This window comes from Cytobacillus oceanisediminis 2691, assembly GCF_007678455.1.
GTDB lineage: Bacteria > Bacillota > Bacilli > Bacillales > Cytobacillaceae > Mesobacillus > Mesobacillus oceanisediminis_A.
On record NZ_VEEP01000001.1, the window covers coordinates 56,873 to 114,128 of the forward strand.

57 protein-coding genes and 2 riboswitches (2 of these 59 cut by a window edge) are annotated in these 57,256 nt (G+C 43.3%); of the genes, 39 read left to right on the plus strand and 18 right to left on the minus strand.

The features are described from left to right. Positions 1-202 carry the start of a DUF421 domain-containing protein gene (locus FS736_RS00365; protein ID WP_186326619.1) on the minus strand. It extends 479 nt beyond the left edge of the window, so 202 of the gene's 681 nt are visible here — the first part of the coding sequence; it begins with the start codon at positions 200-202; its stop codon lies off the left edge, out of view. 150 nt (positions 203-352) lie between these two features. Between FS736_RS00365 and FS736_RS00370 the strand changes: the two genes are divergently transcribed. Next, a complete protein-coding gene (locus tag FS736_RS00370; RefSeq protein ID WP_144474377.1) occupies positions 353-721 on the plus strand; it encodes a YidH family protein in 369 nt (122 codons plus the stop codon). Positions 722-736: 15 nt separating this feature from the next. On the opposite strand, the gene FS736_RS00375 is transcribed toward FS736_RS00370, so the two are convergent. Further along, positions 737-1,387 (minus strand): DUF3939 domain-containing protein, encoded by a 651-nt coding sequence (locus FS736_RS00375; protein WP_144474379.1) that lies wholly within the window; start codon positions 1,385-1,387, stop codon positions 737-739. A 559-nt stretch (positions 1,388-1,946) separates the two neighbouring features. Between FS736_RS00375 and FS736_RS00380 the strand changes: the two genes are divergently transcribed. The 5 genes from FS736_RS00380 (at position 1,947) to FS736_RS00400 (ending at position 8,714) form a co-directional block, all read left to right on the plus strand. Beyond that, positions 1,947-4,289 (plus strand): sensor domain-containing protein, encoded by a 2,343-nt coding sequence (locus tag FS736_RS00380; RefSeq protein WP_186326620.1) that lies wholly within the window; start codon positions 1,947-1,949, stop codon positions 4,287-4,289. A gap of 46 nt (positions 4,290-4,335) precedes the next feature. Further along, positions 4,336-4,435, plus strand: a riboswitch (guanidine-I (ykkC/yxkD leader). Positions 4,436-4,672: 237 nt separating this feature from the next. After that, positions 4,673-4,996 (plus strand): quaternary ammonium compound efflux SMR transporter SugE, encoded by a 324-nt coding sequence (gene sugE, locus FS736_RS00385; protein WP_144474383.1) that lies wholly within the window; start codon positions 4,673-4,675, stop codon positions 4,994-4,996. 202 nt (positions 4,997-5,198) lie between these two features. Then, complete coding sequence (locus tag FS736_RS00390) at positions 5,199-5,552, plus strand: hypothetical protein (RefSeq protein WP_144474385.1); 354 nt, start codon at positions 5,199-5,201, stop codon at positions 5,550-5,552. A gap of 252 nt (positions 5,553-5,804) precedes the next feature. After that, positions 5,805-7,601 (plus strand): TIGR04190 family B12-binding domain/radical SAM domain protein, encoded by a 1,797-nt coding sequence (locus FS736_RS00395; protein ID WP_144474387.1) that lies wholly within the window; start codon positions 5,805-5,807, stop codon positions 7,599-7,601. A 156-nt stretch (positions 7,602-7,757) separates the two neighbouring features. After that, the gene (locus FS736_RS00400; protein WP_144474389.1) at positions 7,758-8,714 is read left to right on the plus strand and encodes a cation diffusion facilitator family transporter; all 957 of its coding nucleotides are present in this window, start codon (positions 7,758-7,760) and stop codon (positions 8,712-8,714) included. 45 nt (positions 8,715-8,759) lie between these two features. Here FS736_RS00400 and FS736_RS00405 read toward each other — a convergent pair whose 3' ends face one another. Continuing rightward, entirely contained in the window at positions 8,760-10,109 is a 1,350-nt protein-coding gene (locus FS736_RS00405; RefSeq protein ID WP_144474391.1) for a hemolysin family protein, read from the minus strand. Between the two features lie 491 nt (positions 10,110-10,600). Between FS736_RS00405 and FS736_RS00410 the strand changes: the two genes are divergently transcribed. After that, positions 10,601-11,668 (plus strand): ATP-binding protein, encoded by a 1,068-nt coding sequence (locus FS736_RS00410; protein ID WP_144474393.1) that lies wholly within the window; start codon positions 10,601-10,603, stop codon positions 11,666-11,668. 110 nt (positions 11,669-11,778) lie between these two features. On the opposite strand, the gene FS736_RS00415 is transcribed toward FS736_RS00410, so the two are convergent. After that, complete coding sequence (locus FS736_RS00415; RefSeq protein WP_144474395.1) at positions 11,779-12,339, minus strand: GNAT family N-acetyltransferase; 561 nt, start codon at positions 12,337-12,339, stop codon at positions 11,779-11,781. Positions 12,340-12,465: 126 nt separating this feature from the next. On the opposite strand from FS736_RS00415, the gene FS736_RS00420 reads away from it, so the two are divergent. Then, entirely contained in the window at positions 12,466-13,734 is a 1,269-nt protein-coding gene (locus tag FS736_RS00420; protein WP_144474397.1) for a dicarboxylate/amino acid:cation symporter, read from the plus strand. Between the two features lie 239 nt (positions 13,735-13,973). Here FS736_RS00420 and FS736_RS00425 read toward each other — a convergent pair whose 3' ends face one another. Further along, a complete protein-coding gene (locus FS736_RS00425) occupies positions 13,974-15,104 on the minus strand; it encodes a histidine kinase N-terminal domain-containing protein (RefSeq protein WP_144474399.1) in 1,131 nt (376 codons plus the stop codon). Between the two features lie 244 nt (positions 15,105-15,348). Beyond that, a riboswitch (TPP riboswitch) is annotated at positions 15,349-15,456 on the plus strand. Positions 15,457-15,563: 107 nt separating this feature from the next. Between FS736_RS00425 and thiT the strand changes: the two genes are divergently transcribed. From thiT to FS736_RS00450, 5 genes are all read left to right on the plus strand, one after another. Then, positions 15,564-16,160, plus strand: coding sequence for an energy-coupled thiamine transporter ThiT (gene thiT / locus FS736_RS00430; protein WP_144474401.1), 597 nt, complete (start codon positions 15,564-15,566; stop codon positions 16,158-16,160). Between the two features lie 252 nt (positions 16,161-16,412). After that, on the plus strand, positions 16,413-16,637 hold the full coding sequence (locus tag FS736_RS00435; protein WP_144474403.1) for a FeoA family protein: 225 nt from the start codon (positions 16,413-16,415) through the stop codon (positions 16,635-16,637). After that, positions 16,637-18,646, plus strand: coding sequence for a ferrous iron transport protein B (gene feoB / locus FS736_RS00440; RefSeq protein WP_144474967.1), 2,010 nt, complete (start codon positions 16,637-16,639; stop codon positions 18,644-18,646). The genes FS736_RS00435 and feoB overlap by 1 nt, the downstream gene beginning before the upstream one ends. 25 nt (positions 18,647-18,671) lie before the next feature. Beyond that, the gene (locus FS736_RS00445) at positions 18,672-18,833 is read left to right on the plus strand and encodes a FeoB-associated Cys-rich membrane protein (RefSeq protein WP_144474405.1); all 162 of its coding nucleotides are present in this window, start codon (positions 18,672-18,674) and stop codon (positions 18,831-18,833) included. A 162-nt stretch (positions 18,834-18,995) separates the two neighbouring features. After that, complete coding sequence (locus tag FS736_RS00450; protein ID WP_144474407.1) at positions 18,996-19,460, plus strand: helix-turn-helix transcriptional regulator; 465 nt, start codon at positions 18,996-18,998, stop codon at positions 19,458-19,460. A 46-nt stretch (positions 19,461-19,506) separates the two neighbouring features. Here the strand turns inward: FS736_RS00450 and FS736_RS00455 are convergent, their stop codons facing one another. Next, positions 19,507-20,025: a universal stress protein gene (locus FS736_RS00455; RefSeq protein WP_186326621.1), complete on the minus strand. Its 519-nt coding sequence runs from the start codon at positions 20,023-20,025 to the stop codon at positions 19,507-19,509. Between the two features lie 158 nt (positions 20,026-20,183). Here FS736_RS00455 and FS736_RS00460 point away from each other — a divergent pair, with 158 nt between their 5' ends. Beyond that, positions 20,184-20,372, plus strand: a complete 189-nt coding sequence (locus FS736_RS00460) for a hypothetical protein (RefSeq protein WP_144474409.1) — start codon at positions 20,184-20,186, stop codon at positions 20,370-20,372. Between the two features lie 260 nt (positions 20,373-20,632). Beyond that, complete coding sequence (locus FS736_RS00465) at positions 20,633-22,906, plus strand: transglycosylase domain-containing protein (protein WP_186326645.1); 2,274 nt, start codon at positions 20,633-20,635, stop codon at positions 22,904-22,906. A gap of 419 nt (positions 22,907-23,325) precedes the next feature. Here FS736_RS00465 and FS736_RS00470 read toward each other — a convergent pair whose 3' ends face one another. Next, the gene (locus FS736_RS00470) at positions 23,326-23,649 is read right to left on the minus strand and encodes an HPr family phosphocarrier protein (RefSeq protein ID WP_144474410.1); all 324 of its coding nucleotides are present in this window, start codon (positions 23,647-23,649) and stop codon (positions 23,326-23,328) included. 95 nt (positions 23,650-23,744) lie between these two features. On the opposite strand from FS736_RS00470, the gene FS736_RS24090 reads away from it, so the two are divergent. The 8 genes from FS736_RS24090 to fumC all read left to right on the plus strand — a co-directional run bounded on the left by FS736_RS24090 (position 23,745) and on the right by fumC (position 33,057). Then, positions 23,745-23,906, plus strand: coding sequence for a hypothetical protein (locus FS736_RS24090; RefSeq protein WP_186326622.1), 162 nt, complete (start codon positions 23,745-23,747; stop codon positions 23,904-23,906). A 654-nt stretch (positions 23,907-24,560) separates the two neighbouring features. Then, complete coding sequence (locus tag FS736_RS00475; RefSeq protein ID WP_144474411.1) at positions 24,561-25,841, plus strand: MFS transporter; 1,281 nt, start codon at positions 24,561-24,563, stop codon at positions 25,839-25,841. 141 nt (positions 25,842-25,982) lie between these two features. Further along, positions 25,983-26,534, plus strand: a complete 552-nt coding sequence (gene sigY, locus FS736_RS00480; RefSeq protein ID WP_144474412.1) for an RNA polymerase sigma factor SigY — start codon at positions 25,983-25,985, stop codon at positions 26,532-26,534. After that, positions 26,500-26,844 carry a YxlC family protein gene (locus tag FS736_RS00485; protein ID WP_144474413.1) on the plus strand — a complete coding sequence of 115 codons (345 nt, stop codon included), beginning with the start codon at positions 26,500-26,502 and terminating at the stop codon, positions 26,842-26,844. The genes sigY and FS736_RS00485 overlap by 35 nt, the downstream gene beginning before the upstream one ends. After that, positions 26,844-27,050: a sigma-Y antisigma factor component gene (locus tag FS736_RS00490; RefSeq protein WP_186326623.1), complete on the plus strand. Its 207-nt coding sequence runs from the start codon at positions 26,844-26,846 to the stop codon at positions 27,048-27,050. The genes FS736_RS00485 and FS736_RS00490 overlap by 1 nt, the downstream gene beginning before the upstream one ends. 428 nt (positions 27,051-27,478) lie before the next feature. After that, positions 27,479-29,236, plus strand: coding sequence for an ABC transporter ATP-binding protein (locus FS736_RS00495; protein WP_144474414.1), 1,758 nt, complete (start codon positions 27,479-27,481; stop codon positions 29,234-29,236). After that, positions 29,233-31,236, plus strand: a complete 2,004-nt coding sequence (locus FS736_RS00500) for an ABC transporter ATP-binding protein (RefSeq protein ID WP_144474415.1) — start codon at positions 29,233-29,235, stop codon at positions 31,234-31,236. The genes FS736_RS00495 and FS736_RS00500 overlap by 4 nt, the downstream gene beginning before the upstream one ends. A 441-nt stretch (positions 31,237-31,677) precedes the next feature. Further along, positions 31,678-33,057, plus strand: a complete 1,380-nt coding sequence (fumC, locus tag FS736_RS00505; RefSeq protein WP_144474416.1) for a class II fumarate hydratase — start codon at positions 31,678-31,680, stop codon at positions 33,055-33,057. Between the two features lie 127 nt (positions 33,058-33,184). Here fumC and FS736_RS00510 read toward each other — a convergent pair whose 3' ends face one another. Then, a complete protein-coding gene (locus FS736_RS00510) occupies positions 33,185-33,388 on the minus strand; it encodes an alpha/beta-type small acid-soluble spore protein (protein WP_023615428.1) in 204 nt (67 codons plus the stop codon). A 354-nt stretch (positions 33,389-33,742) separates the two neighbouring features. On the opposite strand from FS736_RS00510, the gene FS736_RS00515 reads away from it, so the two are divergent. Beyond that, positions 33,743-33,985, plus strand: a complete 243-nt coding sequence (locus tag FS736_RS00515; RefSeq protein WP_144474969.1) for a hypothetical protein — start codon at positions 33,743-33,745, stop codon at positions 33,983-33,985. 52 nt (positions 33,986-34,037) lie between these two features. On the opposite strand, the gene FS736_RS00520 is transcribed toward FS736_RS00515, so the two are convergent. After that, positions 34,038-35,138 (minus strand): ABC transporter ATP-binding protein, encoded by a 1,101-nt coding sequence (locus FS736_RS00520; protein ID WP_144474417.1) that lies wholly within the window; start codon positions 35,136-35,138, stop codon positions 34,038-34,040. 122 nt (positions 35,139-35,260) lie between these two features. After that, entirely contained in the window at positions 35,261-36,160 is a 900-nt protein-coding gene (locus FS736_RS00525) for a PucR family transcriptional regulator (protein WP_144474418.1), read from the minus strand. Between the two features lie 166 nt (positions 36,161-36,326). On the opposite strand from FS736_RS00525, the gene FS736_RS00530 reads away from it, so the two are divergent. Beyond that, positions 36,327-36,587 carry a metal-sensitive transcriptional regulator gene (locus tag FS736_RS00530; protein ID WP_079507876.1) on the plus strand — a complete coding sequence of 87 codons (261 nt, stop codon included), beginning with the start codon at positions 36,327-36,329 and terminating at the stop codon, positions 36,585-36,587. Between the two features lie 71 nt (positions 36,588-36,658). Here FS736_RS00530 and FS736_RS00535 read toward each other — a convergent pair whose 3' ends face one another. The 6 genes from FS736_RS00535 to FS736_RS00560 form a co-directional block, all read right to left on the minus strand. Next, complete coding sequence (locus tag FS736_RS00535) at positions 36,659-36,844, minus strand: hypothetical protein (RefSeq protein ID WP_144474419.1); 186 nt, start codon at positions 36,842-36,844, stop codon at positions 36,659-36,661. Positions 36,845-36,904: 60 nt separating this feature from the next. Next, a complete protein-coding gene (locus tag FS736_RS00540; RefSeq protein ID WP_144474420.1) occupies positions 36,905-37,117 on the minus strand; it encodes a YheE family protein in 213 nt (70 codons plus the stop codon). Between the two features lie 70 nt (positions 37,118-37,187). Beyond that, complete coding sequence (locus FS736_RS00545) at positions 37,188-38,372, minus strand: YheC/YheD family endospore coat-associated protein (protein ID WP_144474421.1); 1,185 nt, start codon at positions 38,370-38,372, stop codon at positions 37,188-37,190. Beyond that, positions 38,369-39,736 carry a YheC/YheD family endospore coat-associated protein gene (locus FS736_RS00550; protein WP_144474422.1) on the minus strand — a complete coding sequence of 456 codons (1,368 nt, stop codon included), beginning with the start codon at positions 39,734-39,736 and terminating at the stop codon, positions 38,369-38,371. Before FS736_RS00550 ends, FS736_RS00545 begins: the two co-directional genes overlap by 4 nt. Continuing rightward, complete coding sequence (locus tag FS736_RS00555; RefSeq protein ID WP_186326624.1) at positions 39,733-40,818, minus strand: YheC/YheD family endospore coat-associated protein; 1,086 nt, start codon at positions 40,816-40,818, stop codon at positions 39,733-39,735. Before FS736_RS00555 ends, FS736_RS00550 begins: the two co-directional genes overlap by 4 nt. Before the next feature lie 19 nt (positions 40,819-40,837). Continuing rightward, positions 40,838-41,941 carry a YheC/YheD family endospore coat-associated protein gene (locus tag FS736_RS00560; protein ID WP_144474424.1) on the minus strand — a complete coding sequence of 368 codons (1,104 nt, stop codon included), beginning with the start codon at positions 41,939-41,941 and terminating at the stop codon, positions 40,838-40,840. 201 nt (positions 41,942-42,142) lie between these two features. Between FS736_RS00560 and FS736_RS00565 the strand changes: the two genes are divergently transcribed. From FS736_RS00565 to FS736_RS00580, 4 genes are all read left to right on the plus strand, one after another. Further along, positions 42,143-42,502, plus strand: coding sequence for a YlbF/YmcA family competence regulator (locus FS736_RS00565; protein WP_144474425.1), 360 nt, complete (start codon positions 42,143-42,145; stop codon positions 42,500-42,502). 129 nt (positions 42,503-42,631) lie between these two features. Further along, complete coding sequence (locus FS736_RS00570; RefSeq protein ID WP_144474426.1) at positions 42,632-43,504, plus strand: Cof-type HAD-IIB family hydrolase; 873 nt, start codon at positions 42,632-42,634, stop codon at positions 43,502-43,504. A gap of 289 nt (positions 43,505-43,793) precedes the next feature. Next, entirely contained in the window at positions 43,794-45,302 is a 1,509-nt protein-coding gene (locus FS736_RS00575; RefSeq protein WP_144474427.1) for a coproporphyrinogen III oxidase, read from the plus strand. 333 nt (positions 45,303-45,635) lie between these two features. Further along, positions 45,636-46,433, plus strand: coding sequence for an enoyl-CoA hydratase (locus tag FS736_RS00580; RefSeq protein ID WP_395883475.1), 798 nt, complete (start codon positions 45,636-45,638; stop codon positions 46,431-46,433). Positions 46,434-46,657: 224 nt separating this feature from the next. Here FS736_RS00580 and FS736_RS00585 read toward each other — a convergent pair whose 3' ends face one another. Beyond that, positions 46,658-46,843: a YhzD family protein gene (locus FS736_RS00585; protein WP_144474429.1), complete on the minus strand. Its 186-nt coding sequence runs from the start codon at positions 46,841-46,843 to the stop codon at positions 46,658-46,660. A 147-nt stretch (positions 46,844-46,990) separates the two neighbouring features. Here FS736_RS00585 and FS736_RS00590 point away from each other — a divergent pair, with 147 nt between their 5' ends. From FS736_RS00590 to FS736_RS00620, 7 genes are all read left to right on the plus strand, one after another. Then, entirely contained in the window at positions 46,991-47,890 is a 900-nt protein-coding gene (locus tag FS736_RS00590) for an ABC transporter ATP-binding protein (RefSeq protein ID WP_144474430.1), read from the plus strand. Then, positions 47,883-49,136 carry an ABC transporter permease gene (locus FS736_RS00595; protein ID WP_144474431.1) on the plus strand — a complete coding sequence of 418 codons (1,254 nt, stop codon included), beginning with the start codon at positions 47,883-47,885 and terminating at the stop codon, positions 49,134-49,136. Before FS736_RS00590 ends, FS736_RS00595 begins: the two co-directional genes overlap by 8 nt. A gap of 127 nt (positions 49,137-49,263) precedes the next feature. Beyond that, positions 49,264-49,959 (plus strand): Type 1 glutamine amidotransferase-like domain-containing protein, encoded by a 696-nt coding sequence (locus tag FS736_RS00600; RefSeq protein ID WP_144474432.1) that lies wholly within the window; start codon positions 49,264-49,266, stop codon positions 49,957-49,959. Positions 49,960-50,078: 119 nt separating this feature from the next. Then, entirely contained in the window at positions 50,079-51,302 is a 1,224-nt protein-coding gene (locus FS736_RS00605; protein WP_144474433.1) for a metallophosphoesterase family protein, read from the plus strand. A gap of 17 nt (positions 51,303-51,319) precedes the next feature. Next, entirely contained in the window at positions 51,320-54,328 is a 3,009-nt protein-coding gene (locus FS736_RS00610; protein ID WP_144474434.1) for an ATP-binding protein, read from the plus strand. A 74-nt stretch (positions 54,329-54,402) separates the two neighbouring features. Beyond that, the gene (gene yhaM / locus FS736_RS00615) at positions 54,403-55,347 is read left to right on the plus strand and encodes a 3'-5' exoribonuclease YhaM (RefSeq protein WP_144474435.1); all 945 of its coding nucleotides are present in this window, start codon (positions 54,403-54,405) and stop codon (positions 55,345-55,347) included. 178 nt (positions 55,348-55,525) lie between these two features. Next, on the plus strand, positions 55,526-55,708 hold the full coding sequence (locus FS736_RS00620) for a sporulation YhaL family protein (protein WP_144474436.1): 183 nt from the start codon (positions 55,526-55,528) through the stop codon (positions 55,706-55,708). 60 nt (positions 55,709-55,768) lie between these two features. Here FS736_RS00620 and FS736_RS00625 read toward each other — a convergent pair whose 3' ends face one another. Then, on the minus strand, positions 55,769-56,650 hold the full coding sequence (locus FS736_RS00625; RefSeq protein ID WP_144474437.1) for a peptidylprolyl isomerase: 882 nt from the start codon (positions 56,648-56,650) through the stop codon (positions 55,769-55,771). A 190-nt stretch (positions 56,651-56,840) separates the two neighbouring features. Between FS736_RS00625 and FS736_RS00630 the strand changes: the two genes are divergently transcribed. The 3 genes from FS736_RS00630 to FS736_RS00640 form a co-directional block, all read left to right on the plus strand. Further along, a complete protein-coding gene (locus tag FS736_RS00630; protein ID WP_023615406.1) occupies positions 56,841-56,921 on the plus strand; it encodes a YjcZ family sporulation protein in 81 nt (26 codons plus the stop codon). Positions 56,922-57,014: 93 nt separating this feature from the next. Next, positions 57,015-57,098: a YjcZ family sporulation protein gene (locus FS736_RS00635; RefSeq protein WP_064503397.1), complete on the plus strand. Its 84-nt coding sequence runs from the start codon at positions 57,015-57,017 to the stop codon at positions 57,096-57,098. A 91-nt stretch (positions 57,099-57,189) separates the two neighbouring features. Beyond that, positions 57,190-57,256 carry the 5' portion of a YjcZ family sporulation protein gene (locus FS736_RS00640; RefSeq protein WP_144474438.1) on the plus strand. 26 nt of this gene lie beyond the right edge of the window, so only the first 67 of its 93 coding nucleotides appear in the window; it begins with the start codon at positions 57,190-57,192; its stop codon lies off the right edge, out of view.

A 57,256-nucleotide genomic window follows, 5' to 3' on the forward strand; every position in this document is an offset into this window, starting at 1 on the left:
CACCAATTCCGAAAAGCATTTCCCAGATCGTAGAAAATGACTTTTTAAACAGGTTCTCCTCGACCAACCCGCCTAAAACGACTGCATAGACAAAATCGAAAGGGGTGACCTGAGACATCTCCTTTTTGCCAAGCAGTCTGGTTACAATAATCAGGGCAGCAAGCCCGATGACCAATTTTACCGCAATCATAAAATACATCATATAATTCCACCCTCCTATATAAGGATGCATAACTATTCCCATTCGGGAGGAATGATAAAACAGGCAGAAAGTGGGTAGGGTTGAGCATATGATGGGGAAGCATGGTGTTCACGTGGTAAACTTTATGTGATATCGAAGAGGGGGATCGGAATGGAAGAGAATAAAACGCTTGAATCTAAATATATCCAGCAGCATCTTGCGAACGAACGAACTTATCTTGCATGGGTCAGGACATCCATCGCCATTATTGGGATTGGATTTTTGGCATCAAGTCTGCATTTCAACAATATCAAATCAGTGAGCCAGCTTGCCGACACGATCGCTGTTTTTGTCAGTATTTTTTCCCTGCTGATCGGACTGACCATCCTGTTCCTTGCGACCATTCATTACTTTTCTGTACAGAAAAATATTAACAGTCAAACCTTCGAGTCGGCAAATAGTCTGATAAAGGTTTCAACAGGGATTATCTTTTTTATTTTCCTATTGCTCGGATTATATTTAATTTCCATTTTATTTTGATCATTGGCTTGATCTTCACATTTTCATCATTGTGCTGTTTTTCTCTGGTTGTTTATGAGTGACAAGACCATCGTAATTCGTGATATACAACTCGATTTCCGGCTCTGCATCAAGACAATGAGCTTTCAACAGCTGATAATAGTTCACCCTGTTCGATGGGTCAAATGGCAAAACGGGATACTCTTTAAATTCTTTCACATAGTGGTCTACTGCTCTTTGGACTTTATCGAGTGTGATCGCAAGGTCCTTCTCATTCTCGGCAAAAATATCGTAGGTTTCCTTTGACATGTAAAATTTCTGTGCGGGGATACCTTTCAAGATAGGTGCGAGTTGTTCTAAGTCAATGCTATGATCGTCCTTTACAAGGATCGTTCGGTAAACACCTTTCGGGAGTTGATCGGAATATATTCTGACTGCCTGCCTAATCTCTCCCACACTGGACTCTATGATTGGCCAGGACTTTTTTTCTTCTTTTTCACCTTGCTTTTTCCTGATTGCAAACGTACCGTGTGCTGCTCCTGCTATTGTGCCTATGATCGTGAACAAAGGATATAAATTGGCCAATAGGTCAAAAAGAAAGCCAGTGATGGGCCAGACGATTGCGGATAAAGCTTTCATGACCGTTGTAAAAATGAACAGAATCCCTCTTTTTCTCCCAGTTTTCATTACAATTCCTCCTTTCAAAAAATGCTGACATGTTAAATGGGTCAAAACAAAAAACGCTTACAGGTGTTTCTCTCTTAAGAATTCCATGTTTATGGCCGATAAATGAACTGAGAAGAATTAAATCGATGTAAAGGGTAAGGGGCTGAACAAAAGATAAAGAGGCTTTTTTCTACTTTCATTATATAATAGTTGCCAATTTTGTGGGTTATTTCATTTTGAAAATTTAGAAAATGATTTTTTTGTCGCTTTTTTCATTGATGATTAATGTATAATATTGAAAAAGGTTTGTTCTTTTACAGGGAAATTGTCGTCTGGACTAAACTGAAGTCCATTTAAAAAACTTGCTCTTTTTATAGCCTGACAGGCATTGCATTGAAAGAAGGCTCTTTGTGCTTTTAAAGCAAAAAACAACGAATACTTCTGCAATCTGATTCGGAAGCAAATTCGAAATGAGCCCCGCAGCCAGCAAGAATTCGGATAAGTGTGATCAAAAAGCCGCATTCAATCCGAAAACAGCCTTAAAAAGACAGAAACGAGGGGCAGGATGGAGATTCCCCAAATGTACATATTTGACATAAAAACAATAGCTTTGACCGTTGTCTTTTTAATCATTTCATCAATCATGGCGGTCGAATTCAGCAGACAGGTCAAAAAAAATACGGATAGAAAAAAACGAAGAATCGCTCTGTATTCACTGCTTCTGGCATTTACCTTTTTATTGACACATATTTTCGTGATCATTTCAGCAGGTGTTCCGTTTTCAACGGGCAACTTCTATTTATTTTTTCTTCTGTTCTATGGCATTTGCTCGATAGGAGCATACTCATCTTTGAGCCTTGCGCAAAGAGATATTGCTAATACGCCACAGTACATATACACAAGTCTGTTGATCGCTGCCAGCATTATGATTGCAGAGTATACCGCATTCTATATCATTTTCAGAGATACAATTGAGATCCAGTGGGCTTTAGCGATTTTAAGCACTTTCATGGTGTCAGTCACATCCTTTTTGCTGCTCAGGTTCCTGATGCAGATTACGAATGAGGATATCTATGAGTTTATAAAAAAATATAAGTATTGGGGGAGTGTCTTTGGCGGCATGGCCTTAGGCGGAATCCCTTATATTGTCCTGACTTCGATGATGCCGATCACCGAAGGGGCAGGAATCCAATCCTTTATGGCACCATTTATCTATATGGCCCTGGCTAATTTATTCTTTATGCTGATTCCAGACCTTTTCGGCGAAAAATTGATCATGAAGAATGTCCAGTCTCATTTATCCTTGTTCAGCCATAATCCCGATGCAGTCTTCAGGGTTGATTTACAGGGGTCTATCCTGAATGTGAATAAAGAGGCTGTTGAGCTGACAGGCTATACAGCGAATGAACTCACTGGTCTCCATTTTATCGAGTTGATTGGCAGCAGCGAAGAAGGGGAGAAAATCAGGAAATATTACCGGAGAGTGTTGAGCGGCGAGACCAAAGTGATTGAAACCTCTTTGAAAAAGGCGGATTCAACCTTCGCCGAAGTGAGAATCACGGCCGTAAGGATCATCGTTAAAAATACAACTGTTGGTGTCTTTGGAATTGTCAGGGACATTACTGAACAAAACAAGGCAGACAAAATGATTGAGTACCTTGCGTATCACGATGAACTGACCAATTTGCCGAACAGACGCAATTTAGAAAAAGTGATGGCAGGATTGTACATTAAGGATGAAATCTTTTCTTTGATTTACCTTGATTTTGACCGTTTTAAAAGGATCAATGACACGTTTGGCCACTCGTTTGGTGATAAGATTCTCGTGCAAATCGGCAGGGAACTTGCAAAGGTGACACCCGAGAACTGCCTGGTTGCCAGAATCGGCGGTGATGAGTTCGCGATTCTCGTGACGGAAGGGAATAAGCCGGAAATCGTCGCAGCAGAAGTGATCAAGGCGTTCCAGACACCGCTATTTGCCGGGGGAATGGAGTTCCTGATTACGGCAAGTATCGGGATTGCCCATTTTCCAGATGATACAAGAGATCTTGAGCTGTTGCTGAAGTACGCCGACATGGCTATGTATAAAGCGAAGGAGAACGGAACGAATCACTTCCAGTTTTTTGACGAAAGCATGGTCGATCAGGATGTCAATAAATTTGAACTGGAGAATGAATTGCGTAACGCAATCAATAATGATTTGCTTACTGTTTTCTATCAGCCAAAGTACAATGCCATCACAAATGAAATAACCGGGGCAGAAGCATTAGCAAGATGGAAGCATCCCCGCCACGGAATGATTCCTCCAGGAGTGTTCATCCCGATTGCCGAGGAGGCAAATTTGATTGTTCCGCTTGAGAGGATGATCATCAGGCAGGTGTTCAGTCAGCTTGTCGCCTGGAAGGAGCAGAGGTACGAGGTTCCGCGGACATCCATCAATATCTCGATCATCCATTTTTATCAGGAGGATTTCGTAAAGTTCATGCAGCAATCTCTTAAAGAGTATGGTCTAGTGGGTGAATTGATTGAAATCGAAGTGACCGAAAGTATCATGATCAAGAAGGAAGACAGCATTAATGAACAGCTTCAGGCCCTGAGAGAAATTGGGATTGAAGTGAGCATCGATGATTTTGGAACAGGGTACAGCTCATTGAGCTATTTGAGCAAGCTTTCAGTCGATCGCCTGAAGATCGACCAAAGCTTCGTTTCACACTACCAGGAAAATCGCGAAATTATTTCTACGATCGTTTCCATGGCAACGAACCTTAAGTTGAAGGTCATTGCCGAGGGAGTGGAGACAGAATCACAGATTAACTTGCTGAAGTCACTGGGCTGCCAGGAAGTCCAGGGCTATTACTATTCGCCGCCTTTGCCATCGAATGAATACGAAGCCATGATGAACAGGGAGCTCCTTGCGAATTAACGCATTCTTTTGACTGTGCAGTTCAATTATGATATTATTCCTCTTATGAAAAGTCCTCTAGGGTTCCGCGGCAGCACTGCTGGTCTGGTCCGAGAGAGGACGCACAGGAACACCTGTGTACACGGAGGGATAAAAACCCGGGAGATATCGAAATGATATCTCCCGGTTTTTTTTATGAAGGCTCTTTTCTCAAACTTTGTTGCTATTGACTACTAAATGGGATTGAATGACCTAGTTTTCTTTATAAAATTAAAGCTTATTAAGAGAAAAGAGCTTGCACACTTAAAAGCGAACTGCAAAATTGCATATAGCACGTTAAAATCGGCTTTAAGATTTTAACAACAATCTTTACGAAAACAACCTTAATGAAAGGAGCAATGAGCATGGCTTGGATTTTTTTAGTAATAGCTGGCATATTTGAAGTGGTTTGGGCAATTGGCCTGAAATATACAGAGGGATTCACGAAGCTAATACCTTCATTAATTACGCTGGCAGGGATGGCAATAAGCTTCTATTTTTTATCGATGGCTGTCAAAACACTGCCGATTGGCACCGCATATGCTATCTGGACAGGAATTGGTGCGGCAGGTGCCGTCATTCTTGGAATGATCCTGTTCGGGGAGCCGCGTAATCTTTTGAGGCTGATGTTTGTCGCCTTCATCTTAATCGGGATTATTGGTCTGAAGGCAACATCCGGAAGCAATTGACCATACAGAAAGCAGACATGCAATTTCATGCGGTCTGCTTTTTTGCTGTTGCTTTGATCTTTTGAGGAGGCACCCTGGGAATACAACTGAAAATATGTCAGATTTGAAAACATCGGCCGCATTTGTTACCAGTTTTGTAACATATCGATATGTTTAATGGTGTTAAAATTGATGTAAGCCAAATGAAGGGGAGCATGCTGAAATGGAAGGTTTATCTGAAATCGTTAATCTGTTAAAAGGAATCGAAAGTTCAATCGATTCCCTGAATAAACGGACCGAAAGCATAGAAAAGAGACTCGACCGACTTGAGAAAGTGGATAGCATCGAGCATCGCGTAACTTCTAACCAAATCGATATAACAGATATAAAAGACGCACTGGAAAGAATGGAAGAGCTTCAAAGTGCAAAAATCGAAAATATGCTGAAAGAGTTAATGACCCAGACAGAAACGAAGAACAATGCTGAATTCAGCACGATTCATAAACGCCTTGATTCCCATTTGTTGAAATTGGGAAGAGTCGAGGAAGAAATCCTGATCGTTCAGCAAGAAAAATAGATTTTGGAGAGATTGCCGAAATGCAGTCTCTTTTTGTTTATTAAATGGTTTTAGACTTCCACAAAACGTTCATAAATCTGCAAACGCTTGTCGCACGTGGTTTACAATAAGCTTTTAGAACATTGAATGTTCAGTTGTTCACAAAATATTTACCATTACTGGTCTTGGACGGAGGGGGCCGGAGTTATGATTAAAGTGTAATCAAACATTGTCAGGTATTTAAATAGAGTCTATTTTTTCGAGGTGAGTACTTTGAAATACGATTTAGTTCTTCTCCATGCACCAAGTGTATATGATTTCCGGAAAAATGCATTGCTGGCTGGCCCAATCAGTGATGTTGTTCCGTCATCTCCCGTTTTTGAAATGTATCCTATTGGGCTGACAAGTATTGCGGAATATTTGGAACGTCAGGGACTTCGGGTGAAAATCATCAATATAGCAAACCGGATGCTGATGGATGAGAGCTTCGATGTGGAAAAGAAACTGAAAAAAATCAAGACACGTGCTTTTGGGATTGATCTGCACTGGCTTCCCCATGCTCATGGCAGCATAGAACTTGCCAAAATTGTAAAAAATCTTCACCCGCAAACCCCCATCGTTTTTGGCGGACTATCTGCAACCTATTACCATAAAGAATTAATCGAGTATCCCTTCATAGATTTTGTCATGAGAGGCGATTCTACCGAAAAATTGATGCTGCTTTTGATTAAGTATTTGAAGTATGGCACACATCAGCCTGGGGGAATTCCAAACTTGACATGGAAGGATGGCAATACTCCTGTTTACAATCCTTTAAGCCATGTCCCCGACAGTCTGGATGAATTTGATATACCAGGCTATCGATATACAATCAAGTCTGTGTTCAAGTATAAAAATTTCCTGGACCCGCTGCCATACAATGGCTGGCTCCAATATCCGAATACAGCAATACTCACAGCAAAAGGTTGTACACAGGGATGCCTGATTTGCGGAGGCTCCAAGCAATCATATAAGGATAACTGCAACCGTAAAGTGCTTGCCAAACGGTCTCCACAGAAATTAATAGAGGACATTTTGTTCATTCAGCGCTTCAGCAGAGCGCCGATTTTCATTCTTCATGATATCCGCCAGGCAGGCAAAGAGTATGTTGATGAGTTTTTTGACCGCCTAAGCCAAATCAACCTTAAGAATGAACTGGTTTTTGAACTGTTCCAGTATGCCAATGAAGAGTTTTTTAGAAAAATCGAGCAGGCAGTGCCCAAGTACAGCATTGAATTAACCCTGGAAACACATGATGAAAAGATTCGCCGTTTTAATGGGAAATTCAACTGCACGAATGCGAAAGTAATTGAAACGCTTCAGGCTGCATTGAAGCACAGCTGCAAAAAGATTGATATTTTCTTCATGGTTGGCATTCCGCATCAGGATTACCAAAGTGCCCTGGATAATGTTAATTTTTGCGAGGAAATCCACAATGCCTGCGGAGGGGATAAACGGTTATCATACTTTGTCGCACCGCTTGCGCCGTTCCTCGATCCGGCAAGCCCGGCTTTTGAACAACCGGTGAAATACGGCTATAAAAAGTTCTGCCACACAATCGAAGACCATAGAAAAGCAATCACCCAGCCATCCTGGAAATACATGCTCAGCTTTGAAACCGATTATATGACCAGGGATGAAATTGTTCAGTCAACTTATGAATCTGCCAGAAACCTGAATGCATTCAAGTTGAAGCATGGCCTTGTCGACAAGAAGACGCATGATGAAGTCAATGAGAAAATTGACAGATCACTTGAGTATATTGAAAAAATCGATCAAATCGTCGCACTGCCTGAAGAAGAAAAAAATCGCCAGCTGGCCCTGCTCAGCAAGGAAATGGAGGAGGTCAACAAATACAGTATATGCGGAAAGCATGAACTGAAATGGGAAGTTAAAAAGCATTATGCGGATATATTCTCACTTACTGCGATCGGGATTGAACTATTGGCAGAGGACATTTTAATCAATGTCAAGCAGCGGTTCAATGCTTATAATAAACGAGTCGCAGAAGCCTCAAAGACCCGAACATGAACCATGACAAAAGGCTGCCAGGATATCCTGACAGCCTTTTTTGTCTGCTGCAAAAAGGGAACGTGTGTACAGGACAATTATAATAAATGTTTAAAGTAGCCAAAAATGTGAAAAATGTAAAAGAAATATCAACACAAGTGATAATCGGATGGAGGAATGTCATCAATGATAGAATTTTTGAAAAGAGGTAACAAGTCTTCCGGGATTGCTGCTCTCGGGAATACATTCCTTGCAATAATCAAGGGTGTTGCGGCTGCTATTAGCGGAAGTGGCACAATGCTGGCGACAACTCTTCATTCGGTTGCGGATGCATTGAACCAATTTTTCGTTTTCATTGGCAGTTCCATTTCTGAAAAAGAAGCAACCAAACGGTTCCCAACCGGTTTTGGCAGGGTTGTGAATCTATTTGTACTCATTGCAGTTATCATCATTTCGATTATGGCATACGAAACAGTCATCAAAGGATGGGAACTCATCCAGCATCCAAAAGCTTCATCAAATATGTGGCTGAATATCGTGATTATGCTAGTGGCGGTCCTTGTTGATGGAAGTATACTGGTAAAAGCGATGAAGGAAATTGCCCATGAAACTAGAAGTCAAGCAAGTGGGTTTGGCATCGTGCCGAATGCTTTTAAGAATGTCAGTTTCGCTGCACCGCCGACAAGGCTTGTTTTCTATGAAGATTTAATTGCAACATTCGGAGCACTTTTAGCATTGGCTTCTATTGTACTGGCACAAGTAACTGGTTTTTATTTGCTCGATGGTATCGGAACCTTGCTGATTGGAATCCTGCTGATCGGGATTGCTTTGAAGATTGGTTATGAGAATACAGTAGGCCTGATTGGTGTCGCAGCACCAAAGGTTGTTGAGGACCGGATTGCCCAGCTGATCCTGTCCGATCCAGATGTGGTCGACATCAATACACTAAGGATCGTCCAGGAGGGCAGACAGTATCACGTCGAAAGCTATCTTGAACTTCGTAAGGGACTGACACTGGCAGATGCGGATGATATCAAGTTCAGGGTCAGGGATAAGGTACTGACTGACCCTGACGTAGACGATGTAGTCATGGGAATCATCGAAGCTGATGATGTGCAGACGTGGAAAGTGTAAATAACAATGCAAAAACCCGGACAGGAAAATATGTCCGGGTTTTGCTTATGAAACGACTTCAGTTTTATTCATAAAAAAACTTTCTGATGGCTTTTCTTGCTCAGGTTGTTTTGTTACCTCGATATATTTGATATGGTGTTCTTCCATCTCGATGATTTTGAAATGGTAAGTACCGAAGCTGACAACGTCACCCTGTTTTACTTCGTAATTTTCGGTAAGCATCCAGCCCCCAATGGTATCGACGTCTTCATCGTTGATATCAAGTGAAAGAAGGTCATTTACCTCACTTACAAGTAATTTAGCATCAATGATATAGTGGCTTTCTTTGATTTTACGAATCATTGGCACTTCATCCATGTCGAACTCGTCACGAATTTCACCAACAATTTCTTCAAGGATATCTTCTACTGTCACCAGACCTGACGTGCCTCCGTATTCATCCATCAAAATCGCCATGTGTATGCGTTCTTTTTGCATCTTGACCAGCAAGTCATGAATCGGAATGCTGTCGATAACCCGGATAATGGGGCGAATATAGGAATCTATCGCTTTTTTGCCGCGGTCCTGATCGTGAATCAAATCAGTCATGACCTCCTTGATGTTGACGAGGCCGACAATATGGTCCTTGTCACCATCAATGACAGGATATCGGGTAAATTTTTCTTCTTTTACAATCTGGAGGAAAGTCTCCAGCGTATCTTCCAATGACAGGGATATGATTTCCGTACGGGGCACCATGATTTCCTTGGCGATCCTGTTGTCGAATTCGAAGATTTTATTTACATACTTAAACTCTGACTGGTTGATTTCACCACTTTTAAAGCTTTCAGAAAGAATAATGCGCAGTTCTTCTTCAGAATGAGCCAAATCATTTTCGGAGGCAGGCTTAAGTCCGACAAGCCCAACAGCAAGTCGGGCAGATCCGTTTAACAGCCAGATAAACGGATACATAATCTTGTAAAACAGGATCAACGGACCTGCGGTATTCAACGACACCCACTCTGCTTTTTGAATCGCTAATGTCTTTGGAGCCAATTCTCCGACTACGACGTGAAGGAATGTGATGGTCGCAAAGGCTATCCCGACAGACAAGATATGGCCCAAAGATTCAGAGACCTCGAGTCTGATGAATAACGGTTTCAGCAATTCGGCAATTGCCGGTTCTCCAAGCCAGCCGATAGCAAGGGCGGTAATCGTGATTCCCAACTGGCAGGCTGAAAGATACTCATCCAGATTGGTAATGACTCTTTTTGCCAGTATAGCCTTTTTGCTGCCTTCTTCTATTAATTGATCGATTCTGGAACTTCGCACTTTAACAATTGCAAATTCTGAAACAACAAAAAATGCCGTTAAAGCAATTAAAATGGCTATCCAAACCAAGTTAAATATGTCCAAATAAGTTCCCTTAGCCTGCAGAATTGCAGGTAAGGAGTCACCTCCCAGTAAACTGAAAATTAAGCTTAAATCAAGCTTCCATTTATTAATTTAATTTTCCAAGAAACTGCAACGGCCCATTTCCGTGCGGCTGGATCAGCCAGGGCCTACCTCCTGTTAAGCTGTTCCGCCCGCTCAGCAGCTGTTACATTCTTGATACGATAGTTTGCCCCATCATACCACCTCTGCTTTACCATTTAAATTTAATTATACCATATCCAGAATAATTCCGGGGAACATTAATGTTGTTGATAACAATGTATGAAAGTGATACATAAAGTATGAAGTTTATGTTTAATTATATGAGAAAATTCTGATTATAACAATTTAATCGATTTTCAGATTGAAGAAAAATTTCCCAATGTAAAAATTTTACTTTTAATAATATATTATGCAATTTGGGTTTGAAACTATTTTAAATATTCAGTAAGATTAATGAAAGGAGGGTGGACATGAGTAATCTTTTATCCAATCTGGAAAGCAAGCTGCAAAAGCAAGACAAAACAAATGATCAAATCTGGGTGGAACCTTCCACAGATTTTATTTGTAAAAGAACGCCAGACGGCCTCATTAAGTATGTGACACCATCCGTTCAATCCATGCTAGGTTATGCCCCGGGTGAAATAATCGGAAGATTGTACACCTTATTCGTCCATGGTGAAGATTATAAAAGAATTGCCAAAATCGCTATGCCTGAAGGGGAAGAGGTGTGCAGCCTGACATACCGGTTAAAGAGAAAAGATGGGGTATACATCTGGGTCAGTTCACAGATTTCTGTCACACGTGACCCAAAAACGAATGAGCCTTTTGAGTTGATTTCTGTAACCAGTGATGTTTCCGCGAAAATAAAAGCGGAGCATTTCATCCTGGAATACGAGAAATTGAATGTTGTAGGCCAACTTGCAGCAGGGATTGCCCATGAAATTAAAAACCCTTTGACAAGCCTTAAGGGTTTCATCCAGCTTATGAAAGCGGGAAGGGAACTGAATCAAGGCTATTTAGCTATCATGGAAGAGGAAATCAAACGCATTGAAGCGGTCTCTAAAGAACTGATGCTGATGGCGAAACCGCACAAGTCCGATTTTAAAACTTTCAACATGAATGATGTGGTTGATCATGCGATCACCCTTTTGATGGCTGAAGCAGCGAAGAAGTGCGTCGAAATTACCAGGAAATCAACACTTGAGAATGGAATGTTTCTTTGTGACGGAAACAAAATCAAGCAAGTGCTGATCAATTTGCTTATGAACGCGATTGATGCGATGGAGCAGCCGGGCAAGGTGACCGTGGGGATTTCGAAATCAGAGGAAGTTTTGACTATTATTGTCGCAGACAATGGTAAAGGGATTGCTCAGGAACATATGGATAAGATTGGCAAACCTTTTTTTACGACGAAGGAAAACGGTAATGGTCTTGGCCTGATGATATGCCATAAAATTATTGAAGAGCATAATGGCAAGATGAATGTGGAATCGAGTTCACAGGGGACAACTTTCACAATAAGTCTGCCGATTCAGTGAATTGTTCGGCAGCATTAATGAAGATTCTTCCCCCTGCCATTTTTTGCTGTTTCAAGCCATTCTTACTGGAAACAACCGGTACATCTTAAGAGCAAATAACCATAAGATGACTAATAGAATGCAGCTGACCGGCCATTCCACTCCCTAGCCAGAAGTCCATATACAATCAAGTCGTGAAAGTTGCCATTCAAGTATTCCCCGTCGCGTATGATTCCTTCCTTGCGAAAACCAAGTTTAACTGGTATAGCCTTGCTTTTTTGATTGTCCTTACCGCATCTTATTTCAATTCTGTTTAATCCATGTCCGTAAAAGGCATGGTTAATCACTGCATTTACTGCCCTGATTGTGATGCCCCTGCCTTGCCATTTTTCACCTAAATAGTAGCCGATGCTTGCCTGTGAGTTGTTCCAGTCAATCGCATGAAGGCTGATACTTCCCGCAAGGACTCCTCTGTATCTAATCCCAAAGTGAAAGCTGCTCCCTTCTTGGGAACTTTTCTCCCACATTTGAATAACAGAATGAATTTGTCCCGGTGATTGAATTCCATCTACCCAGGGCAGCCATTTCCTCAGATAACTTCGGTTTGTATCCAAAAGCCAGAACAATTCCCTGGCGTCCTGTGAACCAAACAGATTAACGCTGATCTCAGAATCGGTCTTTAAATAAAACATCCTATACCTCCAGTAAGAACCCAAATGGGAATTAATTCTAAATGCCGAAAGGTGGTTTATAGGGAATGAAAGAGGGAAAAAATCTTTACATTCTTTTTTATACTTTTTTAAACTGGGAGGAAGATTATGAAACTGACGACTAAAATATTGATAGGCCTTGGACTTGGTGCCATGACCGGGCTTATCCTTAACATCTTTTCACCTGAATTGTTCACTATTTTAGATAAATTCTTATTTACGCCACTAGGGAAGATATTTATCAATTTAATTAGTATGCTTGTCGTGCCCATTGTCCTGTTTTCAATCATTCTTGGTACCGCAGGACTGGGTGATCCGAAGAAACTCGGCAGGATTGGTTTTAAGACTGTAAGCTTCTTTTTAGCTACAACAGCAATTGCAATTATAATAGGCCTTGCTCTTTCCTACCTTATCAAGCCAGGTTTGATGGGCCAGTTTGATACTGCTGGAGCTGAATTCAAAGCTGAAAAAGCACCGCCAGTAAGTGAAACCTTTTTAAATCTTATTCCGGCGAACCCATTTGAAGCACTGACAACAGGAAATATGCTTCAGGTAATTGTTTTTGCGATTTTCATCGGTATAGCATTGACTGCCCTGGGTAATAAGACCAAAGGAATTTTGAACCTAATCGAACAGGGCAATGACATTATGATGTATTTAGTAGGACTTGTAATGAAGTTTGCTCCATACGGAACATTTGGTTTGATTGCAACTGCTATCGGCAGCCAGGGACTTGACGCTATCAAGGCTATGGGTGTATACATGCTCGTTGTAGTTCTTGCTTTAGTAATCCATGCTGTGATGACTTATGGATCAAGTGTATACTTCCTGGGGAAAATGAATCCTTTCAAGTTCTTCAAAGGATTCTCTCCGGCTATGGGGGTTGCGTTCAGTACATCAAGCAGCAACGCAACGCTTCCTGTATCAATGGAAACTGCCCAGAAGAATCTTCGCGTTCCTGAATCTGTTTCAAGCTTTGTCCAGCCGCTTGGCGCTACGATCAATATGGACGGAACTGCAATCATGCAGGGTGTAGCGACTGTCTTTATTGCCCAGGTTTATGGAGTAGACCTTTCAATGACTGAGCTGTTGACAGTCGTTTTAACGGCTGTACTTGCAAGTATTGGAACAGCAGGTGTGCCGGGCGTAGGCTTGATCATGCTGGCAATGGTTCTCCAGTCTGTCGGCCTGCCTGTTGAAGGCATCGGGTTGATCCTGGGAATTGACCGTCTTCTTGATATGGCGCGAACAGCTGTGAATATCACAGGAGATGCAGCATGTGCAGTCATTGTTGCTGAAACGGAGAAAAAACATGTTGTTCAAAAAGAGAAAAGAAGAATCACAAGTACAGAGGACAATCGTACACTTGAATATTAAGAATAAATAAAGGCTGTTTTCGTAAAGATTGTTGTTAAAATCTTAAAGCCGATTTTAACGTGCTATAAGCAATTTTGCAGTTCGTTTTTAAGTGTGCAAGCTCTTTTCTCATAATAAGCTTGAATTTTATAAAGAAAACTAGGTCATTCAATCCAATTTAGTAGTCAATAGCAACAAAGTTTGAGAAAAGAGCCTAAATAAAAGACCCTGCCGGCACCGGCAAGGGTCTTTTTGTGATGTTAGTTCTCCATCCTTATTAATGGCAAAAGCATGATGAATGAAGTTTTATCTGGCTCTGATGAGCATGCAAGTATGCCTTTGTGCTTCTCGATTATTTCCCGGCAGACAAATAACCCTAGGCCGGTTCCGAGCGTTTTTGTTGTGACGAATGGCTCGAAAATCGTCTTCAGCAACTGGTCGGGAATGACCGGTCCATTATTGGAAATCTCGATTTTTATATGTGTATCATTCACGAAGTATCCCTTGATTTCAATTTTAGGGTCAGCACGATACTGGCTCAACACATCAATTGCATTAAAGATGATATTGATCAAGACCTGTCTGATTTCATCGGAATATCCATACAATTCCATGTCATCTGCTACTTCCTTGGCAATCCGTACATTGGTGTCGAGGATGCTGGGATAAAGGAAATTTAAAACCTCATCAATCATTCTGTTTAATGAGAAAAGTTTTTTTTCCTTTCCAATTAGTTCTTTTTTAGAAAGAAGCAGAAATTGAGAGATCCGGAAATTGAGTTGTTCAAGCTCCCCGGAAATGATATCAAGATACTTCATATCCTCGTGTTCGGATCTCAACAGCTGGATAAATCCCTGGATAGAAGTCAGCGGATTGCGGAATTCATGGATAAAACTTGACGTCATCTGGCCGAGCAATGTCAGCCGGTCCTTATGGGTGGAGTCGATGAATTGGTTTTTTTCCTCAATGATTTTGTTTTTCTGTTCATTGTAGTAAGATACTGCGTAATACAGGAAGGTATCAAAACAGTAATTGATTCGGTTGATGGACTCCTGCATATCTTCCCATTCCATTTTCATTTTGTGCAGGTGCTTGTAAAGTACAGATCGTCCTGAATTGACATTGTAGACAAAATCCCCAATATTGATGTCTGCGCGAACTCGTTCTTCTCCTACCATAAAGGCAAGTTTTTGGAGGTGGTCCTCCAGTTCTTCATTTGTCTTGGAAAAAACAGAGAGAATGATTTCATACATTTTCTCAGCGTTCTTGGTTATTTTTTCTTTATATGGATCATCTTCCGAGACGATGATTTTTACAGCCCAGTCGGCAATGAGTTGTTCCCTTTCACTAGTCAGGAAGCTAAGCAAACGGTTATCCGTGATTGGCAGCATTTTATTAAGTCCCCCAGTTTTTCTTTTCGATATTAAAGATTCGAGGTGCAGCTCGAAATCCCTTTGTCGAAAATTGAGAACATCCGCTGAATAGCGTCGAATCGATAAAAACGTGACAAAAGACCGATATTTTTAGCAACTTGAGGTGAGATTTGTCTTTTTTGATTCGACAAGGATTGGAAAAATAATATTTAACTTGTGATAAGAAAGAAGAAGTAGTATATTCATAGTGTAGAAACTAAATAATAACCACAAGGGGAGCTGCCAGAGAGCAGCTGAGAGTGAGCGGCCGAGTTCTTACCCTTTGAACCTGTTAGTTAATGCTAGCGAAGGAATGTGGATGCGATAGGAAAGCAATCATGGGAATCCTATATCGATCCCCTGATTGCTTTTTTTGTTTCTGAAGCAGAAAAGGCGTGTTGAAAACGGACCTCATTCTGGAAAGAAGGAGGAACAGTTATGAAGCAAAAACAAACATTATTTTTAGTGGAAGTGGCAGTGTTTTCCGCACTGGCTTATTTGTTGGATTTATTCTCGGGATTTTTATTTTCTCGAATCTGGCCGCAGGGCGGTTCAGTATCAATCGCGATGGTACCGGTTTTCCTGATGGCATTTCGCTGGGGAATCAAGGGAGGAGCCATCACAGGGCTTCTGCTGGGACTACTGCAATTCATCCTGGGATTCTCGCAAATATTCCATCCTGTCCAGGGAATCATCGATTATTTGGTGGCCTTCACTGTATTAGGGTTTGCCGGTATTTTTGCAAGACAGATCCAAGAGAATATCAGGAATGGATATAAAAAGAGGTGGATAGGATTGATCATCGCGGGGACCTTCCTTGGAAGCCTGCTTCGCTTTATCGCCCATTTCTTTTCCGGCTGGGTCTTTTTCGGAGTTTGGGCGCCAGAAGGACAGCCGGCTTGGCTGTATTCACTCATCTATAACGGAACCTATATGATTCCAAGTATGATTTTAAGCGCAATTATCATTATTCTTGTCATTGGCTATGCTCCATCAAGGATGGTCAAATCGACACTTGTAAGCAATAAAATGTGATATATCAAGGAGAGCTGACAATTCATTCAGCTCTCCTTTTTCACCTTTATAATATACCCGTTAAGGTATGTGATGAGCGTGAAACTGAAACTCGGAAAAATTGTCAATTCTATGGAGTTTTCCATATTCTCATATGTTATAAGTGTGTTTTGTGATTTATGTCACAGTGAAAGTGACCTGAAACTGATTAAATAAAGATAATCATTCTCAATTAGATATAAAAAACTAACAAACTGAAAAAAGGTGATGGCTATGCTGGGAAAATTAAAGACTGGTGAAAAAGGCCGGATCATGAATATTGCTGGAACTGACAAATATGTCAGAAGAAGATTGCTTGATTTCGGGATTTCTGAAGGATCGGAAGTATGCATAAAATGCATTCTGCCTTTTGGCGGCCCGGTCATGGTTGAATCATGCGGCCAATGCATAGGTATCCGCCGCAAGGAAGCATTACGGATCGAAGTGGAGCGAGTATGATGAACATAGCGCTTATCGGCAATCCGAATACCGGAAAAACTTCGTTATTTAATAACTTAACAGGATCATATGAATATGTTGGCAACTGGAGCGGAGTAACGGTCGAAAAGAAAGTTGGCCTTTTCAAGAATGGAAAGGATCAGCTGATTGATTTACCAGGAGTCTATACGCTCAATCCATTGTCGAAGGATGAGGGTGTGGTTACGAACTTTTTCCTGGAGGATTCGTTCGAGAAACTTTTGAATATCCTCGATGCGTCGCAATTAAGGCGTAATTTGCACCTTACCCTGCAGCTTCTGGAATATGGCGCCCCGATCACTATTGGTTTGAATATGCTTGACGTTGCAAAAAACAGGGGCATACAAGTCGATATTGAACAGTTGTCAAAATCATTAGGGGTCCATGTTGCTCCTGTCGTGGCAAGATCAGGAAAGGGCTGTAACGAACTTGCTGAACTTGCGACAAGAGAACCGTCAGGAACTGGCAAAACAAATCTTGTGTATTATGGAAAAGCAATAGAGGAGGGAATCCTCCAGCTGGGGCTGAAATTGGATGGGAGGACACGATTTCCTGTTCGCTGGCTGGCCATTCAATTGTTTGAAGGGAATCCCTATGTTAAAAACTATTTGACTGCCTTTTTGCCATCGGAAGAAATCGAATCACTTGTCGACTCTATCATTGTTACAGAGCAACAACAATCAGGGAGCAAACAAGCGCTGGACCAGGTAATACATCGCAAAAGAAGTGAAGCGATCGATAAAATTGTATCTGCTGCTACAACGAGACCGGAAAATGGAAAAATACCATTGACTGAGAAAGTTGATATGATTGTGACGAATAAATTCCTCGGGATTCCGATCTTCCTTGTCATGATGTATATCATGTTCATGCTTACCTTTGACTGGCTTGGCTTCCCGCTTTCAGATAAACTGGACACAATCTTATCCGGACCTGTGACAGCTGGTATCGCGGCGGCACTGAACTGGGCAGGAGCATCCTCATTTATAAAAGACCTTGTGCTTGATGGAATTGTGGCCGGGGTAGGTGGAGTTCTTGTCTTTGTACCACAAATCTTCATTTTGTTCTTTTTCATTTCCCTGCTCGAGGATTCAGGGTATATGGCCCGTGTCGCGCTAGTCATGGACAGGTTGATGGAATCTGTAGGCCTCAACGGGAAGGCTTTCATCCCGATGATGATCGGTTTCGGCTGCAATGTGCCAGGCATCATGGCGGCAAGGACGATTGAGACACCAAAAGAGAGATTAATGACCATCCTGCTGACGCCGCTGATGTCATGTTCAGCCAGGCTTCCTGTATATGCTTTGTTTGTCGGTGCTTTTTTTACAGGGCATAAGGCCGCTGTGGTTCTTAGTTTGTATGTACTAGGGGTGGCAATCGCCCTTATTCTGGCCAAGGTCTTTTCAAAGACACTGTTGAAAGGGGAAAGCTCCGTTTTCGTCATAGAGCTGCCTCCATACAGAATGCCGCAGGCAAAAGCGCTTTGGAGAAGCACTTGGGATAAGGGAAAAGGATTCGTAAAAAAAGCCGGTACTTTCATCTTTGCAGGCTCTGTCCTGATCTGGCTGCTCGCCTATGCCGGTCCAGACGGCATGAATGTCAGCATGGATGAAAGCTATCTGGCGCTTCTGGGGGGAATCTTTGCTCCTCTGCTGGCTCCTATAGGATTCGGAACCTGGCAGGCAAGTGCTTCACTTTTCACTGGTTTCCTGGCTAAAGAAGCGATTATTTCAACGATGAACATCATCTACTTTGTCCCGGATGAAGCAAGCCTCCAGGGGCTGCTGGCGATTCATTATACACCACTTGCTGCATACAGCTTCATGGTGTTCATCCTGCTGTATATTCCTTGCCTCGCGACTACTGCGACCATTTATAAGGAAACAGGCTCAAAACGCTGGACCGCTTTTTCAATCGGTTATGCACTTGTCATCGCTTACCTTTTGTCACTGGCCATCTACCAGGGCGGAATGCTGATGGGATTCAGCTAAAAGAAGCTCGAAGGAGGAAGGGAACATGATCGCAAATATTTTGATCGGCGGGGCCATATTCGGCTATGCCGGCTGGGCCTTCTACCGATTCATCAAGAAGTCAAAAGAAGGAAAATGCGCTGCCTGCTCCATCCAGAGCTCGTGCTCCAGCAGCTGCGGCATCAGCCAGAAAAAACAAATCAAATAAGAAAAAGGGGTTCGGAATCATCAAATTCTGAACCTTTTTATTTAAATCCGGGAAAAATTATGCTTCTTTTCTATCATTTCAGTATGAAATGATAAAAAGTATTTTGAATTTCGAATAAACAAGTGTAAAATTACACTTAAAGAACTAAAAAGGATGAAGCGGATGACGAGAGATGAAATTATAAGCAGGGTATCGGAGAAATTGAGAGTGCTGCGAGCAGAGGTTGGTTATACCCAGGATAAAATGGCTGACATCATCGGAATCTCCAAAAAGACACTTGTCCAGATTGAAAAAGGCAGGGTTCAGGCCGGATGGTCAACAGTCGTGACAATCAGTGCCTTGTTCAGGGAAACGGAGACGATTCAGTTTTTGTTCGGCAACGAACCACTTGAGGTCCTTGAAACGATCGCCCATGAAGGTACGGATTACCGAAAAGAAAAGACATTGGGAGGAAAAGTCTGGTGGCGGGAAGTAGCCAGGGATGGCGGCTTTGTCATGCAGCAAAATATTCTGAGTCAGCATTACAGGATTCTCGACGAAGATGATTTCCGGATTTTCAGCAGTTTTGAAGAAACAGAAACCAGGGAGCGTTTGGAGGAACTTGCCTCCCAAGCGATGAATGAATAATTCAGACAGCAAGAGCCGGGCAGCCTTTACCCGGCTCTTGCTTTGTTTATTTTGCTATAAGTACATGGCAATGGGCATTATTTGCAACTTTTTGGCTTACGCCTCCGAGTAGCTTTCGCTTGATTCCTTCGTTCCCGGACTGGCCGATGATAATTAAATCTGCATCGACATCCCTGGCGAATTCCAATATACCTTCTGCCGGGTTTCCTTCCAGGATTGAAAAATCAGTGTCAATATTAAGGACTTCAAGTTCAGCCTTTGCGTTATTGAAGGCTGTTTCAGCGCTATGAGTAATGATTGCGTGCTCTGATTTATCAAAAGCACCTTGTTCTGTTGCCAATGGAGGCACCTGGACCCCATCCGCGGGAAAGCTGTTAATCGGCAGGGGCTCGATTGGGCGGTCAGTAGATTCCACCAGTTCATTTTTTACCTTTTCTTCATATACATGACCGACAAACAGTTTGACTCCGTCTATGTTTCTTGTGAACTCCTTCGTCAATTGAAGGGCTTTCCGTGCACCCTCGGAATCATCATAAGCGAGAACCACATTTTTTATTCCAGCCATATTCATCTACCTCCAGGGTTAGTACTTCTTATCTATTGTTCATTACCCTTTTTCAAAAAGAACTAACGCTTTAAAATAATCCAGCATACCCTCATAAGTCATCAAAGACTGGCGAACATTTTTATAAATCTTTCATTAAGAGATAAGGAGTGGCCAATATGGGAATGAATTCTCAAATGGCAATGCATCCGACAATACGGAAATGCCTGCAGCACCTTGATGTCATACAAGCTGATGATAAAACAAAGCAGATCGTTTATATGTATATGGAGACGCTTCTTCGGGATAAGGACATGGCTTCTGCCAGTCAGCAGCAAATAATAAATGATGACTATAATAATCAATGATAGGCCAATCGTACATTTGTCGATTGGTCTTTTTTATATTCCTGTACGTGCACAACCAATTAAAAAATCCCGCTGGCAAATGATAGAAATATTGCCGTATTATGTCTTTTTTCCTTGTTATTAGCCAATATGTGTTAATCCTTTTGAAAAATGGGTAAAAGAAAGTGTCATATTTCTAAACTATTTTTAAAAGGTTGGGGTGCTCAGTGAGCAAAAATTCGATAGCAACACGTTTCTTAAGAGGCTGGAAAAGGTTACATATGAACCAGGTGCTTGTTTTGTCTGTTTCAACAGCAGTACTGGCGTTCTTGAGCTTTTTCCATGTTTATTCGGAGGGGGCTGACATCAGCGCATTGAACGATGACATGGCCCAGTCTACGGTCATTTACGATGCCAATGGAGAGGTCGCAAGCAAGATTTCGGCCTTGAAAAATGAAGGAATCAAGATAGAAGATGTACCGGAACATGTCAAAAATGCCGTCATTGCCATTGAGGATCACCGTTTTTATGAACATGATGGGGTGGACCTTGTGGGAATTTCAAGGGCTTTTGTACAGAATGTCAAGGCAGGAAGCATTGTTGAAGGCGGAAGTACGATCACACAGCAGCTGACAAAGAATGCATTGCTTACAAGTGAAAAAACATACAAAAGGAAGCTCGAAGAATTTTTCATGGCCAGGGAAATTGAAAAGCAATATTCGAAAGATGAAATCATGCAAATGTATCTGAATCGCATTTATTTCGGAAATGGTTCATGGGGGATCAAAGAGGCGGCAATGGGTTACTTTGGCAAGAATGTACAAGACCTTTCCGTCAGCGAAGCAGCCATGCTCGCTGGTCTGATCAAGGCGCCATCTGCGTTGGATCCACACAAGAACTATGATAAAGCGGTTGAGAGAAGAAATCTCGTCCTGCAAATGATGAATACTCATGGCTTTATCGAGGAAAAGGAATACAATGAGGCAGTTGCCGAAAAAATTGTTCTCAATGAAAAGGGCGGAGATCCGTTACGCGGCCGCTACCCATTCTACGTAGACCATGTCATTGATGAAGCAATCAAAAAATACGGGCTGACCCAGGAAGAGGTATTAACGAGCGGTCTGCAGATCTATACCGAACTTGATGTGACAATGCAGTCAGCAGTGGAAGCGACTTACGCGAAGGATGAATTGTTCCCGGAAGGAACGGAAAAACAGATCGTACAAAGCGGGGCTGTATTGGTCGACCCGAAGTCCGGAGGCATCCGTGCCCTTGTAGGCGGCCGCGGCGAGCATGTATTCCGTGGTTATAATCGTGCGACACAATTAAAAGCACAGCCAGGTTCAACGATGAAACCGCTTGCCGCATATGCACCAGCACTTGAAGAAGGCTGGGGTGTTACCGACATGCTGAAGGACGAGGAGATGGAATTCAAAGATTATAAGCCACATAACTACAATGATAAATATAAAGGCGAAGTGCCGATGTATGAAGCATTAAGAGATTCATTGAATGTGCCTTCCGTCTGGCTGCTGGATGAAATCGGGATTGCAAAAGGGATGGAATCTGTAGAGAAGTTTGGCATTCAGCTCGATCCAAAGAACGACCGCAATCTGGGTCTCGCACTTGGGGGCTTATCCACTGGTGTATCTCCAGTGAAAATGGCAGAGGCATACTCCGCGTTTGCTAATAATGGAGAGCGGCATGAGACGCATGCGATTACGAAGATCGTCGATAAAGAAGGCAATACTATTGCCGAGTACAAGGGTAAGAAAAGCAAGGCAATCTCAAAAGAGACCGCTGAAAAAATGACAACGATGTTAATGGGTGTTGTCGAGGACGGAACAGGAAAAGGAGCAAAAATTCCAGGCAGGGAATTAGCCGGGAAAACAGGCTCTACCCAGGTTCCAATTGAAGGGGTCAAAGGTACGAAAGACCAGTGGTTCGTCGGATATACTCCACAGCTTGTCGGCGCTGTATGGGTTGGTTATGACAAGACAGATAAAGAACATTATTTAACGACCACAAGCAGTGAAGGAGCCGCGCTGATTTTCAAGGACTTCATGTCAGAGGCCTTGAAAAATACAAAAGCAGAATCCTTCAATGTTCCTCCACTTTCAAAATATATAGAGGAACACAAAAGGCAACAACGTGCCAAGTCTGTAAAGGAACTAGAATCAAGGGTCAAAAAGGAATCAGAAAAGATCAAGAAGCAATGGGAAGCAGCAAAAAAGAAACTGAACAAGAAAAAAGAAGTACCGAAAGATAAGCCGGAAAAGAAAAAGGAAAAAGAAGAAGAAAAAACACCTGAGGCTGCTGCCACAACCAATACTGGCAACAACGATACCAATGATTCTGGCGATACTAACGATACCGGCGGTGCAGGCGACACCGGAGGCGAAGGAGACACTGGCGGTGCAGGTGACACTGGGGGCGAAGGTGACACTGGTGGTGAAGGAGATACTGGTGGCACAGGAGGTGAAGGAGATACTGGTGGCACAGGTGACACAGGAGGAGAAGGAGATACCGGTGACACCGGAGGAACCGGCGGATGAGATGATAATAACTAAATTTAAACAGCGCAGGATTACTGCGCTGTTTTTTTTGTGCCGTTTTCGCAGGCTTTGTTGCTATTAAACCACAACCGTGCAAATCCATTGTAGAAGCATCTTCGAAAAGAATGAGGAGCCCAGACAGAAAGTATTCGGGTCATAGCATGAGATTGTAACTTACTGTGATAAATGAAAAGTTATCCTATCAGCATGTGCCGATTCATCCCCTGCCAGGCCGCCAACCAGATGCCGGCATAAAAAAGAGGCTGCCTGCGGTCTAGTTTTTGACCATTGGCAGCCCCTTTGAAACGTCATTATAGTAATCTTAATAGGAAACCGATCACGACGATTGCGCCGACGATCATCAGTATTGTTCTTACCACGAAAATTCACCTCAACTATTCTATGTTCAGTTACTATGATTATATTTGAAAAGATTCTGTAGTTTCGATTAGTTGCTTGCGCTTCACCCGAAGTACAGAAGCTTCGTTTGTTAACAGTTTTGTCAGCTGGTTCAATTTAGGTTCTACATCGTTACCTTCCATAATAATTTTTAAAGTTGTATTTGGTTCGACAGTCAGCAGGAAGGATACTAGTTTGGACAATGAGGTTGCCTCTACTGCCTTCTGACGGCTGTATAAGTAAGTGGCACCATCCAATCTATTAGCAGCCTGATAGATTTCAAGCATTTTCTTCATTGTAAATCTCTTTTGAACCATTACATTCGATGACATAATCTCTTTCATTTATAATTAACTCCTTTAAAAAACTTTTTTTAGTAGGTTAGTTGATTATTACCCCGTAATCGCGATTTGAAAACCTTCACGGTGTGAAATGGGCGATGTTGGCAGAAATGGTGACTGCGAATTCCTGGGATCGGAAAAGAAGGACGCCAATGAGCCGGATTGAAGCTCTAGAAATCCAGAAACTGGAGAAATGGGTCACCAATAAGCCGGATTGGAGCACTGTAAATCCAGAAAATGGAGAATCAGGTCACCAATAAGGCGGATTGGAGTCATGAAAATCCAGAAAATGGAGAATCAGGTCATCAATAAGCCTGATTGGAGCACTGGGAGACCAGAAACTGGAAAAAGAGGTCACCAATAAGCCTGATAGGAGCACTTGATACCCAGAAACTGGAGAAAAAGGTCACCAATAAGCCGGATTAGATCAATATTCATCCAAAAAAATGGAAAAAGAGGTCGCCGATACGCCTGATTGGAGCACCGGATATCCAGAAACTGGAGAAATGGGTTGCAAATGAGCCGTATTGGTGCCATAAAAGTCCAGAAACTGGAGAAAAAGGTCACCAATGAGCTGTATTGGTGACCGAAAAATCCAGAAACCGGAAAGAGAGGACACCAATAAGCCGTATTGGTGACCAAAAACGCCAGAAACAAGTAAAAAAGGTCACCAATGAATCAGCTTGGCGCTCAAATACTCCTAAAACAGGCAAATCCCAATGAGTTGGCTATAGCATAAAAGCCTGCAGAAAAAGCTTTCCATGGAAAAGGAGCCGAAACAGCAACAGCATACGACCTCCGCACGGTTCTTATCCGCCTCAAGCAGGAGAAGGAAACGGCCAGGAGAAAGTTTTTTGGCACTGGGAAGATGCGATACCATGAAGATACTAAATGAGTTGTGAGGAGAAATAGTTATGAAAAACTTTGCGGATATTTTCAGGAATGGCAGCTTCACCAAGTTGTTTTTGGCAAATTTCACTTCCCAAATGGGCAGTACAATCGGCTTGACGGCCTTTATGTTTTACCTGCTTGACCGGTTCGGCTCCCAGCCTGCTTATGCGACAATTACTGAATTGATGTATTCTTTGCCCATGCTGGCTGTGTTTTTCTTGATTGGGGTTTTCGCTGACAGGATGGACCGGCAAAAGATTGCCGTGTATTGTGATTGGACTAGCGCTGGTTTATCGCTTGCGTTGATTGCGGCCATTTTTGTTGGCTGGATGCCGTTGGTCTTTACGGTACTGTTTTTAAGGAGCGCCATTCAAAAGTTCTTTTTCCCCGCTGAGCATGGAATGGTGCAGGGAATTCTGAAGAAAGAGGATTTTACGACTGCTGCGGGATTGAACCAGCTCGTCATGAGTTTGTTCATGCTATTCGGCAATGGTCTTGGAGTTTTGGCTTACTGGTCGATTGGAATTTATGGCGCTATTTTGATTGATACATTATCGTTCATCATCAGTGCTCTTTTGATTCAGAAAACGGCGGTTTCACTTGAGGCTAGACTACCAAATGGTCCACACAAACTGAAGGAACTGAATATCAAGATGGTCTTCAGTGATTTTAAAGAGGGGTTTTCCTACGTATTGAGCAACAGGTTGCTATTTACTTTGATCATCGGCTTCTTTATTTTCGGTATCGTCAATGGAGGTTTCTCGGTCATGCCGATCTTTATCCTGAAGTATAAGCTTGCGCCAGAATCCTATGAGCAATACTCGATTGTTATCGGTTTGGTGTTCGGATTCGGTGTATTGATTGGCAGCTTCATCGCTTCACTGCTTTCACAAAAAGTTAAGCTATATCACCTGATTTCAGCGGGACTATTGATTGCTGGCAGTTTCACGGCTCTTGCTTCACTTCCTAATAATATCTACATATTCCTCGGCATTCTCTTTATCTCTGCCTTGGCACTGCCGCTTATCAATGTTGGGATTGGCGGATGGCTGCCAAGCATCATCGATCCTAAAATGATGGGGAGGGTCCAGGGGCTGATCAGTCCGCTGACCATGCTCTCCCAGTCGCTGACGCTTGCTTTCATTGCCTATAGCTTCCCGGTTTTGCTGACAATTGAAATGCTCTATTGGATTGTTGGCGGCTGTCTTGCATTAGTAGGTTTATTTTATCTGATTGCCCTGCCAAAACTTGCCGAAGAACAGACTGCTGGAGTCGAAAAAGCCGCAGCAGAGTCAGGAGTATAGAAGAAAGTCCTTTGTGGGCTTTCTTTTTTTGAGCCAATAAAAACTTTTTTGAACGATTCTTTACTTCCGTCGTCTTATGAATAAATAATAAAAGATAGAGATGAATTTATAGGGTGGCGGGGAAAGCGAGGCATGCTTTTTATGGATGAAATAGAGTTAATTACTGAAGCGAAAAAAGGTGACCACCGTTCGTTCGCTGTGCTTTTCAGGAATCATTATCCCCTGCTGGTGAAATACCTGATGAAGATTACGATGAATCCTGATCTCTCAGAAGAACTGGCACAGGCAACAATGGCAAAATGTGTGGAGAAGATACACTTATTCAATGGGAAATCCAAGTTCTCCTCGTGGCTCATCAGCATCGCAACAAATATGTATATCGACCAGCACCGAAAGAAGAAGCGCGAAAGTGAGTGGAACGATGGAGAAGCAAGGTCTCGCAAGCTTCAATGGCATATGGAATCCAGGAATGAGGAATGGACAGATGCACTTGCCGCCTTATCCAGACTGTCAGATGAAATGAGGATCCCGCTCATTCTTAAGCACTATTATGGATATTCATATGATGAGATAGGTGAAATCCTGAATATCGCCGCTGGTACTGCAAAGTCTAGAGTCCACCACGGGCTTTTAGCCGTTAGAAGGGAGCTGAAAGTTGATGAAAAACCAAAAGGGAATCTTGTCAAACGATGATCAAATGGATAAGGAATTAATTGAAACCATCAGCGCGATTCATAATGGACTGGACAAATTGGATTCCATGGACACCTTTACTCCTGATGAAAAGTGGTTTGAACAAATGGTGCTGAATCAGCAGAAGGTTCAAAAAAAGAAATTCCTCAAGGAGCTGACATGGTTCATTTTGTGTGCCGGGCTGATCCTTACAATGGTCATCTTCACAATGCTGGAAGTGCCGATACTATTCTATATGCTCCAGGCTGTTACAGTGGCTATCGCCGCTTTTTCTGGATACAAAGGAATGCAGAAGCAGGTGGACAGCTGATGAACGAAGAACTGTCACCACTCATGCTGGCTGTCGTTATCGTAATCTTATTAATGCAGAGCATTTTTCTGTTTACCAATGCCCGGAAGCATGGCCATAATTATTGGCTATGGGGGATATTGGGATTGATCCAGGCTCCCATGCCGCTGCTTTTTTACCTGCTGTTTGTTAGAAAGATTTGGCACAAGAAATCGGCAAATCATTAAAAATGATGAAAAATATCGAAAAGTTAGAATTGACACAATTGCCCTTAAGGTGATAACCTTACAAAGTAATGGAAAAAATAACTAAAAGGAGGGTTACTGATATGAACATTGTAAAAATCGCCAACTACGATCAACTGAATACTTGTAACCCATCCTTTTACGATAATTGACTTGTTAATCAATTTTATCTATTAAGCTGAAGGCATGGGTTGCGCATCCGCGTGACGTGTGCTTTTTCTGTCTTTATCAAGTGATTCAAGACATATCGCATGCTGCGGTATGTCTTTTTTCATGTCCAGCGAAGTTCCATTCCAAAAATATTTAAGGAGGAAACAAAATGGTCAACGCAAATGTAAAGAAATTAGTAAAAGAGGAACATCTGGAAAGCGGCTAGTCAGTTTTTACAACAGAGAGGAGAGTGACTGACCATGTTATCGGTATTATCAAAGTTAAGCTGGTTTTTCAAAGAAAACTGGAAAAGGTACAGTGTTGCAATTTCATTGCTGATTTTTGTCGGCATACTCGATGTACTTCCGCCAAAAATCGTTGGGATGGCCATTGATTCCATCCAACTGGGCTCCATAAATAAGCAATTGATCTTTAAGTATATTGGCGCGCTGGCGCTGATTACAGTTGTCTCATATTTCATCACTTATATTTGGATGTATCAGTTATTCGGCGGGGCTTTCCTGATTGAGAGGAAGCTGAGGACCCGCTTCATGAAACATATGCTTAAAATGACTCCGGCTTTTTTTGAAAAGAACCGGACAGGGGACTTGATGGCAAGAGCGACGAACGATCTAAAGGCCATTTCCATCACGGCCGGTTTCGGCGTCTTGACTCTGGTCGATTCAAGCATTTTTATGCTGACCATTGTGCTTACGATGGGCATTTTCATCAGCTGGGAACTGACACTTGTCTCCATTATCCCGCTGCCCATCATGGCCTATCTGATCAATCTATATGGGAAGAGGATTCATTCCAAATTCACGTCCGCCCAGGATGCATTCGGGGAGCTGAATGACCGGGTGCTTGAATCTGTATCAGGAGTAAGGGTCATCAGGGCCTATGTTCAGGAAAAAGCCGATGAGTCAAGATTCCATGAGTTGACGGAAGACGTCTATCGCAAAAATGTGGAAGTCGCAAAAATTGATTCTTTATTTGAACCGACGATTAAAATTCTTGTCGGGCTGAGTTACCTTATTGGCCTGGGCTATGGAGCCTTCCTCGTATTCCAGCAGAAGCTGACGCTGGGTGAACTGGTGAGTTTCAATGTTTATCTGGGAATGCTCATCTGGCCAATGTTCGCAATTGGAGAACTGATTAATGTCATGCAGCGCGGCAACGCTTCTCTTGACCGCCTGAACGAAACATTGTCCTACAAGGAAGATGTTGCTGATCCGATTAAGCCGGTAGAGGGCAATGAGCCTGAATCTATACAGATGTCTGAGTTGACATTCAAATATCCTTCTTCAAAAGTGAATAATCTTGATCAAATTAAGCTGCATTTGAATCGCGGCCAAACACTCGGTATTGTTGGCAAGACAGGAAGCGGCAAAACGACTTTGATCAAACAGCTGCTCAGGGAATATCCTGAAGGCAGCGGAAATCTGCTTGTGTCCGGTGTGCCAATCCAGGAACACAGCTTGAGGCAGACAAGGAGCTGGATGGGCTATGTCCCGCAGGAAAACATCCTTTTTTCCCGTTCGGTGAAAGAAAACATCCTGTTCGGAAACCCGCTGGCAACGGATAAGGAGTTGCAGGATATTATTGATTTGTCGGCTTTCCGCAAGGATTTGGAAATGCTTCCTGAAGGCTTGGAAACCCTTGTCGGTGAAAAGGGAGTTGCCCTTTCTGGGGGACAAAAACAGCGGATTTCGATTGCACGCGCTTTGATCAAGGATCCGGAAATTCTGATTCTTGATGACTCGCTTTCGGCAGTCGATGCCAAAACTGAGAAAAAGATCATAGATAATATCCGCAGAGAGCGGAATGCCAAAACAACCATCATCACGACACACCGATTATCTGCTGTGGAGCATGCAGACCATATCGTTGTCCTGGAAGATGGAAAAATCGTTGAGGAAGGTACTCATGAACAATTGATGGAGGCCAAAGGCTGGTACCACGCTCAATATATCATGCAGCTGGCAGAAGCAGTCGAAGAGGAGGTGCACTCCCAATGAGTACAGGAAAAAGACTGTTCCAATATGCATTAAATTATAAAAGAATCATTTTAGTGGCGCTGGCCATGTTGACTGTCGCTGTCGTCGCTGATCTTGCTGGCCCGTTCATCGCCAAGCGGATGATCGACCACCATATCCTTGGGATTGAATCGGTCTGGCATACGACAGACGAACAAAGCGGGGCTGTAAAATATAAAGGCAACTTATATACAAAAGAAGATATGGAGCAGGAAACGGACTCTGCCCAAATTCTTCAGGTAGGCAGGAATTTTGTGTTTGTCGATGCAAAGATTGAATTTGACGGCAACCGCAGTTATGAGGATGGGGTCTTGACGATCAACAAAGGAGCTAAGGCTGCCCAGTATGAAGCTGAACTGCTGTCAGGCGAGGAGTTGATGGGTTTTTACCGGCCTGAAATTCCGGGTATTATTAAGCTGCTGGCCTTCTATTTCGGTTTGCTGATCATTGCTGCAATCTTTCAGTATGGCCAGAGATTCTATCTGCAAAAGTCAGCTAACAGGATCATTCAGAAGCTGAGGGAGGATGTTTTCCGGCAGATTCAGCGGCTGCCAATCCGTTATTTTGATAATTTGCCAGCTGGAAAGGTCGTCGCCAGGATCACGAACGATACAGAAGCGATACGTGAACTTTATGTAACCGTACTGTCCACGTTCTTTACTAGTTTCATCTATATTACCGGCATCTATATTGCCTTGTTCATTCTGAATGCCAGGCTTGCGGCAATCTGCTTGCTGTTATTGCCAGTTCTGTTCGTGTGGGCAAAGCTATACCGCAAATATGCATCGAAGTATAATCATGTCATTCGCTCACGGGTAAGCGACATCAACGGAGTGATCAATGAATCAATACAGGGTATGAGCATCATCCAGGCGTTCGGCCGGGAAAAAGAAACACAAAAGGATTTCGAGAAGCTCAACAACGAGCATTTCACCTATCAGAATAAACTGCTGAGCCTGAATTCATCGACTTCTCATAACCTTGTCGCAGTGTTGAGGAATATCGTTTTTGTTGCGTTCATCTGGTATTTCGGCGGCGAGGCCCTGCAGCCTTCATCTGCTATCTCACTGGGGATGCTTTATGCGTTCGTCGATTATATCAACCGGCTTTTCAATCCTGTCCAGGGGATCGTCAACCAGCTGGCTAATCTGGAGCAGGCATTGGTTGCCGGGGAGCGAGTTTTCAAACTGATGGATGAGGAAGGAATTGATGTCAGCGAGGAAGAGATTCCGCGCTATAAAGGAAATGTAACTTTCGATCATGTTTCCTTCGGTTATAAAGAAGGCGAATATGTCCTGAAAGATCTTAACTTTGAAGCTAAACAAGGAGAAACCGTAGCACTCGTCGGTCATACAGGATCCGGCAAAAGCTCGATCATGAATCTGCTGTTCAGATTTTACGATCCACAGGAAGGTAAGATCTTGATTGATGGCATGGATATTTCAGAAATGCCCCGGCAGACCTTGCGTAAGTATATGGGCATTGTCCTTCAGGATCCGTTCCTCTTCACTGGGACGATCGCTTCCAATGTCAGCCTTGATCACCCTTCGATCTCAAGGGATACTGTCGAGAAAGCACTGCAAAGCGTTGGAGCTGACCGCGTCCTGAAAAACCTTGAAAATGGTTATGATGAGCCGGTGATTGAGAAGGGAAGTACACTTTCCAGCGGGCAAAGGCAGTTGATCTCTTTTGCCAGGGCCCTGGCTTTTGACCCAGCCATCCTGATCCTTGATGAGGCAACCTCAAGCATTGATACTGAGACCGAGGCAATCATCCAGGATGCGATGGATGTCCTGAAGGAAGGAAGAACGACCTTCATCATTGCCCACAGGCTGTCGACCATCCGCAATGCCGACCAAATCCTTGTATTGGATCGCGGCCGTATTGTGGAAAAAGGCAACCATGATCAATTAATGGAATCTAAAGGGAAGTATTATCAAATGTACCAGCTGCAGCTTGGAAACAAATCGAAGGCAGGTTAAAAAGAGATCCACACTCATTCTTAAGGGGTGTGGATCTTTTTATGTCCTCAGCTGCCTTATCTCTGTGTGATAACTCACTATAATCCCTGTTTTTGTCACAGAACGTTGCGAAACATCCCCGTTGACTCACGTTTTCCTGTGGTAGTTTAATAATAACTAAATTAATTTCAGGAGGTTGTTTAGATGGCGGAACTCACAGTAACTTTAAGCATCGCGAGCATCATGATCCTGGGCTATTATATCGGATATGCAATTTATAAAGCATAACCCTGGGCAAAAAAAGACATAATGAAAGCGGAAGCAGCACTCATGACTGCTTCCGCTTTTTGCATTTGAGGCAAATGCACTTTTCTGTTATTCCAGCTTTAAAAAAGGTATCCTGAAAGCGGAAATGTTTGAAATGTTTAGATAAGTAAATAATTAGATTGAGGAGGGATCGTTTTGTCAGATTATCGGATTGAAAGGGATACGATCGGTGAAATTAAGGTGCCATCAGATAAATACTGGGGTGCACAAACTCAGCGAAGCAAACAGAATTTCAAGATTGGAACGGAAAAAATGCCAATAGAAGTGATCTATGCTTTTGCTGAAGTAAAGAAAGCGGCAGCCAGAGTGAATGCTGCTTCTGGAAAGCTATCGGAAACAAAAGCAAAGGCGATTGAGACGGCCTGTGATGAAGTTCTTGCCGGGCAATTCGATACGCATTTTCCATTGGTCGTGTGGCAGACAGGAAGCGGAACGCAGTCTAATATGAACGTCAACGAAGTAGTCGCCAGGAGAGCGAATGAACTGCTTGCAGAGCAGCAGGCGGAAGAAAAAGTCCATCCGAATGATGATGTGAATATGTCACAGAGTTCGAACGATACTTTCCCGACAGCGATGCATATTGCAGCTGTAAAAAAAGTGGCGGCTGAAGTATTGCCTGCGCTCGAGCTCCTAAAGGAGACGTTAAGGAAAAAAGAACAGGAATTCAATGAAATCATCAAAATCGGCAGAACCCATCTCCAGGATGCGACCCCGCTTACATTGGGGCAGGAAATAAGCGGATGGAAAGCGATGCTCGAAAAAGATAAACAAATGATCGAGGATGGCCTCAAATATGTGAGAGATCTGGCAATAGGCGGGACAGCTGTCGGAACAGGAATAAATGCAGCGAAAGACTTCGGTGACCAGGTAGCAAGCCAGCTTTCCAGCCAGACAGGAGAAACGTTCCGTTCGGCACCGAATAAATTCCAGGCACTGACATCGCATGATGAGATTGTCTTCCTTCACGGTGCATTAAAAGGACTGGCAGCTGACTTGATGAAAATTGCTAATGATGTTCGCTGGCTTGCCAGCGGCCCAAGAAGCGGGATTGGTGAGCTCTCCATACCTGCAAATGAACCAGGCAGCTCCATCATGCCCGGCAAAGTCAACCCAACGCAAAGTGAGGCACTGACAATGGTGGCAACCCAGGTTTTCGGAAATGATGCGACAATCGGATTCGCGGCAAGTCAGGGTAATTTTGAGTTGAATGTATTCAAGCCTGTCATCATCTATAACTTCCTGCAAAGCGCGAGACTGCTGGCAGATGGAATGAGATCCTTCAATGATAACTGTGCAGAAGGCATTGAAGCGAATCTGGATGTCATTGCTGGGCATGTTGACCGGTCACTTATGCTTGTCACGTCCTTGAATCCTCATATTGGTTATGAAAAAGCAGCTGAAATCGCCAAGCTTGCTTTCAAGGAAAACACTACTCTGAAGGAAGCGGCAATCAAGACAGGGTATTTGTCCCCAGAACAATATGATGAGTGGGTCAAGCCTGAAAAGATGATTTGATGGAGAGTATACTCATTGGTACTCTTCCAGGGGCCATGTGAAGATACGTAGTAAGTGAACTGGACAAAAGTAAAGGCCCCCTGATGAAGGGGGCCTAAGCCATTCTTATTTTATTGTTTAATGCAATTTAGCGTGCAGATCCGCCAAGTTGTTGCTCAGCCATTTGCACAAGGCGCTTAGTGATTTCTCCACCAACTGAACCGTTAGCACGAGAAGTCGTTTCGCCGCCAAGCTGTACGCCAAATTCTGTTGCGATTTCGTACTTCATTTGATCAAGAGCTTGTTGAACACCGGGAACTAATAATTGATTAGAGTTGTTGCTACTAGCCATTAATATTTCCTCCTTTGTGTTTTTCAGAGTTGTATTTGGGTTAGTATTGGAGTCGAACCAATCATGGCTTTTGCCATGCCGCCTGGGGTTAACCCATGATGAGGAATTGGCTGGGCTAGCCGGAATTGCACCGGCTCGCGTCATAGCTGCCTTCTAGGCTTAACCCAATGTCTTTATTCGTTTGCTGACCTGCGTTTTTTCTTTGCTGCTGCTTTATTAATAACTAGTATGTTTTGTTTCGAAAAGTTTATTCGCTGATCAATAAAGGTAATTAATACCATTATTATCACATTACATAACCAATTTTAATCAACACAAACTATTGTTAGCGATACAGGAGAAAGGATGAAAAAGATGGGGATGTGCCCGATTTGCAATGGCTTCAGAAACGTTGCTCTGCCATGTCCTAACTGCAGCGGCAGCATGGAGGACAGCGGGAGGGAAGCAGACTTTTATGATGATTACAGCCCGTATATGCCAATTGATCAAATGAAACTGGAGGATGGTTATCCTGCTGACTTTACAGAGGAGGAATGCCCGCACTTGTTCAAATGTCCAAACTGCGGGACAAGCCAGGTATTTTTAATCAAAGAATGATAGATCTTCAAGAAAGCAAAAAAAGCAACCGCAATGGTTGCTTTTTCATGTATTAAGGACGGATCCTTACTTCTGTTTCTGCATCGAAGAAGTGGACCTTGTTCATATCGAATGCCAATTCAATCACCTGGCCTGGAGTTACATCTGTGCGGGAATCAACACGAGCAACGAAATCCTGGCCTTCTAATTGAGAATAGATCATAGTTTCTGCACCAGTCAATTCAGATACCTCAACAGTTGCTTTGATTGTAGCTCCCTGGGAAGCATCGATGAACACTGGCTCGTCATGCAGGTCTTCCGGTCTTACGCCGAGGATGAGGTCTTTGCCAACATAACCCTGTGCGCGAAGAACTTTCATCTTTCCTTCTGGAACGGCGATAGAAGAGTTGTTGATTGTGAACTTTCCTTCTTCAAGCTTTCCAGTGAAGAAGTTCATGGAAGGAGATCCGATGAATCCGCCTACGAAGACGTTTTCTGGATTTTCGTAAACTTCTTTTGGCGCTCCAACCTGCTGGATGACACCGTCCTTCATGACTACCAGGCGTGTTGCCATTGTCATCGCTTCAGTCTGGTCGTGTGTTACGTAAATAGTTGTTGTATTCAAGCGGCGGTGAAGCTTAGCGATTTCTGCACGCATTTGTACACGCAGCTTTGCATCAAGGTTCGATAAAGGTTCGTCCATCAAGAACACCTTAGCGTCACGGACGATAGCACGTCCTAAAGCAACACGCTGGCGCTGACCGCCTGAAAGTGCCTTTGGCTTGCGGTCTAAATATGGCTCAAGACCAAGAATCTTCGCAGCTTCTTTAACGCGGCGGTCGATTTCGTCCTTAGCAAACTTACGAAGCTTCAATCCGAATGCCATGTTATCGTATACAGTCATATGCGGATATAGAGCGTAGTTCTGGAAAACCATCGCGATGTCACGGTCTTTAGGAGGTACGTCGTTCACACGCTTTCCGTCGATGTAGAAATCACCCTTGGAAATTTCCTCTAGGCCAGCGATCATCCGAAGAGTTGTGGATTTACCGCAGCCAGATGGTCCGACGAATACGATGAATTCTTTGTCTTCGATGTGAAGGTTGAAATCTTCTACTGCTGTGACTTTGTTATCATAAATTTTATAAATGTGGTCTAATTTTAACTCGGCCATTTTTTAAGCCTCCCTGATTGTTTGTCTACATGAACAGTTTAGCGAAAAGGCCAGCCACTTATCATCAGCAGGATGCACAAAAAAATGAAAGCCCTTTTATGCAATTTGTTCAAATTGTGAAATCAGCCCATTTCTTTAAAAAGGCCGGCAAGATAAACAACGATGGCTGCGTCAAAATCCTTCAGCTGCACGCCGGTTTTTTCGGTGAACTTGTCCAGTCTGTATTGCAGGGTATTACGGTGTACATACAATTTTTTAGCTGCAAGCGAGACATTCGAATTGGTTTCCAGGAACGTTTTAATAGTAGCCATTAACTCTTTGTCATCGCCAAATGCCTCGAGAATCGAATGGGAGAGAATATCCTGTAAGTGATTTGGCAGCTGTGTTGCCAGAAGCATCGGGAAGGCTTTTTCAAAGGTGAAGACATCACCGCGATTGGTAAGTTTCGATAATTTCAGGAATACCTGCTTTTCGTTTGTGAAAAAGTCTGGGAGCTTTCGGGAAATAGTCTGGAACTTGCCGATATAAAAAGATATTTTAATGAAAAAGTCACTTTCGAATGTTGCAGAAATGGATTGAAGCTCGTCCGCATCTTCGATGATTTCCTTCTTTTCTTGAACGATCATTCCATAGGAATCCCTCATCCAGAGGATAGTATGGTCTGGGAAAAAGCCTTGCAACGCTTCATTGACTTCTTCTTGTTCAATGTGTTTTGCCTGCATCCGAAATTGAATGAAACGGACCTCATCATTTGCAGCCGGCGGTATTGCTCCTCCATGGAAAAGAAAATCATTCCAAGCAAGTGCTTTGCCAGAAAGGGAAGTGTGCTGATCGGTTTCAATATACTGAAGCAAATTTTTCAGCAAGTCAAGCTGGTCTTCCGATATGACTTCCTTAGGAATGCTGATCCACGGCGGCTCCTGCCCTGTAGAATGGAACCAGTGGAAGTCGAGTGATGGATTGGCTGGAAAATGATTGTGCGTGACAGAATCAGGGAAATAAGCTAATATTTTATTAATCATATAAGTATCCTCAGATTTAGTTTGATAAAAGCTGACATATCTTTTATTATAACAGGTGTGGCTTTTAAATGTGAATTTACTCCAGGGGATAAACTGGTAGAAAAAAGGAAAAAATATTGGTATTATAGATACAATACGGGGTACCGTAGGAGAGAGGTGCAGGGAAATGGAATACACACCAGAAATGAAAAATCGCTTGAAGCGTTTGGAAGGTCAAGTCCGCGGCGTTATCCGGATGATGGAAGAAGAAAATCACTGCAAGGATGTTGTCACACAATTATCGGCAGTCCGTTCTGCAGTAGACCGTGCAATTGGTTTCATCGTGGCAAAGAACCTGGAATCATGCATCACGGAAGCAGCCAAGGAAGGCAAAGAAGCCGACGAAGCGATCAAAGATGCAGTCAATATGATTGTTAAAAGCAGATAAGACACCAGCATCCTTTTTAGGATGTGGTGTCTTTTTTTTTGTGATTTATTTCGATGGAGCTCATGCTTTTCCTATTCATTAGGCGGATCTTCAGGCGGGAGGTCATGGCTTTCCCCTATATTAGGAGTATCGTCCAATCGATGGACAGTCCCGCCTGCCATCCCCTCATTGATCATCCTGTCGACATCGACATATACTTTGTCCCGGCCCTCATATTGCAGGTCCTCGGCGAACTTTTTCTGGTCCTTTTGTTTCATGGTTACCTCCTTCAATCCTTTTACGCTTAGAATGTCGGAAAGGCACAAAAAACATACGGATTATTTATCATATACATGGAAAAGCATCAACTCGTGAACCCGTTCCTTCAGCTGGTCGATATCCCCGTCAAGGGGCTGTTCGGAAGTCCATTGAATATCTCCGTTTTGGTGATAGATTCCCGTATACTTCTGCTTTTTGAAATAAAAGGAAAAATGCCAGCCGGGCATTTCTTTATTTTCGAATAATGATTTGAATTGGAAATGAGTGATCACTGCGATACCCCCTTTTAGATAATCTATACCACTATTATATAGCAATAGAGGAAGGGGAGGGACCTCAAACTTAAAAACCAGTTTTCCTGAGAAATAGATCCACAAGTGTAATGATTCTCTTTTCTTCGATTTGGGATTCATCAAAGCTCATTGGTTTTGAGTTTACTTCAAAAATGGCATATTCTCCTTCTTCAGTGAGCCCGGCATCTAGCGAGAATTCCCCGAAATATCCCAATTCTTCTGTCAGCAACTGTCCGATTTCCTTCACGGCCCAGGCGAAAAATGCATCATGCCTGGGATTCTTCACAATATTATAGGGAAGCACGATTCCGCCTTTCGGCACGTGGGTGGTCAAGTCTTGTTTCTCTGATTGGCGGATGCCGATGCCAGTTACTTCATATCCATTTAGTCCATCATGCGCATGGACGCGGAAGTCATAGCGCTTTCCGCCAATGGCTGCAGGCCTGATTTCCTTTTGGGCGATATAATCGTACTCTAACAGATGCCTGGATTTTGCTAACCAAAATTCCTTTAAACCCGGAAATTCAAGACGATGGGAATGGCTTTCCAACTCAATTCGTCCGTTCCTATGCCGCAGCCGGAAAATCCCGATGCCTTTGGACGAAGAAGCTGGCTTCAGATAAATCCCCTGATGTTTTTCAAGAAATGCAGCTAGCTGAATCAACGTCTTTACGCAAATGCTTTCAGGCAATAGTTTGTTTAATTGATCATGTCTTGCAAAAATGGAGTATAGCTTGTTTTTGTTGATGAAGGCAGGATTGAAAAATGGGACACCGAGAGCGCAAAAGTAATCAATCGCATCCTTGAAAGCCTGCTGCTGTTCGGCATTTCGGAATGGCACGCGATTGAAAACAATATGCGGCAGCGGCGTCTTTACAGGTATCCATTTGTTGGCTTCAGGTGAAAATGTGACCCCGGTAAGCCCATCCTTGACAACTGTTTCCGGAGGGAAAACAACTGCCATTCCATTGCGCTTCACCAGCTCATCCTGCAGTGATTTGAAAAGTGATCCGTTGCCTGCAAGTGCCATTTCTTTGCTCATGGAGGTCATGATTCCAACCAGCGGGCCGAGATTTCCCTGTTTGTTTTTTAAGGTGAATAAGTGTGTTTGCTGTGGGACAGAGCTTGAAGGGGTGGGTCTGATTTGGATTTTATTAAAGCCAAAGCTGATTTTTTCATCAGCTTTGGCTTCATAGGTCCATTCCTTCGATTCGATGTGATAGCGAAGGTTCATTGGAAAAGTTCCTCAGGTGCTGTAATGGCTTTTTCCGCTAAAAATATGCCAAAGGAAAGGGAAAGCTTTCGGGTGAGCAGATCGAAATTTTTCAGCTTCGGATGCTTGAAAATCGACCGGCCAGGCTTTGAGTTTGCCTCGAAAAGCCAGACTTTTCCTGACTTATCAATCCCCAGGTCAAAACCAATCTCCCCGATGATTCCTTCCATGTTTTTTTCTAAAATGGTGCTCAGGATCAGGGCAGCCTCAGTTAGTTTCTTTTCACAGGACTCACGCTCTTCCTGGTCCTCGAATAACTCATCAAGTGATTTAACGATGCCGCCGTTGTTCACGTGAGTCGTCACACTGCCCTGGCCAGCAATCTTTGCGGCTATCGCAGCGAGCTGCCACTGTCCATATTCATCTTTATTGGTATGAACCCTGAAATCGATCAGTCGTTTGTCTGACCTCAGCAGGCTGATGCCCTGCTGGACAATCATCTGTGATAAGTTCCGCTTGTAAAAGACCTTCTTCATCAGTTTTTCAAGACTGTCAAATTTCGTTAACTTATTGACTCCTTGCTGGTCCCGGTACCGGCAATAATAGTAGCCATTATGCTTATCGAACAGGATTTGATGGATTCCCAGGCCGAGGCTTCCATTGGCTGGTTTGACATAGACATTTCCGTAGTTTGAGAGCATACGTTCAATAACGGAAAAAGAAGAAAATTGATGGGTTTCAGGCAAGTATTCAACGGCCCGATCATCCTGCTGCAGCCGTTCGAAAACATCCAGCTTGCTGAAAAAGCCGGGATTGTACCAAGGAATCAGATAATCGGTCTGCATTCTCGCTTTTAAACTGCGAAGCTCTGATTTTCTTTCTGTCTTTCTGTTTGGCAGGCGATCGTATACGACATTCGGGAAAGGAACTTTAATTTTCTTCCACCCACCCTCTACAAAGAAATAACCGTCAATCAACCCTTGTTCCCAATCGATATGCTCCTCGCCAAAAACAAACGGCAGGGCGCCTACTGATTTATTGACTGAAAGCAGCTTGGCGAAGAACATCGAGCGCTCGCCGATCGGTCTTAAAGGGTAGGGTGTGAAACCGGAGGTCAGGATGCCGATCAGCGGACCGATAAATAATGTTTGCTGGTCAATGAAAACATGCAGGGGAATCGACAAATCCGGCATGGACAGCTCTTTCTGCACGTCATTGCTGAGGACAATCACATTCCTCCTTTTTGGATGGGGCGCGACAGTGACATCAAGCAGCTTGTTGCCGAAAACGACTCTTCTGATATCCTTGCTATTGGGAAGGTCGGCAGGGATGAAGACGAGCTGCTTGGAGTGGGTGATGATTTCCACAGGATATTTCTTTCTCATAAATGCTGTCCCTCTCTTTCTGGCAGAATTTCTGAAAGTGTCATGGCATATTCAAGCGGAGCTTTATAGAGAATTTCCTTCAGGTCGGGATTGAGTGATGTGATGACTTTTCTGCCGGGCTTTGAATTCGTATCCAGCACCCATAATGCTTTATCTTTTGAGACGCCGATATCGATGCCGAGCTCGAATAACCTTGGGAAGGATGCTTCAAGGATGCCCGGCAGCATTGAGAGGATCTCTTCTAATTCAAGTGAAAGAAATTTTCTCGTGCGGAAATCCAGCGAACCTGCATAGTCTTCGAATGCCTGAATTTCACCGCCTGCAGCCAGATTCGACAGGATGCCATCCTTATGGCCGCGGCGTATTCCCTTTCCTCGCATAATCCATTTATCTCCCCGGTCCTTTTGCAGCAGCACCCTGATATCAAAAGGACAGTTATGTGAATCAGAAAGTTCGAGATAAGGCTGCATCATGTATTCGTTTTTGCTGCAAAGTCTGTCGAGCCAAGCCTCTGTCTCACTAGTCGATAAAAATACTTTCTCTGACAATCTGCCATCAGCTTCTGCCAGGATTGTAAATTCTCTTCCGGAATTTTTAATTTTATAGATTCCGGCGCCGCCAGAACCAAAAACAGGTTTTAATATGGCAGTGCTCCACTTTTTCAGCTGCACTATTACAGCTTTTCCGCTTGGCACAAGGATGGTCTCTGGGATATATGGAGCAAGTGCGGATCTGGATAGGACCTCATAAATGCTCCATTTATTTGGCAGGCCGTTTCCCAGGAAGGTAATATCTTCTCGGTTTTTCAGCCATTTCACAATCGCCATCGACTGTTTCGATTCATGGTCATTTGCATAAAAACAACGGTCATATATTACCTTTGGCAGCAGGAACTCGGCCTTTACCCACTTTTCTTTTTCGTGATCGAATTTTTCTCCTGCCACCATTTCGGTGATCGGATGGATTTTTGCCGGTGCGAACCTGTAGCAGGTAAAGATGTCAGGATTCGCCCGTTTCGCAATTTCGGTAAAATAAGTACGCTCACTATTAAACGAGCGAGACATCATTCCAAATGAAATCATCTGCATATCTCCTTTTGGACTAGCGCTCACAAAGTCCATAACAATGGTCAATGATGGCTTTAGTCGAAGGTCTGATTTTAGAGCCGCGCTCCTCAAAATTCTTGGAGGGTTTGGAGTTGGCTTCGATCAGCCACAAACTTCCTTTAATGTCGATTCCAATATCGATTCCAAGCTCTGCATTGTGTCCCTCGGCATGCCGGCTGATCGTTTCGGCTGTTTCCAGTGCCAGCTCCTTCATCAGTGCCAGTTGATGACGGGCCTGATCCTTTCCAAAAATCAACGCCAGCGTGTGAGCAGGCTTCATGACTTCGCCACCGCGCGCAATATTGGAAACAAAATACTGTTCGGCTGAAACCCTGGCTACAATTGAAGTTACCTTCCAGAACTGCTGGGCATTTTTATGGCAGAGAACTCTGAAATCCATTGTACGGCCATTCAATTCGGACAGCTGTACCCCTTGCTGGATGATGCAAAGCCTTTTTTCGACCAGAGGCGCAATTGTGCGTGCCAACTCCCCAATTTTTTGAAAAGGTGATAAGTCCTTTGCCGGCAAAGAGGATAATGAGACCTTGACCAAGCCTTCTGATTGGACGAGCTGAATGATATTGCGCCCCTGGCTTCCATGGACGGGCTTGATGTACAATTCATCATACTTCTGCAGCATTTTTTCAAGCATGCTTTCGCTGTAAAGATGTGTTTCCGGTATGAAGGACTGCAAATGCTCCTCTATCATTAAAAATTCATGGATTTCCCATTTGGAAAGAAAGCGATGATTAAATATCTTTATTCCCAGAGTATCCAATTTATTTAAAAAACCCTTAAATCCTTTGCTGAATTCAGTTCTTCGTGAAGAGACACGGTTATAGATGACATTGGGTAAGGGGAGGGAACCCTTTTTCCATTCCTCGGTATCCTGATCGTAAAAAAAGCCCTCGACTCCATCATCAGAAAAGCCTTTCAGTGAAAAAACATAGAAGCTTCCGCCTGTTTCCGAAATTCCCTGGTGGAGCTCTTCGCAAAAGGAATGGACCTTGCCGAAGTCCGGTCCGCTGTCTTCTTTTATCTCAGTCAGCAAAGCGATGACGGGCTGTGTTGATTGGCCTTCAAATTTAGCTGGCGTCATAGCTTCCCCTCATTTTCTTTTGGCTGCATAAGGAAACAATACATAAAAATAGGCAAACACACATATTCCATGTTATGAATAGTTGTGGTTATTGGTGATTTTCATGGCAAGGGAAGTTTTCTTGTAACCTGAACTTTTGGCATTGAGCAACATAGTTTGTTATAGTGTAGTGGAGTGTTTAACGGAGAAGGAGTGATTTGAATGGCAGTCAATCTTTACGATTCAGCCTACGAATTAGAAAAAGCAATCAGAAACAGTACGGAATACGCAGAATTGAAACGACTTTATGATGCTGTGAACAACGACCCATCGGCAAAAGCGATGTTTGAGAACTTCCGCAATATCCAGATGCAGCTTCAGGAAAAGCAGATGACTGGACAGCAAATTACCCAGGAAGAAGTAGAACAGGCACAAAAGACTGTTGCACTTGTCCAGCAGCATGAACTGATTTCCAAGCTCATGGAAGCTGAGCAAAGAATGAGCATGGTCATCTCCGAGCTTAACCAGATCATCATGAAGCCTCTTGAAGAGTTATACGGAAACCCGAACCAGCAGCAATAAGATTGAAAGGACTCCCGGCAGACAATGGCCGGGAGTTTTTTTTACAGTTTGCCCCCTTGTTCTATTCTTTCGCTTTCTATCATACAAGTTAAATAAGGACAAAAACACCGAAGAAATGGGGGCATAAAAATGATTTACCGTCTTCTTGCGCTTAACGTGGATGGCACGATTCTCCAATCAAATGAAAGGCTCCATAAATCCACAAGGGATGCAATCGAGTACGTCCAGCAAAAGGGAGTTTACGTGACTCTAGTAACTTCCAGAAGCTTTCCATCAGCCAAAAAAGTGGCGAAAGCGCTGAAAATAAATTCATTGCTGGTAACCCATCTCGGATCCTATATTTCGCATGACCTTCGCAGTGACCCTGTGTTTGAAAAAAGGATCCCAGAGGATGTCACTTTCCAGCTTGTCAGATTCCTCGAAAGCTTTCCATGTCAGATCAGACTGGTCCATGAAAAGTTTTCGCTGGCTAATAAGTATAAATTGAATCATAATCTGCTGGCCAAAACGGTATTCACTTCAGGTGATCCGATTTTCTATTCACAGCAATTCACTGATTCTATCAGCGAGACACTTGTCAATGACCCGGTATCACCGCCAAAGATCGAAGTCTACTTCGAGTATGAAGAAGACCTGGCAGATGCACAGCAGGCGATAAATGGGATGTTCTCAGAAGTCTCACTTTCCAGGTTGAATGACTATCGACTCGATATCATGCCAGAAGGCGTGTCAAAGCTTAACGGCCTGATCCAGCTGGGCGAGCATCTAGGCATTCCATTGAAAGAAATGGTCGCAATTGGCGACGGCACAGACGATATTGATATGATTGAGGCATGCGGTTTGGGAGTCGCAATGGGGAACGCATCTCCAGAAGTGAAGAAGGCTGCGGACTGGGTGACCCGATCAAACAACCAGCATGGCGTCAGCTACATGGTAAAGGAACACTTCCGCAAACAGCAGCCAATCGAGTTCCTGCGGAAAATGAATATTATAAAAATGTGAAAATAGTAAGCATGCCTGATGATTGAAAATCAGGCATGCTTTTGTTGTTTTTTCATGAGTTTCAGGAATATATGAGTTTTCTTCGGAAAATAAGCATTGAATTAAGGAATATATGAGTTTTTTTCGGAATATAAGTGCTGAATTAAGGAATATATCTTTTTTCTAAGGAAAATAAATGATACTAAGTCGGGCCTAAGCCGAAAACTGGTAGCTTTTGCACTGTCTTGACCAGGGAATCATAATTCTATTACACTTATTGAAGCATGTTTAATTGAAAAGGTGAGGTTACATGAGAATTCATATAAAAGGTATAGATGATGAAAGGTTTCAGAGGCCGCTGGAGTTGATTGCGAATCTGTTTTTTGAGGAATCAGAAGTGGTTCTGGGAGAAACAGGTTCAGAATTTGATGCGACAATAGAATTTGAGGTTCAAACTGAAGGTACTATCCTTGTAAAAGCAGACCTGACAACTAAGAATGAAGACGTTTTTTCAGTGCATGCCGATAAAGAAGTGCCAGCAGGCCTAAGCGAAAAAGAAGAATTCAAACTGCTTAAAACCGTTGTTTCAAGAGCTTATTTAAAAGTGCTGCAGGACTGGACAGGTATCATCCAGAAGTGGGGGATCCTTACAGGTGTACGCCCAACAAAGCTTCTGCACAAGAAACTTCGTGAAGGAAAAGAGCAAGTAACAGCACATAAAGAACTGAAGGAGCAGTACCTGATTTCAGATGAGAAAATCCAGCTCATGCAGCAGATTGTGGACCGTCAGCTTGCTGTCCTTCCAGATTTGTACGATTTGAAAAATGGTGTCAGCATTTATATTGGCATCCCTTTCTGCCCGACGAAATGTGCATATTGTACGTTCCCGGCTTACGCGATCAATGGGCGTCAAGGTTCAGTTGATTCCTTCCTGGGCGGCCTCCACTATGAAGTTCGCAAAATTGGTGATTGGCTGAAGAAAAATGATATGAAAATCACGACTGTTTATTATGGAGGCGGCACGCCAACTTCAATAACAGCGGAAGAGATGGACATGCTCTATGAAGAGGTCCATCAATCATTTCCAGATGTCGAAAACATCAGGGAAGTAACAGTCGAAGCTGGCCGTCCTGATACGATCACGCCTGAAAAGCTTGAAGTGCTTAAGAAGTGGAATATTGACCGGATCAGCATCAATCCGCAGTCTTACATCCAGGAAACATTGAAGGCAATCGGCCGTCATCATACGGTGGAAGAAACGATTGAAAAATTCCATCTCGCCCGCGAAATGGGGATGAACAATATCAACATGGACCTGATCATCGGCCTTCCAGGTGAAGGGACGGAGGAATTCGCGCATACTCTTGATGAAACAAAGAAACTGATGCCGGAATCACTGACAGTCCATACGCTTTCTTTTAAAAGAGCATCGGAAATGACAAGGAACAAGCAGAAATATAAAGTCGCTGACCGCGCCGAGATCGAAAAGATGATGAATATGGCCGAAACATGGACGACAGAGCAGGACTATGTACCATATTATCTATACAGACAGAAGAACATTCTCGGAAACCTGGAGAATGTAGGCTATTCATTCCCAGGGCAGGAAAGCCTGTACAATATTATCATCATGGAAGAACAGCAGACGATTATCGGCCTTGGCTGCGGTGCATCAAGCAAATTCATCGATCCGGATACCGGCGTGATCACCCAGTTTTCAAATCCTAAAGATCCGAAGTCATATAACGACAGTTTTGAAGAGTATGCTGATAAAAAAATTGAAATTCTTGATTCATTGTTCAACAAAGCGAAGATTTAACGTGGAAAGCTCCCGAAGGGTTTATTTCGGGAGCTTTTTTGATGGGTTTGACATTTTTTTAGGAGGGATTGTGCGTAAAAGAAGGATGATTTAGCTATTCAACCATGGAATTCCGCGAAAACCCAAGTTGATTCCGAGAAAAAGGTAAAGGATTCCGCGAAATTCCCCAATAATCCCGCGAAAAAGATATGGGATTCCGCTAACTGGAAAATACAGAAGATTTTCCAGCCTGAGACCAGAAAATTTCTTTAGAAAAGTCTAAATAGTGAGAAAAAAGGTTTTTAAATATAACATCTCACTATATAATAAAAATATACGGACTTATTGGAGGGGATGAAGGTGGCGATTGAGTTTTCAACAGACACTGTAAAGTTAGGCATTGACGGGCGGGTAGCTGTTCTTGAATTGAATAGGCCTGAAGCACTGAATGCCCTGGATGTGGAAATGATCAGGGGAATTACGATGAATCTTAAAGAAATTTGCAAATCGGATGAAATTGACATCGTGGTGATAAAAGGTGCAGGCCGTGCGTTTTCTGCTGGCGGCGATATCAAGACAATGCTTTCGAATGCAAATGAAAGCGATTTCTACCATGTGATGGATGATATTCACGACATGATTGTCACCCTTTACAGCATGCCAAAGTTAACAATCAGCGCTGTAACAGGAGCTGCAGCTGGCCTGGGCTTCAGCCTTGCGCTTGCGACGGACTACATTATCGCTGAGCCGTCTAGCAAGATTGCGATGAACTTTATTGGCATTGGATTGATTCCTGATGGCGGAGGCCACTTCTTCATGGAAGAGCGGCTGGGGGAAACAAAGGCGAAGCAGATGATTTGGGACGGCAAAACACTATCGGCCGGAGAGGCACTCAGTCTCGGACTCGTTGATGAAGTACCGGCAGATGAATTTAAAACAGCAGTCGACCAGAAAGTGCAGGAATGGCTGAACAAACCGGTCCAGGCAATGGTCAAAACCAAGAAAATCCTTGCCGAAAAAAATCGCCCTTCATTACTGAAAATTCTAGAACTTGAAAAATACGGACAATCCAAAATGCGTCAGACAGAGGATCATCAGGAAGGGATCAAAGCTTTTCTCGAAAAGAGAAAGCCAAATTTCAAAGGTAAATAAAGGCTGTTTTCGTAAAGATTGTTGTTAAAATCCTAAAGCCGATTTTAACGTAATATATACCGATTTCGGAGGACGGTATGAAGTTTACATGCTCTTTTCTCATAAAAAGCACCTTCTTTACGAAGGTAAACAGCTAATTCAGTCCAATTTTGTATTCAATAGCAACAAAGTTTGAGAAAAGAGCCTAAATAAAGAAGCGAAGAGGAATTTTCCTCTTCGCTTTTTTATGGATGAAACAATATCAACTTTCCTCTTGGTGAAGTGCAGCGGTGTGTTTTGTCGCTTAAGTTCTTTTCTTCAAGCATTCGGGCGCCGATTTCCTTTGCTTCGTCATCGTTCCCAGCCTGGAACGATTCATCAACAAGTTTTTCCCCGTTTGGTTCAAAGGCTGTCAATTTGTAAGTATCCATAACAAAATCCCCTTTGTTATAAAATTCAGATGATTACTATTATTTTTGCATAATTTTTTCAAATTTGCAAAACAAAAAAACATCAGAATATGAAACTATTTCCATTCAAAAATCGTAGTATTTTTATGGAGAAGGAGGAGAGCGAGTATGGTACTGCAGATCGATTGTGTCACAAAGAGATTTGGAAGCTTTACAGCGGTGAACAATCTTTCACTAAATATTCCGGAAAAGGAAATGTTCGGATTCCTCGGTGCGAATGGTGCTGGTAAAACGACGACCTTCCGGATGATCCTTGGCCTGTTGGATGCATCAGAAGGCAGGATTTCATGGGACGGCAAGCCGATCAATTATGAAACCAGCAGCATTATTGGCTATCTGCCGGAGGAAAGGGGGCTTTATCCGAAGCTCAAGGTCCGCGATCAGATTGTCTATCTTGCCAGATTAAGAGGCATGCAGAAACAGGCTGCCCTGAAGGAACTTGATTACTGGCTGAACCGGTTCAAGGTTCCTGAATATGCAGATAAAAAGGTAGAGGAGCTTTCGAAGGGGAATCAGCAGAAAATCCAGTTCATTGCGGCGGTCATCCATAAACCGAAGCTGCTGATCCTTGATGAGCCATTCAGCGGCCTGGATCCTGTGAATGTTGAACAGTTGAAGGAAGCGGTAGTTGAATTGAAGAATACAGGGACGACCATTGTTTTTGCCAGCCATCGCATGGAGCATGTGGAGGAAATGTGTGAGCATATTTGCATCATGCATAAAGGCAGCCCTGTTGTCCACGGGTCGCTAAAGGAGATCAAAAGATCCTTTGGTAAAAAGAACCTTGTCATTCATGCGGATTTTGATACAGCTTTCCTAAAGGAGTATCCTGGCGTGACAAAGTCAAAGTTGACAGCCGAGGGGATTCATCTGCAAATCACCGGTGAGCAAGCAGCGCAGGATATCCTAAAAGAGATAGTAGGGAAAGGATTCATCCGCAAGTTTGTCCTTGAAGAGCCAAGCTTGAACGATATTTTCATAGAGAAGGTAGGTGCTTCATATGAATAATTTCTTAATCATCCTCAAGCATACATATATGAGCAAGCTTAAAACAAAATCCTTTCTGGTTACGACCATACTGACCGTCGGAATTATGCTGGCACTGACCAACATGACCAATATTATCGACTTTTTCAATAAGGGCGGTGACGCCGACAAAATTGCGGTGATTGATGGAACCGGAAAACTGTATGACCCCCTGAAAGAGCAGATGAAGATTATTAATGATGAACTTGTCCTGGAGAAGTACGATGGGAATGAAAAAAACGCCAGGAAAGCAGTGGAGGAAGGGAAATATAAGGGGCTTCTTGAATTAAGATTGAATGACGACGAGCTTCCGGCTGCTTCATACAAAGCAATGAGCATTGCTGATTCTGCCATTCCTGCAGACCTGCAGGCAGCATTGCAGCAGCTGAAAACGGCTATTGCTTCCACTCAGATCAACATCGAGCCTGAACAATTGGAAAAATTATATGCACCGGTTGAATTCGAAAAAGCGGCTTTGGAAGAAGACGCCAAGACAGAAGAGGAATTGAATCAGGCACGAGGGCTTGTCTACGTCCTGCTCTTTATCATTTATTTTGCCGTCATCATGTACGCGAACATGATCGCCATGGAAGTCGCGACTGAAAAATCTTCACGAGTGATGGAAATCATGATATCCAGTGTTTCGCCGATAAAACAAATGTTTGCGAAGATCCTCGGAATTGGGCTGTTAAGCCTGACTCAGCTCGCTGCCCTTCTGTTAGTCGGATATTTTTCAATCAAACAGAATCTTGAGAACATGGAAGGCGGGTTCTTCGAGTTTTTTGGCTTTGGAAATGTAGCGGGCAGCACGATTGCTTACGCAGTGATTTTCTTCATATTAGGCTATTTCCTGTATGCGACAATGGCTGCGTTCCTGGGTTCCCTCGTAAGCAGGATCGAAGACGTTCAGCAAATGATCACGCCAATGACACTGCTTGTGGTCGCCGGATTCATGATGGCGATGTTTGGCTTAGGCCAGCCTGAGGCACCGTTCGTAAAATATACATCGTTCATTCCGTTCTTCTCGCCGATGCTGATGTTCCTGCGGGTAGGAATGCTCAATATCCCTTTCTGGGAAATTGCCCTTTCAATCGGCATCCTGGTAGCGACAATTGCTTTCCTTGCCGTATTTGGTGCAAGGGTATACCGGGGAGGAGTGCTTATGTACGGTAAATCGAATTCCTTTAAGGATATTAAAAAGGCGCTTCAGTTAACGAGAAACGAATAATCGGACAAAAGCTGCAATTCATTTTGGATTGCGGTTTTTTAATACAGGAATTCCGATATGCCTGGTTGAATATTTAATGATATTCATTAATGTTAATTATCCATTTAAATGAAGGAGAGTGTGCGAGTTGAAACAAATCATTGCAATGGGGGGCGGGGGATTCTCAATGGAACCGGAGAACCCGCTATTAGATTTATATATACTTGGCCAGTCAGAAAAACAGAAGCCCAAGGTTTGCTTTGTTCCTACTGCAAGCGGGGATGCGGATGGTTATATTGAGAGATTTTATACCGCTTTCCAATCACATGAATGCATCCCTTCGCATCTATCCTTATTCAGACCGCCGTCTAGAGACCTGGAAGCCTTTGTGATGGGTCAGGACATTATATATGTCGGGGGAGGCAGCACAAAGAATCTCCTTGCGCTTTGGAAGGAATGGGAATTGGATAGCATCCTGCTCAAGGCCTGGGAGCAGGGCATCATCATGGCAGGAGTCAGTGCTGGATCGATTTGCTGGTTTGAAGAAGGTGTGACGGATTCCTATGGAGACGGCATGGAACCGCTGAAGAGCCTTGGCTTTTTAAAAGGAAGCAATTGCCCCCATTATGATGGAGAAGCGGAACGGCGTCCGGCTTATGAACAATTTGTCGCTTCAGGGAAGATTGCTGGCGGGTTCGCAGCCGATGATAGCGCGGCTTTGCATTTTATCGGTGAAGAACTGCTCAGGGTTGTGAGTTCAAGGACGGAGGCAAAAGCCTATCAAGTAAGTCTGGAAAATGGGAAATTCAAAGAAAGAGTGCTGGATACAATCTATCTTGGTTAAAGCTGAACTGCAGTTCTCGAAAGGACTGCAGTTTTTTTGCTGCAATCGGTATAAGAACGTGCATTCGTATTTTTGGAATGGTAAAATAAACTTAAATATGAGGGGAAAGGAATATTCCAATGAAACAGGTGAAGTTTTTACATACAGCCGACCTCCATCTGGACAGCCCGATGGTCGGCCTGAGGCATCTGCCCAAAGCCATTTTTCACCGGCTTCAGGAGAGCACTTTTAAAGCATTGAGCAATATTACGGATACAGCAATCAAACAGGAAGTGGATTTTGTTGTAATCGCCGGGGATCTGTATGATTCTGAAGACAGGAGCATTCGCGCCCAGGCTTTTTTCCGAAATGAAATGGCCAGGCTTGGCGAAAAAGGAATCAAGGTCTTTGCGATACACGGGAACCATGACCATCTTGGATCCCGCTCGATTACAATCGATTTTCCTGACAATGTGCATTTCTTTAATGATCAGGTGGAAACAGCCGTCTTCAGCAAAGATGATGGCACACTCGTCCATTTATACGGTTTCAGCTATCCGGAGAGACATGTAATGGAACGGTGGATTGAGAAATATAAGAAGTCTGATGGCGCTGACTTTCACATTGGGCTGCTTCATGGACATTTTGAAGGGGCCAGTGACCATGGAAAATACGCACCCTTCAGGTTAGGGGATCTTATCGGCAAAGGATATGATTACTGGGCCCTTGGCCATATTCATAAAAGAGCGGTTTTATCTGAACAGCCATATATTGTCTATCCAGGTAACCCTCAGGGACGAAATAGGAAGGAACTGGGAGACAAGGGGGCTGCGATTGTCCAATTGACAGACACAGGTTCCGAAGTTTCTTTCATTGAAAGCGCTGATGTGATCTGGGATGAACTGGTGATTGATGCCCAGGAGGCTGTGGGATTCAATATCCTTTATGACCAATGCCTCGCAGCCATTGATGGTAAAAGAACAGAAGGAAAAGGAGTTTTGCTTGATATCCACATAGAACGCCTTAATTCCAATCTTACAGATGTCATCGATAAAATAGCCAGTGGTGAATTGCTTGAACTGCTCCAGGAGAATGAAAAGGAAGAGGATTCTTTTGTCTGGGTCCACAGGCTCCGGTTTTCAGAAGAACTTGTGATTGATCGTGGGAACTTGATTAAACAAAGTGATTTTTATGAGGAATTATTCAGGACAATTGAACAGTATGGCGACTTAAATGAACCGTTGTCTCCATTATTCCGGCACAGTCAGGCACGAAGGCATCTGGATGTGTTGTCTGAAAACGAAAAAGAACAGCTGATCAAGGATGCTGAGCATCTCCTGCTCCGGCAGATGCTGGAAAAATAGTGAAAGGAGGCAATGTGATGAAGCTTATTGAATTGCATATATACGGGTACGGCAAGCTTGAGGATTATGTGATCAAGTCGATGGATCGATTTGAGGTTTTTTATGGCGAAAATGAAGCTGGAAAGTCCACGATCATGTCATTCATCCACAGTATCCTGTTCGGTTTCCCGGCCAGGCAGAGTTCAGAAATCCGCTATGAGCCGAAAAATAACCCTAAGTATGGTGGGAAGATTAAAGCCTTTTTTCCTGAAAGAGGAGTCGCGGTCATCGAAAGGGTGAAAGGAAAGGCCGCAGGGGATGTAACTGTATCGCTTGAAGATGGGACAATCGGTGGGGAAGAGCTGCTGAAGGATCTGTTGAAAAGAATGGATAAAGGCATCTTTCAGGCGATCTTTTCTTTTAATGTTCATGGACTGCAAAATATACATGCGCTGAAGGGGGAAGATCTCGGCAGATATTTATTTTCTGCGGGAACGATTGGTACGGATAAACTCTTCAATACTGAAAGCTATCTGCTAAAGGAAATGGAGCAGCGTTTCAAACCAGGCGGGAGACGGCCTCTGTTAAATGAAAAAATGAAGGAACTGAAGGAAGTCCAGGCTTCGCTAAAAAATGCTGAGCAGCAAAATGATCAGTATTCACAGTGGGTGAAAGATAAAGAAGAACTTGAAAACAATATAGCCAGGCTCGAGGGCGAAATTGGCCGGCTGGAGCAAATAGGAGTGAAGCTGCGTGAATACAAGCGAAACGAAAAGCTTGTCATTGAAGCTGCTGCATTAGAGAGAAAAATCCAGGAGCTGGATCAATCATTTTTTCCGGAAGACGGCCTTAACCGACTTGAGAAATTGGACGAGAAGCTTAAGCAAATCCATACAAGAATACTGACACTGAAAGAAAAACAGCAAAAGGGTCAGGCTGATTTGGAAAAAAACAGGCCGGACTTCGAACTGATTGGGATGGAAACGGAAATCAACGCCCGGGTCGAGAATCTTCCATTATATGATCAGCTAAATCAGGAAAAAAGACTGCTAGAATCAAAAGTTGAAGAAATATCCGAAGAAATCAGCTTGATTAATGACCAGCTCCATGCAGATTTCGACGAAGAAAGTATACAGGATATCAACACGAGCATTTTTATTAAGGATGAGGTTGAAAAACTGCAACAGGCGCAACAGAGATCAAGTGATAAGAAACTGCAGCTGGAAGAAGATTTTGACGAGGAAAAACGCGCACTCGCGGAACTGGAAGAACATGCTGATACCGTAAAAGGACAATTGCTTGATGAAGTTAGGCGCAATCAGCTGATGAAAGAACTGGACCTGCTTGAAAATAGAGAGAGAATCCGTTCTGAATGGCAGCATGTCACAGACCAGATTGAAGGAGTCAAAGCCCGGGAGGCAACAGAGCAAACCAGGAATAAAAAGCAACAAAAGAATGCACGTAAGCAATCGCTCCTTCTTGGGGGAATCTTCCTCATTGTTTTAATCTGGGGAATTGCTAATGGAACTTGGCTTTTGGCTGGTGTAGGGGTTGCCGGCTTGATTTTTCTGGCGGTTGGGCTGCTCAAGTCAGCAGATGATACAGAAGGAGACCATTCTGCGGATGCAGTGTTCCTGTCAAAGTTGATTGAGCGGGAAAGGTCGTTGAAAGAAATTTTGAACAGCCAGCCGGGAGGCAATCTATTTTCAATTAAGAGCCTGTTGGCGAAGGACGAAGAAGCACAGCTTCTCCACCGCGAGCTGCAAGTTAAGATTGGGCAGCAGCAGCAACGTTTTGAAAAGGTTGTTCAGCAATTTGAAGTGTGGGAAGCAGATAACGTCTCTTTGAGCCAGAAAAAGGGCGAATTATTGAGGCAATTCGGACTGGAAGAGATTGACGGTCCAATAAAGTTATTGGATGCTTTTCAGTTACTGGAAAAGCAAAAACAATACTTCCGTGATCGAAAGCGAACAAGAGAAAACCTGAAGAAAGTTACCCTATCATTGAAAGATATGGAAGACAGCCTTAAAGTGCTTGCTGAGCGTTTTCTGCAAAATGTCAATCTTCCTCCAGTGGAAGCAGCAGGGTTATTGAAGCGGGCTTTGCGTGAAGCATTGGAGCAGCAGACGGAATATCGTGAATTGGAAGCAAAACTGGCTGAGCTTGGAGAAGAGCTCGCTGCACTTGAAAAGGAAGAATTGATCTTAAGCGAAGAGAAGGCAGGATTATTGGCTCAGGCTGATACGGAGCGTGAGGATGAATTCAGGCTGAAAGCGAAAAATGCTGAACTGCTGAAAGGCTGGTCAGCAAGGCATGAGGATATCGTTCATCAATTGTTCGCTTCGGGCATAAGCGAAGAGGACAGGGAGAAAATCCTGACAGGCATTTCGCTTGAGGAACAAATAGAGGGAAATTCAGTGAAGCTGGAAGCGTGCAAGCGGGATCTGACGCAGCAGTTTGATTCCATTGCTGATGTGAAGCATAAGATGAAGATAATCGAAGAGGGAGGCATATATAGCGAACTTCTCCATAAATATCGGCAGCTGCAGCATGAATTTGCTGAAGATGCAAAGGAATGGGGAAAGTTTGCAGTCGCCGGGGACATGCTCTCGAAAACAATCGGGCGGTATAAAGAAGAACGGATGCCGAGGATGCTTGCCAAGGCAGAAAGTTTCCTATCGATTTTGACAGATGGCGTTTATGGGAAAATCATACCCCAGCCTTCTGGCAGCGGTTTTCTGATAGAAAGGGAGGATCATGCATTATTTGAAGCGAATGAGCTAAGCCAGGCGACGGCAGAACAAGTATATGTGTCGATCAGGCTGGCACTTGCCGCTGTGCATCATGACCGTTATCCATTTCCGATCATCATTGATGACAGCTTTGTCAATTTTGATCATAAGAGGACAGCCCGCGTGATCCAACTGCTTAGGGAAATGAGCAATCAAAACCAGATTTTGATATTTACATGCCATCGCCATCTTTTGGACTATTTTTCAGGTAATGAAATTGTGCATATGGGAGAAACAAGCAAAAATACAGTTTAAAATAGCAGGGTCAGAGAATCAGAACAATAGATTCTGTATGTTATACTGTTGCAGAGAGGAGAGGGCGGTTAACGATGAATAAAGGAATTTTGAATCACGAAACAGGGGAACAGGTTGAGCTGTTTTTACTGGTAAAACACTCGTCAAAAGGGATTGCCAGCAATGGTAAGCCATTTTTGACACTTATCCTCCAGGACCAGAGCGGAGACATCGAGGCGAAACTATGGGATGTTTCACCGGAAGATGAAACGATGTATGCTGCCGAAAGCATTGTAAAGGTACAGGGGGACATCCAGAACTATCGGGGGCGTAATCAGCTGAAGATCAGGCAAATTCGTCCGGCTTCCGAAGCTGACTCTGTAAAACTCTCGGATTTCCTTGAAACAGCTCCTGTCAGCCAGGACGAAATGAGCAGCAAGCTTACGCAATATATTTTCGAAATGAAAAATCCAAATATCCAGAGAATCACCAGACATTTATTGAAAAAGAACATGAACGCATTCATGGAGTATCCGGCAGCGACAAAGAATCATCATGAATTTGTATCAGGTCTTGCCTACCATGTGACCTCCATGCTGGACCTAGCAAAGTCAATCGCAACACTCTACCCGAGTCTTGATAAGGACCTTTTGTACGCTGGAGTCATCCTTCATGATCTCGGAAAAGTCATAGAGCTTTCCGGACCTATTTCAACGACATACACAGTAGAAGGCAATCTTCTCGGACATATATCGATCATGGTCAACGAAATTGGCAAGGCAGCGGATGAATTGGGGATCTCAGGTGAAGAAGTAATGATCCTTCAGCATATGGTCCTCAGTCATCACGGCAAAGCAGAATGGGGCAGTCCAAAACCTCCGATGATCAAAGAGGCGGAAATCCTGCATTATATCGATAATCTCGATGCGAAAATGAACATGCTCGACCGAGCGCTTTCAAGGGTGAAACCAGGTGAGTTTTCTGAAAGAGTGTTTGCACTTGATAACCGGTCATTTTATAAGCCTGTATTCCATAAGTAAGAATCTAAACCCCTGCCAAACTGTGCAGGGGTTTCTTCTTCATTGAAGGGGATAAAGGTTATAACCGTCTTTAACTATCAACGCTAATTTCTGCGGCAATGGCATATTCTTAATTAAAGCCACATATGTTTTCTGTAAGAGTTCAATTTGGACAACCTTTAAATGGAGGGTATGAAAAATGTCAATTCCAATCTGGGTAATAGCAGTCGCAGCAGGGATCGTATTCAGCGCGTTCATGGCGGTCAAAACAGGAAAAGAGGAAAGAGAACAAGAAATGGAAAGCATTGAACGAGAGGGCGAGCTCTATATGAAACGGCTCGAGCGGGAAAAAGAACGACGTGAAAATTCGGCAGAAGCATAAAAAAGCACTGGCTCCAGAATTTCGGAGCCAGTGCTTTTTTTATGAGATCAGCCTGTCTAATTATGGCTGTGTTGGTGCTTCTGCTTCAGGGAACTCTGCAGCGCCTTTAAGGTCTTTATCCTTGATCTTAACATTTGCTTTGTCAAGCTCACGCTTCAGTACTTCCTGGATTTTATTAGAGTCAAGCTGTGCTAGCTTTAGGTCATACTCTAATTTGTCCTTCATTTTATCGTATGATTCTTTTTCTTTCTTCTCTGTGACCTTGATGATGTGGAAGCCGTGCTGTGATTTGACAGGTCCACTGATTTCATTCACGTCAAGAGCATAGGCAGCCTCTTCGAATTCAGGAACCATTTTGCCAGGTCCGAAGAACCCAAGGTCTCCGCCATTTGCAGCTGAACCAGGGTCTTGAGAATACTCCTTCGCCAGGTCTTCGAACTTCGCGCCTTCATCGAGCTTTTTCTTGACTTCCTTAGCAGTCGCTTCATCTTTTACAAGGATGTGGCTCGCCTTGATTTCAGGCTTGTACTCCTCATAACGTTTCTTGACCTCTGCTTCACTAACCTTTACATCTTTAAGGGCTGCTTTTTCCATAAGCAGCTGGTCTTTAAGCACTGCTTTTAACTCTTCCTCATCCTTAAGCTGGTTCTGCTGAAGTACTAGCTCAAAGTTATCTCCTAGCTCTTCTTTAAGCTCGGCCACTTTTTGTTCAACTTCTTTGTCAGTTACCTTATAGTTCTTTGAAAGAACTTTTTGGTAAAGCATTTCCTGGAGCGCTTGCTCCCCATATTTTTCCTTCATTGATTGATAAAGTTCTTCTTTAGTAATATTACCTGCTTTTGACTCAACGATTACTTCAGAAGAATCTGCATTATCATTACTGCATGCGCCTAATCCCATGACTCCGGCCGCAACCGTGAGGGAAATGATCATTTTTTTCATGGTGAACAACTCCTAAAAAGAAAATTCGAGTGGCCGTTTTTATCCACAAAGTCTACTATACCATATTTTTAATTTTCCACAAAAAATAAACACTGGATTTATTTTACTATTCTGGAGGGATGGGCGGATATCTATACCGTTTGTTCACATGTGCATAGGATGTAAGGAAGAGAAAAAGGAGGTATTTGTCATGGGCCACTATAATTCAGGATTTGCCTTGATAGTTGTCTTGTTCATTTTGCTGATTGTTGTTGGTGCAGCTTACCTTTAAACAACAAAATGCATGGAAAGCAGGATAACTGCCTATGCGGAAATGAACTTGCTTGAATAAGATATCATAACCACTTTGGAAGGAGGTGTTAATATGGGTGCAGGATACGGCGGCGGCTTTGCGTTAATTGTCGTGTTATTCATTCTGTTAATCATCGTGGGTGCAGCTTGGCTTTAATTTCTGAGTAGAGTATGGGGGTGCTCTCGTCCCCCATATTTCTGACACATGTTATTAAAGCAAGTTCTTAAAGCAGAAAGGAGGAACCTCAATGTCTGGAGGAGGCTTTGGATACGGCGGCGGCTTTGCATTGCTAGTTGTCTTGTTCATTCTGTTAA

Coding starts and splice junctions, on each gene's coding strand:
- FS736_RS00400 (WP_144474389.1), top strand. CDS start 7,758: ATGTCATCAATGATAGAATTTTTGAAAAGAGGTAACAAGTCTTCCGGG.
- FS736_RS00455 (WP_186326621.1), bottom strand. CDS start 20,025: ATGGCTGGAATAAAAAATGTGGTTCTCGCTTATGATGATTCCGAGGGT.
- FS736_RS00460 (WP_144474409.1), top strand. CDS start 20,184: ATGGGAATGAATTCTCAAATGGCAATGCATCCGACAATACGGAAATGC.
- FS736_RS00630 (WP_023615406.1), top strand. CDS start 56,841: ATGGGCCACTATAATTCAGGATTTGCCTTGATAGTTGTCTTGTTCATT.
- FS736_RS00560 (WP_144474424.1), bottom strand. CDS start 41,941: ATGACGCCAGCTAAATTTGAAGGCCAATCAACACAGCCCGTCATCGCT.
- FS736_RS00570 (WP_144474426.1), top strand. CDS start 42,632: ATGATTTACCGTCTTCTTGCGCTTAACGTGGATGGCACGATTCTCCAA.
- FS736_RS00550 (WP_144474422.1), bottom strand. CDS start 39,736: ATGAGAAAGAAATATCCTGTGGAAATCATCACCCACTCCAAGCAGCTC.
- FS736_RS00595 (WP_144474431.1), top strand. CDS start 47,883: ATGAATAATTTCTTAATCATCCTCAAGCATACATATATGAGCAAGCTT.
- FS736_RS00545 (WP_144474421.1), bottom strand. CDS start 38,372: ATGAACCTTCGCTATCACATCGAATCGAAGGAATGGACCTATGAAGCC.
- FS736_RS00530 (WP_079507876.1), top strand. CDS start 36,327: ATGGAATACACACCAGAAATGAAAAATCGCTTGAAGCGTTTGGAAGGT.
- FS736_RS00410 (WP_144474393.1), top strand. CDS start 10,601: ATGAGTAATCTTTTATCCAATCTGGAAAGCAAGCTGCAAAAGCAAGAC.
- FS736_RS00525 (WP_144474418.1), bottom strand. CDS start 36,160: ATGATTAATAAAATATTAGCTTATTTCCCTGATTCTGTCACGCACAAT.
- FS736_RS00490 (WP_186326623.1), top strand. CDS start 26,844: ATGAACGAAGAACTGTCACCACTCATGCTGGCTGTCGTTATCGTAATC.
- FS736_RS00375 (WP_144474379.1), bottom strand. CDS start 1,387: ATGAAAACTGGGAGAAAAAGAGGGATTCTGTTCATTTTTACAACGGTC.
- FS736_RS00610 (WP_144474434.1), top strand. CDS start 51,320: ATGAAGCTTATTGAATTGCATATATACGGGTACGGCAAGCTTGAGGAT.
- FS736_RS00565 (WP_144474425.1), top strand. CDS start 42,143: ATGGCAGTCAATCTTTACGATTCAGCCTACGAATTAGAAAAAGCAATC.
- FS736_RS00445 (WP_144474405.1), top strand. CDS start 18,672: ATGATCGCAAATATTTTGATCGGCGGGGCCATATTCGGCTATGCCGGC.
- FS736_RS00520 (WP_144474417.1), bottom strand. CDS start 35,138: ATGGCCGAGTTAAAATTAGACCACATTTATAAAATTTATGATAACAAA.
- FS736_RS00450 (WP_144474407.1), top strand. CDS start 18,996: ATGACGAGAGATGAAATTATAAGCAGGGTATCGGAGAAATTGAGAGTG.
- FS736_RS00510 (WP_023615428.1), bottom strand. CDS start 33,388: ATGGCTAGTAGCAACAACTCTAATCAATTATTAGTTCCCGGTGTTCAA.
- FS736_RS00485 (WP_144474413.1), top strand. CDS start 26,500: ATGAAAAACCAAAAGGGAATCTTGTCAAACGATGATCAAATGGATAAG.
- feoB (WP_144474967.1), top strand. CDS start 16,637: ATGAACATAGCGCTTATCGGCAATCCGAATACCGGAAAAACTTCGTTA.
- FS736_RS00465 (WP_186326645.1), top strand. CDS start 20,633: ATGAACCAGGTGCTTGTTTTGTCTGTTTCAACAGCAGTACTGGCGTTC.
- FS736_RS00625 (WP_144474437.1), bottom strand. CDS start 56,650: ATGAAAAAAATGATCATTTCCCTCACGGTTGCGGCCGGAGTCATGGGA.
- thiT (WP_144474401.1), top strand. CDS start 15,564: ATGAAGCAAAAACAAACATTATTTTTAGTGGAAGTGGCAGTGTTTTCC.
- FS736_RS00590 (WP_144474430.1), top strand. CDS start 46,991: ATGGTACTGCAGATCGATTGTGTCACAAAGAGATTTGGAAGCTTTACA.
- FS736_RS00420 (WP_144474397.1), top strand. CDS start 12,466: ATGAAACTGACGACTAAAATATTGATAGGCCTTGGACTTGGTGCCATG.
- FS736_RS00555 (WP_186326624.1), bottom strand. CDS start 40,818: ATGATTTCATTTGGAATGATGTCTCGCTCGTTTAATAGTGAGCGTACT.
- sigY (WP_144474412.1), top strand. CDS start 25,983: ATGGATGAAATAGAGTTAATTACTGAAGCGAAAAAAGGTGACCACCGT.
- FS736_RS00575 (WP_144474427.1), top strand. CDS start 43,794: ATGAGAATTCATATAAAAGGTATAGATGATGAAAGGTTTCAGAGGCCG.
- FS736_RS00500 (WP_144474415.1), top strand. CDS start 29,233: ATGAGTACAGGAAAAAGACTGTTCCAATATGCATTAAATTATAAAAGA.
- FS736_RS00475 (WP_144474411.1), top strand. CDS start 24,561: ATGAAAAACTTTGCGGATATTTTCAGGAATGGCAGCTTCACCAAGTTG.
- FS736_RS00370 (WP_144474377.1), top strand. CDS start 353: ATGGAAGAGAATAAAACGCTTGAATCTAAATATATCCAGCAGCATCTT.
- FS736_RS00390 (WP_144474385.1), top strand. CDS start 5,199: ATGGAAGGTTTATCTGAAATCGTTAATCTGTTAAAAGGAATCGAAAGT.
- FS736_RS00585 (WP_144474429.1), bottom strand. CDS start 46,843: ATGGATACTTACAAATTGACAGCCTTTGAACCAAACGGGGAAAAACTT.
- FS736_RS00495 (WP_144474414.1), top strand. CDS start 27,479: ATGTTATCGGTATTATCAAAGTTAAGCTGGTTTTTCAAAGAAAACTGG.
- yhaM (WP_144474435.1), top strand. CDS start 54,403: ATGAATAAAGGAATTTTGAATCACGAAACAGGGGAACAGGTTGAGCTG.
- FS736_RS00470 (WP_144474410.1), bottom strand. CDS start 23,649: ATGAAAGAGATTATGTCATCGAATGTAATGGTTCAAAAGAGATTTACA.
- sugE (WP_144474383.1), top strand. CDS start 4,673: ATGGCTTGGATTTTTTTAGTAATAGCTGGCATATTTGAAGTGGTTTGG.
- FS736_RS00635 (WP_064503397.1), top strand. CDS start 57,015: ATGGGTGCAGGATACGGCGGCGGCTTTGCGTTAATTGTCGTGTTATTC.
- FS736_RS00425 (WP_144474399.1), bottom strand. CDS start 15,104: ATGCTGCCAATCACGGATAACCGTTTGCTTAGCTTCCTGACTAGTGAA.
- FS736_RS00380 (WP_186326620.1), top strand. CDS start 1,947: ATGTACATATTTGACATAAAAACAATAGCTTTGACCGTTGTCTTTTTA.
- FS736_RS24090 (WP_186326622.1), top strand. CDS start 23,745: ATGTTGGCAGAAATGGTGACTGCGAATTCCTGGGATCGGAAAAGAAGG.
- FS736_RS00435 (WP_144474403.1), top strand. CDS start 16,413: ATGCTGGGAAAATTAAAGACTGGTGAAAAAGGCCGGATCATGAATATT.
- FS736_RS00535 (WP_144474419.1), bottom strand. CDS start 36,844: ATGAAACAAAAGGACCAGAAAAAGTTCGCCGAGGACCTGCAATATGAG.
- FS736_RS00515 (WP_144474969.1), top strand. CDS start 33,743: ATGGGGATGTGCCCGATTTGCAATGGCTTCAGAAACGTTGCTCTGCCA.
- FS736_RS00605 (WP_144474433.1), top strand. CDS start 50,079: ATGAAACAGGTGAAGTTTTTACATACAGCCGACCTCCATCTGGACAGC.
- FS736_RS00580 (WP_395883475.1), top strand. CDS start 45,636: ATGAAGGTGGCGATTGAGTTTTCAACAGACACTGTAAAGTTAGGCATT.
- FS736_RS00415 (WP_144474395.1), bottom strand. CDS start 12,339: ATGTTTTATTTAAAGACCGATTCTGAGATCAGCGTTAATCTGTTTGGT.
- FS736_RS00620 (WP_144474436.1), top strand. CDS start 55,526: ATGTCAATTCCAATCTGGGTAATAGCAGTCGCAGCAGGGATCGTATTC.